Raw genomic sequence first — 48,431 nt, forward strand, 5'->3', positions numbered from 1 at the left:
TACACCAATCCCCAGCTTGACACTGAGGATGCTGATGCACAACATTTAATGGAGGTTGAAAATATTGATCCTGATAATCTACTGATTGACCAGGGTTACATATCACTGCAAGCAGAAAGCCATCCTACTCAATTTAGGAGCATTCAGGTTATGGTTCTTGAATAATTTCTTGATATTCAACCGATAAACTTTTGTATCTAAGACCTGCCAACTGTCTGTTTAGGGTTCCTCCGTTTGATGCCCTAACTGCATCAAGACGTGACCCTCAAATTAAGAAATGCAAGCAGCTGATTAAGAACTGAAATTTGAGGAGTTACTTGATAGAAATGATCAAGTGAAACAAAGAAATATTTCTTCAAAAAGACATGAACTACTACATCATCTAATTACAACTTTACTTCATGATCCCAAAAACATTCGCTAGAAAAGATCTTAACCCAAATTGTTCTACTATATTCAGAGAGATACACAACGATTGCGCCGTACTATTAAGAGACCGCCTTCGTAACCCAAGTCAGGCTCACTCCTAACTTATTGGCAAGCTCTGCCCTATTTTTCAGCTTCCCAGATTTCAACAGTTTTCTATAGAGAATAGCCTGCTCCCTCCTACTCTTTTTTGCTTTAACAGATTTCTCTGTTAACCAATAGTTCGCACCTTTTAAAAATGGGTGTATTTCAGTGAATTTTTGGCTGTCAAATTTGAAAAGAGCCCTTGACTGGACTGTAATCTATCGTGCAGGAGATGCTGTTACTCTAAAAAAAGTAATTAATAAAAAAATCAACCAGATATGCTTTTATACTTAATAACCAATAACGACAGCCAAGGCTATAAATACAACAGCCATAATCATGCTTACGATAAATAATGGTAAAATATAACTGAACCACTTTTCAAAAGGAACTTTGGCTAAGCCTAATGTAGCCATTAAAACTCCATTCGTTGGTATAATGATATTCGAGATCCCATCCCCTAAGATATATGCAAGAACTGCAGTCTGACGTGATAGCCCCAAGAGATCTGACATGGGTGTCATCAATGGCATAGAAACTAACGCCTGACCTGAAGCTGATGGAATGAAAAAATTGAGTCCCGTTTGGAAAAAAAGCATGCCTTCGGCAGCGGCTATTTTAGGCATACTCACCAGAAAACTACTTGCAGAATGTAATAGAGTATCAATAATCATTCCTTCTTGAAGCACCACGGAAATGCCACGTGCTACACCGACTACTAAGGCGGGCACAATCATAATTTCCAAGCCTTTCGAAAATGCTGCCATTGATTCATCACCGGTCATACCGGAGATCTTGGTAACGACAATTATGATTGCAATAAAACACGCACTCATCTCAATTAAACCCCATCCAATTGTTTGAACTGCAACAATTATAGATGCATAAGACACCACAAAAAATAGAAGAATGATGATGTGTTTTCTTTCAATCTCTATGTGCTTAAACACTCCAAACTCATCCAGTTTAAAATGGTCACCTTTCATCAAGCTAAGAGATAGATTTTTCTTTACTCTATCACCATATCGCATAATGAAAAAGAAACCGATTGCAGCATACACTACATATAGAAATAGCCGAAAAACGATACCTGAACCAATAGGCAATTCTGCAATAACTTGAGCGATCTGCACTGTGAATGGATTAGTGACTCCTGTACTCCAGCCTAAATATTGCGGAACGCACAGTAGTCCTACACCAAATATCCTGTCGTAGCCTAAACTTTTAGACAAAAACAAAAATACAGGTATTAAAGCTATCGTTTCAGAAGCTATTCCCATAAAGGAAGAACCTGAGAAAACAGTCATATAGATTAGAAAAAGAAGTAATTTTGGTTTTTCCTGGAACCTGGAAATCAGTGCAAAAAGAAATGCATTAATAGTTCCTGTTTGTTGTAATAAATTAAAAACAGCTCCTACAATAAAAACGAAAAATACCAGTACAGCCGATTGTCCCAGACCTTTTGGAATTGCACTAAACAGACCCAATAATGAGACCGGAGTTGACTTTCCTTCTACAGTTTCACCTAATAAAGTCGCTTTTAAAGAATAGTTCTTGGGTACCTCTTTATAGCTATTCGGTACGACTACACTCTGAGTCATCCCATCATAACTTCTTGTGGTTCGTTCAAAATTTCCACTAGGTATTATGTATGTTAGTATTGAACAGAATATGATAATCCAAAAAAGAAATATGAAAACGTGAGGAATTTTGAAATTATTCATAGACGGAGAGATTATTCTTTATTGTCGTTGACTCTATGGGCGATGGATGAAGCTTGTAAAGTCTTCTGCTTGAAGCAGTACGTCACCTGAGTTATCGTCTAAAATCCATTTAGACTTTTGTATTCTGAAACCTCAGCCAGTAGTGCTTACCATTTTACTATAATTTGGGAGGATACTCTTGTATTTTTTAGACAAATGTTTGAACATTTTCGAGAAATATGCCGGGAAATTTAGAATTTTACCCATTGTTGAATACGCTTAATTCTAGATGAGCATAGAGAAGGATTTCAATACCACTTCTATATCAGTGATCTCTTCTAATTATTTCACTGGTAAGGCACACTGTCATTGCATCCATTCTTTATTTATAACTTTCTTTTCGAATGAAGAATAGAAGACTTAGCAGAGACTTCAGTTCACTGCAGTTTCATAGGAATCGTTCAAATTCAAAAAATCACCAATGATTCAAATTGATTATCGTATTTGATTAAATATGATCTATTTAAATAAATCTTGTGTAGAATGATTGTACTATGACTAAATTTTTTTAATTATGGATTGATCCATTTCTTGTCGATTTTTTTCCCGAAAAGGGTTTAACTCGAAAGCCGTTTAACTTACCTTGGCAGAAGTTTTTGAACAATAATTCTGAAAACTGATGCACTGGCATCATCACCATTCAGAACAAATGGCTGGCAAACGGACACACCAACTAAGGTTTATTCGTTTTTACTCTAATCACTTGCAAACTCATAGATGATGAAATTCAAAACTATATCTCTATTTCTATTTATAGTGTTAATGGCGGTATTCAATGCATATGGACAGGGATTAGATGAAAAATATTATCACACTCACAGGGGTTCTTTGAATAATAGCTGTCAAAAATTTCAAGAAGGAGAGGCCAGGATCGCATTTTTGGGCGGATCCATCACCTATAATCCCGGATGGCGAGATTCACTCTACACTTATTTTACGCACACTTATCCTGAAACAGACTTCGATTTTATCAACGCAGGAATTCCTTCCATGGGTTCTACACCCGGGGCTTTTCGTTTTGAACGGGATGTATTGAAGAACGGCCCGGTAGATCTGCTTTTTTTGGAGGCGGCCGTCAACGATTTTACTAACGGCCGGACTCCGACTGAAATTACGAGGGGGATAGAGGGTATTGTAAGGCATTCACTACGGGAGGATCCTGCTACAAGCATCGTGATTATGCATTTTGTAGATCCCGTTAAAATGAAGGATTATCGAAATGGAAACGTCCCCGAGGTGATTCGTCTGCATGAGGAGGTTGCCCGTCATTATAATATTTCCACCATTAACCTGGCTAAAGAGGTTACCGAACGCATCGATGCCGGTGAATTTGACTGGGAGAATGATTTCAAAGATCTCCACCCTTCACCCTTTGGACAGGATATCTATTACCGATCCATGAAAAAGTTTCTGGAAGGTGCCTGCGAAGTTGCCCAAAAAGATGAGAAACTTAAAACAACTCAGATTCCAGGTCCGCTCGACCCCTATTCCTATGCCAATGGAACCTTAATCGAGCCCGGTGATGATTACGCATCCGGGATTGGATGGGAGTTGGTTGAAGATTGGCAGCCATCTGATGAGATCGGGACTCGATCTAACTATGTAGATGTGCCCATGCTGGTTGGCGTCTACCCGGGTGAACCGATTCGATTTCAGTTTGAAGGAAACACCGCAGGGATCGCAGTTGCAAGTGGACCGAATGCAGGAATTATTGAATACCGGATTGATGGGTCACCCTGGAAAAAGCAGGATCTATTTACGCAGTGGAGTCAACAGCTCTACCTCCCCTGGTTTTTTACACTGGCGAGCGGGCTTGAGAGTGGGAAACACTCCCTTGAAATTCGACTACTGGAAGAGAAGAATTTAGAAAGTGAAGGAAGGCAAGCGATCATTCGATACTTCTATTATAACGCTGAATAACCCTTTTTTATCACGTTGAAATGCACATTCAAAAAATAGTTCCTTCACACTGGCTGACACCATTCAAATAATCTTATAATGAAAGAGCCCGGCAGTAATCGAATCAATTGGATTCAAACTGCCGGAGAGTCTTTCATTGATGGTGATATATGCACTTCATGAGTCCATTATTCAGAAGGTTTCTGCATGAATTCATACATTTAAGATTCATACATTTTTATTAGATCTCTACAACCCATTTGGTTGTTTCTTCCATTTATTTTGCACATCACTTTTCTGAAGAGACAAAATATTTAATGATTCAGAGGTACAAAAATGGAGTAGCTGTCATCACCCTCTTTGATAGCAAAAGAGAGTACCCGGGGCTGACCATCCTCCAAATAGACAAACGGCCGTTCCATTCGATCGGGTTTTAAGACATCCCCATTGGCAAGATTCAGTCTTTTCGTTGTTACTTCGTAATTGACTGCTTTTCGCCAGTTTACCCCATCAGCAGAAGTAATCAACCCAATAAAATTATGAGCGTGAAATACAGCAAAGAATTGATTTCTGCTCTCATCGTACCAAATGGAGGAATCTTCGGTATCGATAGTATCGATGACCGGTTTTTTCTGCACAATAAAAGGACCTGTCGGAGTTTCTGAAAGTGCCAAGGCCTGGTTGCGAATAAACCGATCTTCATTGGGTTTATCACCTTTTACTATCATATAGTAGGAGCCGTTTGGGCCTTGTGTAACTGCTGGATTTACGGTCAGCGTTGTGATGGGACCCGCCGGTTCAACGATTGGGTTCTCACGTCTTTGCCATGGTCCATTTAAAGATTTAGAAAGTGCCACACCGGTCCGTTGATTATTTCGCAATACACTCCACATTGGATGGTTATATCCTGTTTTAGCCACTTCCCTCAACTTTTCACCATCCAAAGGAACATCATCAGAATGTGTTCCGATGTAATAGAGATAATAGGTACCCTCGAAATATTTAATCTTCGGGTTGTGTGCTGTGATGGCATCCCATTGGTCCCCACCACGACCTTGCAAAACCGTATTTAGATATTGATAAGGACCTTCCGGCCGATCTGATATGGCATGGGCGATCTCTGAATGAGTGAGCCAGCCGGTAAATCCTAACTCCCGTTTCCACCTGGAGTAGAAGAGGTGATAGTTCCCATCATCCCCTTTAATGATTGAACTGCCCCAGTTAAAATAATCTGGATCTCTCAGCATATTCTCCTCAGAAATGGGTTGAATCATCGAACCGACATCCAGGTTTTCTTGATCTGTCCTGAATGTAACCTCCACCGGGTAGTGATCCGACAGAAACCAATTCTCCTCTCCATTATGAACCTGCGCGTCCGTAGATCGTTTCAATAATTCGGGTGACACCAAGATATAGTCAATGCGTTCCAAACGGGATATCAACTGTTCAGTGGATTCGCTATTTACAGGTCCCAGAACTCTGCCCGGAAACGTCCCTCGCTCACTCAACCCTGTTGTGTATTTTTGGGTACCATCATAAAGCGGAAACCCCAAAAAGGATGCCATTACCGAGTAGTCCAGGTCGTTCAAATAGATATTTCCATCCATTCCCTTCCCTGCATTATTTGAACGCCGACGGTTCAGCAGGTATCCGTCAGGATCATATAAATGCGCGTCGAACGGGGAATGAGCATTGAAGTCTCCTAAAACCATATAGAGTGGATTCTCCATCTCGATCTCCTCCAGCTTATTCAATAAAATGTCAGCCTCCTCCATCCTTCTTTTTATGCTGCCGGGATGAAGATGGACGACCAGGAGATCGATTCCTGCTGTTTTTGCATGCAATGCACCGTGATGCATCCCCTCTCTTATTTTTTCTTTGACCTGAATGGGATATGCAGATGTCAGGCCCACTGAATACCCGGTAGTTTTCAGCAAAACGGAGTAGGGGTGTCCCCACGACTTGGCATCCTCTTTTAATTTAGCAGGCGTATAGTTATTCAGTTCCTGAAGGGCCGTGATGGAGGGCTTCTGACTTCTCATCCATTCTTGAACTTTTTGTCGTCGTTCTTCATCCTTCCCCCAATCAAAACCATTCCAAATATTGTATGTGATCACCTTCAATTTACCCGTATCTCCCACACCCTCCCCGTGAACATTTACCAGGTTCATAAAAGCGTATGCAAGACGTCTTCCATGTTCAGTCAATCCTTGAGGAGTTAAATGAGTATTATCCGCTTTCTGAATACCCCGCATGCTTGTAAAACTGATATATTCATCCTCTTCAGCTAATCTTTTTTGGGCTTCTACAACCACTGGCCGGTCCTCTACAAACGGGTGTTGTTCATCTACACCGACCAGAATATTCAGGTCAGGTTCATGAAGTACCTCATTACGCAGATGCTCAATCAGCCGCTTTAGGTTTTGATAATATTTTTTTGAGGTTTGTCCATCTCCGGCATCCGATTCCCCCTGAATCCAGATCAGCCCACGCACATGTACCTCGTATCCCTGCTCTTCCAGTTGATCTATGCTGGCCTTTAAATCAATCACCATACGATCATAAATTCCACCCTCTCCCGGAGCTTTCCAATCGCGGGCCAACCCGGTTGCACCCTTGGTGTATTTGAAAATTGCCGGATTAAAACCTGCTTTTTTAAGCTCCCTTGCAAAACTGACCTCCGGACCAAAATGCCCTTCCTGAAACCTGCCTTCTTGCGGTTGCATCGGCACCCATCTTCGCTTTGAACTCTGGTTATCCACAAAGGTCCAGTTTAAGCGAATGGATTCATCCAGACCTAAACTGTCTTCCGGATAATTCGCAGCATCGCCCATCCATCCCTGGGCATTTGACTGACCCGCCAGGATGAACAGATCCAGCTTTTCTTGCGCATTTAAATGTGATGGAAGGATAATAATGAACAGCAGAAGGGAACTGATTAAAAAAGTGAGATTCTTCAAATACCTCATAAGCTGTTTTTTTACCCGTTTTTTAGATCTCATATTGAATCAATGCGTTACACTCCAAGACTCCGATGCTATTTTGAGCTCTCTTATGCATCCTTGCCGATCATCTATTTTCATGTTCTAATTCTCATCACTCATATTTTTGTACTCAGGATTTAAGCTTCCGGGAACAGGAGCTCCCAGTTCATCCCGCCAGCTTTTGAGTTGTTCATGTAACTCGTTGGCTCTTGAGGGAAACTGCTCAATAAGGTTCGTCTCTTCCCGGATATCTAGTTCGAGGTTATAGAGCTCCAGTCTTCCATCTTCAAAATACTCATGCAATTTCCAGGGATACTTTAAAATCACAGATCCCGGCCTTGTTCGAAAATACCTGTCATGAGTATCCGGATTATGGTCTGAATAGGCCTGGAGATAGATCGGAAAATGCCAAAAGAGGGATCGGTCCGGCAGTGAGTCTCCCTTAAAAACAGGAATGAGACTCAACCCGTCTAACGGTTTCTCCTCAGGGTTTGATATTCCTGCTGCTTCTAAAAGAGTGGGGTAAAGATCGATCTGTGAAACGGGTTGCTGTGAAGCGGTACCGGGATCAATGACTCCGGGCCATACGGCAATCATGGGTACACGGATACCTCCTTCAAAGTAGGATCCCTTTCCCGCTCGAAGCGGCCATTGGCGGCTGATTTCATGCAACCCTCCATTATCGGATGTAAAGATAAGCAGCGTGTTTTCGTACAAACCTGATGTTTTCAAAAAAGAGATCAACCGGCCAATATTGGTATCCATCGATTCGATCATTGCTGCATAACCGGGATTGTCATGACGATCCGAGCCAGGCTTGGACGTATATTTTTCTTCCAATTCCGGCTTGGGCTGAATGGGTGTGTGTACGGTATAGGGTGCATAGTTGAGGAAAAAGGGCTGACCCTCTGCGGTTTCCAAAAAAACGATCGCTTCATCCGTTAACCGGTCTGTCAGATACTCACCCTCCGGACCCTCCTCCAAATTCGGATTGTGATAGGGTGAAAAATAGCCACCCATCCCCTGAGCTGCAGGATTACCCGCTTCAAAGCCCCCGATATTCACATCGAACCCATTCTCCATCGGATCTTTGGTAATATGCCATTTACCGACATGTGCCGTCCTGTATCCATGGTTTTGAAGAAGTTCCGCAAATGTCAAATTTTCCTCATCTAAATACAACCTGTTTTCAATCGGAATCAGTTTTCTCTCTTCGGCACTGCCCCGGTCGGAATTAGCAACGGTATAAATACCTGTGCGGGGAGCATATTGCCCACTAAACAACGCCGCCCGGGAAGGTGCACAATTTGAAGCAGCTGCATATGCCCGACTGAATACCATCCCTTCAGTGGCCAGCTCATCAATATGGGGCGTCTCATAATATTGACTTCCCATAAATGACAGATCTGTCCAGCCTAAATCATCAATATTAATGATGATGAAATTAGGTCTGTTCTCCGACAGTTTATTTGAATGAGCCGCAATAAATACCAGTGATAAACAGACTGCCAGAATTAGGATGAATCGTTTATTTCGCATGATTCAAAATAGATGGATTGCATGAAGACTCAAACTGCTGTTCATCAAGTCACATGAAAAACTGAGAAGTTTCGAATTCTGGGTTCCGCCAGTGATTCATCAATGATCAGTTTAACACCGGTGTATTGATCGGTTTCAAATTCCTGGATTCGCTTGTGCCCGATGCATTGACCGCTGCAGATCTCCTGCCATTCTCTATCTTTGTATCCTTCTACCGTATAGGTTCGGACGCGCTCACCATGCTTGATATCCTCCTGGAGTACAACATGGTTCAACTCTTTTTCAGAATCGAAATTTATAACATACTCACTGCCCCTTCCTTCAGATTGCGCAACGGGTGCTTCAAACCTTCGTTCGATCTCTTCTCCCCACTCCTTTAACCGCTCCGCGTCTGCCTCCGGTAAGAGTCCCGAGGGATCCGGCGTCAAGCCCACGATTAACGTAGAGTTTCGTCCCACAGATTTGTAGTGCATATCTACCAGATTTTCCAGCGGGTAGATTGTATGTTCGCGATCAGGTTCCCAGAACCAATCGTGTCCTCCACTATGGCCGCGCAGAGGTGCGTCACTCATGGCGGGCATATAATAATCTCCGTCCGGATCTCCATATTTCAAGAGTTCAAAATGATCGGGACCCGTCTTATTGGTATGGGAATAAGGATAGGGAAACGTCCCCCAGCAGGGATACGGAACAGTTCCTGTTTCACTTCCGCCCCAGCGGATATCCGCCCGCTGGTCATTGTGATAAAAAATACCATTGGGCTGATTTCTCTCAAAGATCGATAGTACATCCGGTCCTCCTCTTTCGGGACCGTAAGCTCCCCCATCAAACCAGATGATGGCTAATTCTCCATATCGGGAAGTGAGCTCTTCAACTATTCCCTCACACATCCGGTTATAGTGCTCCTGGCGGTTTTCTGCAAACTCTCCATCCCCGTTCACCAAAAAATCGTGAACACCATAAAAGGAGTTCCATCGAATACCCACATAAATTCCCGGTTCGATATCATACTTTCGGCATGAATCCACAAAATCCCGGACCAGGTCTCCTTTCCCATCCCGCCACTTCACCGCTTTCAGGCAGTACGGATTAACATCACTTTGATACAGGGCAAACCCGGTCTCATGTGTTGCCGTCAGGATTGCAATCTTAAAACCGGCATCTTTAATCGATTTGATCCACTGATCGGTATCCAGCTGTTCCGGGTTAAAGATATTATAATCTTCAATTGGTGTGATACGATTCCTGCTCTGTACATACTGTTTACCATCAAACACATGCAGATCATAATGAAAAACAGCCACTCGTTCTGCCTCCTGCCACTTAATTTGTGGTTGTGTGGGTATAGGAATAGAATTGGAAGGCGAATAGCTTCTCCGTTTTGAATTGGAGGCGGCCGATAAAAAAGGGACTCCGGATGTAACAGCCAGTGTTCCCAGGGACAAGTTTTTCAAAAAATGTCTTCGATCCATGTTATCCATACAATTGCAATTTTTTAGTTTTTGAGATTAATCGTTCAGCCTTTGTTCAGCAGCCTCTTTAATTCCGTTATAAATTTCGCGTGCAAGTGCTTCATATCCCTCAGCATTCGGATGTACACCATCCTCCACTGTAAAAAGCGCCGGTTTATTTTCAAACGCGGTAGTCATATCCAAAAAGTGGACCCCTTCATCCTCCGCGATCTGTTCAGTACGATCTTTCAGTTCCCATAAACGTGGCCTCCGGGACTCCAGGTTATTTTTTCGATCCTCTGATAGGCCCGGCGTCTCAAGATTCATATCTGAGGGACTGACCAGAAAAATTTCCGGAGAGGTTGGAAGTGCTTTTAACTCAGTTATATAGGATCTGTAATCACTCTCAAAATCATCAATGTTTTCCCAGTTATGACGCGGCGGACCGACCGTATCATTCGTTCCCACTTTAATGATCACAATTTCCGGTTGATAGGATTGAACATCCTCTAAGACCTGCCAAACATTTGGTGTCCCGGATTTTAACATCGTTGCACCCCCAATTCCAAAATTTCGGACATTTACCGGTTCATTCCCGAAGATTTTTTCAAGCTCAGCCGGATAAGAATCTTCAGAAGGATCTTCAACACGGGCTCCAAACGTAATACTATCGCCAATACAGGCGATCTTTAGAGAATCCTTCTCCGATGATATCTGATTCTGAGCTGGAACTGCTTCGGGTGCGAAGATAACCACCAATAAGCCTAACAAAAGCATTTTTTTAATCATCATCAGTATCCGTTAATCATTCACAAGTTCAGCCGGATAGGGCACCTGTTCACCAGTGGATTTCAAGGTGGGCATATCCGCATCGGTATTTCTCAAATGCTCTGTTAAAATTCCCGCAAGCTCCTCAACCTTTTCAGGACGCTGATCCGATAGATCATTGGATTCGGAGAGATCTTCCTCCAGGTTGTAGAGTTCAAGAGACTGATCTTCATGAAAGTAGACCAGTTTCCAATCCCCTTTCCGGATGGAACTGTAGGGAGGTTGATCATATATATGCGGATAATGCCAGAATATGGGACGTTCTTGCCAATCTGCGCCTGCTTCATTTCTCAAAAGAGGTACAAAACTTTTTCCATCGACTGTATGATCCGGAAAACTATCTTCAGTGATCCCGGCAATTTCCAGAAAAGTCGGGAAGATATCCTCGATGATGAGATACTGATCCTCTTCTCTTCCTGCTTCTGTGATACCCGGCCATTTTGCAATCATCGGAACTCTGACACCGCCTTCATAGACCATCAGCTTGTGTCCTCTCAGCGGTCTGTTCAAAGGTGCTTGTTTTGGAGCTCCATTATCCGACATAAATACAACAACTGTATTCTCCTCTACACCCAGCTCTTCAAGTTTGGCCATCAGGTCTCCCAGCGATTTGTCCATCCCTTCGATCATGGATGCGTAGGTCGCTTCAAATTCTGAAAAGCCCCGGTCCGCATACTTTTGATAAAACCGACGATCTCTTTCGAATGGAGAGTGAATCGCATAATGGGACATATAGAGGTAAAAGGGTGAACCGGTTGCTACAACGGAATCAATTACGGCATTGGCTTCCCGCGTCAGCGCCTCGGTAAGATTTATTTCCTGGCCATGATATTTTTCTAAACCGGGCACATCCCAAACCGTACTTCCTCCCCTGGATTCCGCACTAAAATTGTTTTCACCGTGGTAACTCCCCGGAGCGCCGGAAGCCCGTCCTGCGATGTTGACATCAAACCCAAGGTTTAGCGGATCGGCCCCGGGTGTATCGATCGCTCCAAAATGACCTTTCCCTACATGAATGGTTGTGTATCCGGCTTCTTTCAACAGCATTGGCAATGTTTCAGCCACTATGGTATTTGGCACTCCCTCTTCCGGAGCCAAACCGTTTACATTCCACTCCGGTGGGATAATCGCTGAGTCTTCCGGACCGTATAAATCATCCGGTGACTCCCCCTCGTATAATGTCCAGTTTGTAACACCATGCCGGGCCATGCTCATGCCTGTCATCAAACTGATTCGGGAGGGGGAACAAACCGCCGCAGCATAAGCCTGCGTGAATTTCACCCCTTGATCAGCAAGAGTTTCCATATTGGGTGTGTGATATCGCCGGTTCAGTTCAGTCGTATCTTCATGAAAGGGAACCGAAGTGTCCTGCCACCCCATATCATCGACAAAAAAGAATAAGATATTGGGCTTCTTCTCTTCCGTTTGAGGGTTTGTGCATCCGATTTGGAAGCTTATAAAAATCAGAATGAGTACTGTGATGAGTTGAGCTCTTCTCATAATTTTCAATGGTCAGTCTATATAATTATCGTGTTCATGGTTTAGGGGCGTGGCATACATTATTAACTGATTACGACACATAGAAAGCAGAAAAATTAGTGATGATCGGCTCCTTTACACTATCGCCAATAATCAACTTTAATGCTGAACAATCCCGGGTATCAAACTTTTCAATTCGTTTATGCCCGATACACTGTCCGCTGCAGAGAGTCTGCCACCGGCCTTCAATCAATCCTTCAACGGTGTAGGTTCGTACTCGTTCACCAAACCGGATATCTTCCTGGATAACCACGTGATTCACCTTAATGACGGGGTCCAATTCCAGCTGGTACTCCTGACCCCGACCTCCGGTCTGAGTTATCGGCTTCCCAAAACGACGCTCGATCTCGCGCCCCCATAATTTCAGACGCTCCACATCTTTTGTTGGCAGAACGCCCGACGGGTTGGGAGTCACCCCCAGGATTAACGTCGAATTTCGTCCTACAGATTTGTAGTACATATCTACAAGGTCCTCAACAGGATAGATAATATGTTCGCGATCGGGCTCCCAGAACCAGTCGTGTCCCCCATGTCCGCGAAGGGGTGCATCACTCATTGCCGGCATATAGTAACTTCCATTCGGATCCCCCGTTTTTAACAGTTCAAAATTGTTAGCTGCAATCTCCTCCCTTGAAGATTCACCGGCTCCGATCACTTTAAAAGGAAAGGTTCCCCAGCAGGGGTATGAAACTGTACCCGTTTCACTGCCTCCCCAGCGGATATCGGCTCGCTGCAAATTGTGGTAAAACAGACCCTCGGGCTGATATTTTTCCCAGATTGAAAGAACATCCGGCCCGCCTTGTTCCGGGCCGTGAGCACCGCCATCAAACCAAACCATGGCCCAGTCGCCATAACGGGTAAAGATCTCTTCTACAACCTTTTCAACCATCCTGTTGTAGTGATTCTGGCGATTCTCAGCAAACGCGTTGCTGCCGCTTACTTTAAAATCGTAAACACCGTAAAAGGCATTCCAGCGTGTTCCGATATACACACCCGGCAGGATTCCATATTTTTCGCACGATTCTTTAAAATCTCTCAACACATCACCTTTTCCATCCCGCCACTTCAGAGCCTTCATGTTGTAGGGGGTTGCATCACTTTGGTGATGGAAAAAACCGGTTTCATGGCTCACCGTTAGTATGGCAATTCGAAAACCGGCATCCTTCAGTGTTTTAATCCATTGGTCCGTATCGTACTCCTGTGGATTAAAAATATTAATATTCTCAACCGGAGTGATTCGGGCTTCACTCTGCACATAAAATTCACCATCGTGGGCATGAAGATCCCAGCAAACCAACGCTGCCAGCTCCGCTTCCTGCCATTGAAGTTGTGCGGCTGTCGGGGTGGGTATCTCATCCACAGGTTTCTGGTCCACTCGAATGTTTGATGAAGCTATTGTACCGGATGAAATCGTTCTTTTAAGATCTTTTTTGCCGTTTTTTTCCATTTCAATGACTGCTGTTCTCTAAAATTTTAATTTCCTCGTTTTCCGCCATACTGATACTCAAAATCCCATCGGAAAAATGCAGATCGTTCACTTCACTGAAAGTCCCGTATTGGGCATGTTTTTTCATGACTTTAATGGAATTGGAATCATATGGGTTCTCAATCTGCAGGGTTCCACCTTTTTCAGAAAGCAGATGAACTTCGCTTATTTGTCCGTCTATCTTCACTGCGGATACGATAAACGCTCCCTGCGCACGAAGATCCCGGAAATGGACATCCGCCCAATCATCCGGTGTAGCCGGGAATATCTCGATCACACCGTTATGGCTTTGAAGAAGCATCTCCTGAAGTCCGGCAGCAAACGCAAAATTTCCTTCAAGTGTAAACGGACGGTACATAAAATTGGAGTACTCTCCGCCTTTTTGATCTCCATTCAGATGGAAGCTGTTCGGAGACACGAAATTTGAAGCAAAAATCTGCAGGGCTTCCCGTGCCTTATCACTGTTCCCGGCCCGCGCATAGAGATTTGCCTGCCAGCTAAAGGAGTATCCCACCCAGGCGCCCGACCCAATCTCATCAAGGTGCTCCAGTGATGTTTCGATCACTTTTTTCTCTTCATCGCCATGGGATGAATCCATCAAGCCAAGCGGATGGATGGCCATTAAATGGGAGAAGTGACGGTGTGATGAATTCAAACGCTCACCGGGAGCAACCAATAAACCGGTTTCATCATCGATACTGTAGTCCGGCAACTCATTCATCCTAGCTTCCCATCTCTGTTGTTCGTCTGATTTTCCGAGTTCAGAGGCCAATTCAGCTGCCATTTTAAAGGCATACTTCATCAGTGCCAGGTCGTAATTTGTTGTCTGCTGGAACCAGGCATCAATGGTGTTGTCATGGATTTCAGGACTTGAACTCAGTGGCAAAACTCTCACTCCATCTTCTATATACGTGACCTCTTCCAGGTGCACAGCTACATCTTTCAGGTACGGATAGGCCCTGTTTTCCAGAAATTCCCGATCCCGGCTATAGGACCACTGCCAGTAGAAATGCTGAGCCAGCCAGGCTGCAATGGTGGGTGACATGGAGTACTGAATCCAACCTCCCATAGGCTGGCCTGTCAGGGTTGTAACACCCGGTACATTTAACCCCTCATTTTCAAAATACCAGCGGGTATAGTCTTTGTTCTCCTGGCGGATATTCCATAACCAGTCTGTGAATATTTGTGTGAGTTCCAGATGATTCCCCGGGTATCCCGGCCAATAGCTGAGCTGAGTATTCAAGTTGTGATGAAAATCTCCCTTCCAGGGCGGAATACTACCATTGTCGGCTGTCCAAACGGCCTGCAAACTGATCGGGGGTGATCCAGGCCTGGAAGCTGCTCCAAACTTATACATATCCCGTTCATACTGCCTTTGCAACAGGGTATCCGGGACTACAATTTGGGACCGAGCCCAAAAATCTTCCCACCATTTCAAACTTATTTGTCGGTCTGTTTCAAATCCCCTTAATAAAGCCTGTTCTGCTAACTGTTCAGAATCTTCCTCTACCCCTGTATTTCCTAAAACTTCATCCACATCTTGGTTGGGATAGTCTGATGTGATACTCCACACACCCTGGAGATTGCCATCCTCACGTTTCCAAAGAACGGATACTTTATACTCCATGCCGTCCCACCCCTGCTGCGTATACACCAGACTGTTGTCCGTCTCCACTACCGTTCCCTGGTCATACCCCAAATCAGCCAGGGTATGCAGCTGGATATCACCACTGGACTCGTTTGAGTCGTCAGATCCATATGGAGGCACTTCAAGAATCGGCTTAAAATCTTGCGGCACATTTTTAAACTCAAACCAACCAATCGGTTTTTCCGAGTGGATAAATGTATGAAGTGCAGCTCCTTCACTCCAGCGAATCTGCAGCTCCCCGGTTTTCAGATATAATCGAGCATCCTCTATCGTGCCAAAGTTGTTTGTTCTAAAATTCAACCCGGCAGCCTGTATTTTCGTCGGATATGCGATATTGTCATACGGAGCATCTCCCAGCTGCTGGACCGGTCCATACTCACCTTTCTGCACCTGCTGATGGACCCAGTCGAAGGTGAGTTCTCTCAATTCACGTACTTCTCGAAGGTCCCACAGATCCGCACGATCCAATGAAAAGCGAAGATGTTCATCCTGTTTCCAGACCAATGCACCCACCATCCCATTTCCAAGCGGAAACCCTTCATCCCAGCGTTCAGGGAGTTGGTCAAATTGAAGGTCCCCAATAGAAGTTTCATAATCTTGCCCAAAGGAGGTGCTGATAGAGAGTGAAAGGTAGCTAAAAATGAAGAGTACAGTTAATAAGGGGCGTACCCTGTTTTTCTGATGGGAGTATGTAATGTCCATGAACTTCTTTTGAATTTATTTTGAATCTATATTTCTGATCTGCTCTAAGGAATTGGTCAATTCCTGTGCAATGTCCGCATGTTGATCGATCACATTCGTCGTTTCCTGTGGATCTGCATCTAAATTGAAAAATTGATAGGGTTTTGAAAACGGTTTTCCCTGGGGTACCTGCCTGCCACCCGAACCATTCCCATAAACCATCTTCCACGGTCCTTTCCGAATGGCAATTAATAAAAAACAGATCGCTCTTATCTTCATCACTTTCCTGTAACTTCAAATCGTATCAAATACGATTCAGCACCATTGTAAATCGTCGAAATTACCCTGTGAGGCCACCTTTAACCGTATCAGAATTGTAAAGGTAGGACCTGTAAAAACTGTTTCTAACACTTTTTAAGTCTTTAAAAGTTTGATCATAAAGATGACAATGACCTAATCGAATTTGTCTTTGATCTCTTGCACAGAAACACCCAGTAACCGATTTGAGATTTGGTCAATCATCTCATCAGATCCTTTGATATGAATCGTGGTTTGGGAATGCTGCATTGTTTCTCCGGGACTAAGTTTTGCAGCCGGTGACGAGGTTTCCAGTTCATAAAAAGGACCAAGGGGATCTTCACCCGGTGCTGGAGGCCCGTCGTTATAAGCATTGATAACATCTCCTGAAAATGGCTCTTCCTGCATTTCCCACATAGAGTTCACATAGCTGGGATTCGCATCAGGCTCATTATAAGTGACGATATTCAACACACCAATTTCTTCAACATAACTTCCTGCAATCTTCAGGGATCGCTTGGGATTAATTCCAATTTTACTTCGATATGTCCCATCCCCTTTAAAAAAGATGGTATGATCATTCACTTTCAGATAGTCATCAGGTACTTCCCCGAAGTATTCATCATTCACTTTCGGTCCCAGACGATCTTCAGGTCCCTCCTCTATTGGAATAACAACAGTGGTTTGTGGAGTTGGAGGATACATTCCGAGAAGCCAGATAGACAACATCCCAGTTTCCCGATTCCATTCGAAGTTTCCGGTATTTTTTATGCTGTTTTCTGTTTCGTAAGCAACCATCCTAACATCTTCGGGCAACGTTATCCCTAACCATCCTGCTATATCTTCTTCGGTCAGGAGCCGAACGGTTCGGTTAATTTCGATCTCAAAGTTTGTGCCGCTCCAGTTGGTAAAGGTAGCCTGATGGGTAAAAGTGACTTCCTCGTTATTTTTGTTGACGATCTCATACTCTTTCGTATCGATTGCGGCCGGCGTGTGCCAATCCTCAAAGATAAATTCAGATCCCGGTTCAAAAAAAATACCGAATTGTCCCCCCTCTGGTCCCAGCCAAAACCGTTCTTCTCCTCCAAATGCGTGGATGTGATTTTGAAGTGTTCCCAGTCGATCTTCTTTAGACAGAACACCTTGTTCAATGAGTTCATAATTAAGCCATCCCAGCCCGGGGCCTGAATCCCTGTTATATGTACTGGTCATCACCCGCCCTTGATAGGAGGGGACAACGGCAATCGCTGCCTGGTCTCTTTCTAATAAGAGAACATCTGTATGCTGCTTTAAAAACTGATAATCCTCTTCAAAAGAGGGGTACAGGTTGGCATCTGTATTTCCACAACTTTGCATTAAAACGGAGAGAGTCACTATCAACCCAATATTAAGTGTGAAACAACTCTTATCTCTCAAACTAAAATTGAACATATAATCACACGATTATCTCGAACTGAGTACTTCTAATTAATCTTCTATATCAAAACGAATCAAGTAGTTCTCATGTCCATTGTGAATCATTGAGACCCCCCATGTTAACCCTTCTTTCGACGTATCATGATTAGTAATATCTGGTCTAAATAAACCTGGTGCCAACGGTTTATTCTCAACCTTAACATTCATTCTATTGTCTAAAAAATTGATACCATCCGGTGCATATTCTAAAGTTTCACTCAGGGATGCCAACGCTCCAACCCCATGAGATTGTCGCCAGATCAGTACTTCATGGCTACGAGTTAAAATGGAATGATCTATCTTTGTATAAGGTCCCTCAGGATTCTTTGAAAAAGACACTCCCATTTCAGTGTGGGCAGGACCACCCTCTCCACCTACCAGGCTTCTGCCTTTGTAATAAAGCCAATATAATCCATTTCTATAAAGTAAAGCTGCATCATCCACCCGATAACTATCAAACTTTTCGGGTTCTACACTTACTTTTAGTATAGGGTCCTCACTAACTCTTTTAAAAGGTCCCGTTGGTGAATCAGATACGGAGACTCCAATCGCCGTGATATCAGTAACACTATTATTCTCAAATTCACCATCCTCGTTTCCTGGTGTTGGTTTTACTCCTGTATAGAATAGATAGTATTTACCATTGGAATAAAAAATATTTGGAGTAAAAACGGCTTGTGAATCCCAATTATCCTTTTTGCCAACATCCAACATTTCACCAACTTCGGTCCATGAATATCCCTCATCTTCCGATTTTGCACACCAAACAGTTGCTCCCCAATACCCTGCTCCCCAATATTTTGGTTCAGCATCAGGTATTTTAGTGTAATACACAAAATAGGTATCCCCAACTTTGATCACATCGCTGGGATCACGACGTGTTACTCCCTCTTCATGACCTATGCCATTTATATTCTGATAGCTGAATTCAATACTTTCGTAATATTCTTTCACTCTTTCTGACCCTGTTTCTACACCTTGTGCATTAGCAGTGCTCACTTCACAGATAAGTAAGAGTAAGGAGCCTGTTAACATTTTGATCAAACTACGGAGATTTTTTTGACGGTTATTCATAAGCATGTTCATTCAAAAAACTATATAAATAGAACTAAAAAAACCCCGCAATTTATAATTGCGAGGTAATTTTAGCGACAATGATAACTGTTAGTATCCTGGATTTTCGGGTGCCAGGTTCGGATTGTTACTCAATCGGTCAACTGTAATTGGCATGTAGTAGTGCTCAGGACCAAAATAACGCTCTCGTCGATCTTGGCTATCCAGTACGTTCACTTCATATTTTTTTGTTTCCCAGTCAAACAATACCTTCACGCCGCTTCTGGATTCGCTTAACCTTTCTTCGGCAATTCTCCATCGTCTGTAATCCCAATATTTATGGCCTTCAAACATCAGTTCAACATCTCGTTCATGGATAATATCATCCAATGTTAAAGAGTTGAGGTTAGGCATTCCGGCCCGGGATCTTACCTGGTTAATGGCATCTAAAGCTTCACCTGTGTTACCCAATTCATAGGCAGCCTCTGCCAGGTTTAGCAGTACTTCACCATACCGAAATATAATCCAGTCAACTTCACTTTCGCCAAATGTAACTTGTGTGCCGCGTGGTTCATTCAAAAATTTCTTAATGGTAAATCCGGTTCTGTTGTGGAATCGGGTCCATGGGGAGATTCCCAACCAGTCGAATCCATCATATTCACCCACTACTTGTTGCTCCGTTACGAGTTCTCCATTTACATAGGTTCCGTCATGAGCATAGGTTGGATACCCTGCAAATTTTGCCCCGGGGTATAATACAGATGCGTGGAATCGGGGATCTTTATCTGCCCAGAGTTCATTAAAGTCAACAAGCTGGTTGCTTTCAAGAACTGCGCGGTCTTCAGTTCCTTTTCTTCCGTCGGTATAATCGTACATCAGTGCTACGTCCAGAAACACCATTCCCTCTGCACCCCAGGTTACCCTGGAATCGCCTCCTGGCCAAAATAGTGCCGAGAAACCGTGTCCTTTATTCCCGAGCCCGTTGTACTTCACAGAGAATATAATCTCTTCATTGTCCTCATCCAGAAATAGCATTTGATAGTTTGTTGCTTTGTCTGATTCGGCATTGTATAGAGCATAACCCCCTTCCTGCACTTTTTTAGCGGCATCATATGCTTTCTGGTAGTAGTCATTCGCTTCGCTTGCTGGAAAACCCAGTAAACCGTTCAGTTGCTCCTCACCATATTTCGCAATACTGCCGGCATACAACATCGCTTTGGACGCTAATGCCCATGCTACATATTTATTGGCCCGGCCTACTTCAACTTCACCGTTGCCGCCCAGTACACCAGCAATGTCTACCAGCTCATCATAGACGAAATCATAGACCTCTTTTTCACTATTTCTTTCAACCATCAGGTCACTGTAATCTCCATCGGCTGGAATTCTTTGAGTTTCGGTTATGAGTGGAACACCACCATACCTTTTTACCATCTCAAAGTATGTAAATGCCCTCAGAAACCGTGCCTCAGCAAGGCGGTGATTTTTTACATCTTCATCCATTCCCTGAACGTTATTCGCATTACTCAGTTTCTCGATGAATTCATTGAGGTTTCGAATATGATTGTATTGCCACATTCCTACGATACCTTCCCGGGTATCGTCCATTAATTGATGATCTACCCAGTTGGCTTCTCCATACCAATTACCTCGATCTCTTAATTCACCTCCAAGGAGCATCTCCTTGATATATTCATAAGCCCAGGTTCCACCAAAATACTTGAACCGGGTATCGTCGTATAACTTGGTTAGTGCTGCATCAGAAAGAGGAGCACTTGTAAACACGTCTGACTCGGATATTTTGTCAAGCGGTTTGTTGTTTAAAACAGAATCCTGACACGCAATACCTACCAAAAAGATTACTAAACTGTATATAACTAATTTTCTTTTTACCATTGTTCTAACTTTTTATTGAATTGTGAGGTCGATTCCAATTGAGAAGGATTTAAACTGCGGGTAGTATCTACCGTTGTAGTTCCCACCGCTTTCAGGATCGATATTAAACTCTGAGAGTTTATTGAATGTCAGCAGATTATATCCTGACAGATGTACTCTTAGATCAGAAATACCTCGTACCCTGGTTAACAGACTGTTCGGAAGACTATATCCAACCGTTACGTTCTTTAATCGTACATAACCTGCTGAAAAAAGGAACATATCTGAGGAAGCTCCCAGATAGGTATTGTTGTCTGATAATCTCGGAAATCTTGAATTTGTATTATCAGGAGTCCATCTGCCATCAAATAAGAACTGCGGAATATTACCTCCATCCTGGCCACCCCCAACCGGGTACCTCATATGATCTTGCAGAGCTATGTCATAACCTGTAGCTCCTTGCCAGAGCATGCTCATGTCGAAGTTTTTATAGTTCGCATTTGCCGTGAAACCGAAAGCGATTTCGGGAGTTGCGCCCTTACCGATTCGAACCTGGTCTCTCCAGTCGATTACGCCATCACCATTTTGATCAACGTATTTCGGCATACCCGGAGCCAAAGTACTATTTGGAGTAGAAGACTGGTCGTAATTGATACCGGATGACTCATAATTCAGATCCTCTTCTGTTAGAAATCCGTCCGTTTCATAACCGAAGCGAAGATTTTGCCACCTTCCGCTCAATTCATTCAACCTACGAAGATCCTCATCCTCAAAATCTTGCTCTTCGATGTCTTTGTACTTGGCTCGAGTCCAGGAGAAGTTTGTTGATAATGAGTAACTGAAATCGTTGATCTGATTAAAGTGGTTCAACACTACTTCAATACCCCGGTTATCGATTGAATTAAGATTTTCCTGTGGGAGTGAAGCACCAAACGTATTGGGCAGAGTGGTTTCCCGGGTAGTCAATATTCCATCTCTTAACCGATAGAAATAGTCAACCTCCATTCCGAACAATCCTTCCAGTATTGAGAATTCGAGACCGGCGTTATATGTATTCATAGTCTCCCAAGTAATTCCTGTGTTCACCAATCCATCCGGTGAAAGCCCCGTCTGAGGAGTTCCACCAAATACATGCGTTCCTGAAAATGAATAGGTTGTTAAATATTGGTAAGCAGCTGCATTGCGGTCGTATCCAGTTTCACTATAGGATGCTCGTATCTTTAAGTCATCAAATAGATTTGTCATATCTTGAAAGAAATCCTCTTCCGATATACGCCAGCCGACGCCAAAACTTGGAAATGTACCCCATCGTACACCCGGTGCAAATCTCGAAGATCCATCCACACGAACGGTTGCATCAAACAGGTATTTACCTCTGTAATCGTAGTTTAATCTACCTGCATAACTTACATTACCTTCTTCGTAAGCTGTGCCGAACAGAGTTTGTGTTTCACTATTTCCGGCAAATATTTGGTCAACTGCAGGAGAAATAAATCCTTTTATATTCCCTTCAATTTGGTCTGACTTAAAATCAATGGTTTCATAGAGTCCAAGTAATTTAACAGTGTGATCTCCAAATGAGCCAAATGAATTTTCATATTCCAACATTCCCTGAAACGTAATTCGACGATTCTCATAGCGTTCATCAACTAAGTCATAATCCTGGTTCTGAGTGATTGGGTTGAAATATGTATCTGTAGATTCATCATATCGCCAGGTTGTGTACGGAGTTCCCCACCTTTTCAAATCACGGTTATCTCCTACATAGTATGCCTTTGCTCTCGCAGCTAAACCTTCAACAAATGGGATTTCATAACTGGCCTCGAGGGAACCAGTAAAATATTGTCGCTGTACTCTGTGATAACCTGACCTGCTGGCGTCCGTTGTATTGAGAACATTGTTTGCATCCCATCCAGAGTACGGTATTCGATTCGGATCTGGATAAGAAGCTGGATAGAATGGCATGGATGGGCGTAAAGACATCCAAATTTGATCGGTTCCGACATATGTATCTCGGGTATCCGTATTTCTCAGAGATAAGTTCATTGCAATATTCAAATCCTCATTCACTTGTACATCTACATTCGAGCGAATGTTGTAACGGTCGTTACTGGCATCTCCTGATTGGTACATTCCCTGGTGCTTATTGTAAGCACCAGATACGAAATAGCCAATGATCTCATTTCTTCCTGATACATTAATATTATGATTCTGCATGGGAGACCAATCATTTAATGCCACATCCACCCAGTTGGTATTGGGAAGAGCGCCATTTTTCATAGCCTGGATATCAGACTCTGAATAGGGGCCGTCAAACCCCGGAATGGGATTCCAGGCAGAGTATGAATACTCTTCTCCATTTCGTTCTCTGACCTCTCTCTGATAGTCTGTAATATCATTACTCGCCCTTGCAAAGTCCCAAGTACTCAAAAATTCTGGATAAGCTGTGGGACGCTGCACTGATAAAGAACTTCCATAATTAACAATAGGAGTGTTCGACCTGCCCTTCTTCGTAGTTATTAATATTACTCCATTTCCTGCTTTAGAACCGTAAATAGCAGCTGACGCATCCTTTAAAACTGAAAATGACTGAACCTCGCTCGGGTCAATACTGGTAAAATTTGCTTGCTCCACTCCATCAACAATGACGAGTGGATTACCAAAATTCCGAATATTTATGGATGGAGCTGATCCGGGTTTTCCTGTGTTCTCTTTAACAAATAGTCCTGTTGCTTTCCCCGCTAATGATTGGCCTAAATTGGCTACCGGTACATTGTCAATTTCCTCACTATTGATGGTTGAAATTGATCCAGTAAGGTTTTCTCTTCTCTGAGTTCCATATCCTACTACTACCAATTCTTCCCCTAAAACTGCTTCTGGATGTAGCGAAATAGTTAATTCACTTTGTCCATTAACAGGAACTTCCATAGTTTGATAACCAATAAAAGATACAATCAACGTATCCTGCAGAGATTCAACCTCCAATTCGAACTCTCCATCTACATTTGTTGAAGTCCCCCTGCTGGTACCTTTCAATAAAATGTTTACACCCGGCAGCGGCTCACCAGATTCGCCATCAACGACCGTACCGGTAAGCGCTTCCACCTGGGCACTTGTATTATTCAGCGTATTCGCTTCTGTTATCCATTCCTGCGCCAAATCAGGTGTAGCTTGTTTGATCTGTGCAGAAACAATCAAGGGCAAACCAATGAAAAGTATTGCCAATAGTATCCTTTTTTCTTTTATCATATTCTTTGGCTTTTATTTAAATGAAACCTATTTATCCCGGATCTTTCTAGAACCTTCCTTCTGAGGTCTAAGTCATATCCTGCATTATAATTCCTAAATTCATTACGTTTTTCTACAAGCCATTTGGTTATGTCTTACACTTATTTTGCATTTCTATTTTTTTTAAACCCTTCCCATCCTGAAATGCTTTCAAAAAACAAGTGATCAGCTTAGAATTATTTGGCTCATATAAAATCTTTTCTCAGACACGTACAGAAAGTAAATTCACTTGTTACTCTGAGAAATAATGCAAAGACCGAAATCCTGAAATTCTTTTGTCACTCACAAAAGGTTAGTGAATCTCCACTTTATAGCACTTATTTTGCAAATATCTAGACTTATTACTTGAATGAAGTTATTGAAATACTAATATTGTCCATCGAACGATCATCTCATTTAATCTTATGAAAGCTCAGGCTATCAGTCGTACTATTTACCAGAACAGTTCCTTTCGTCTCAGGAAATATGATTTCAAAAACTTTCTAAAGGTTTGGCATTATCATCCGGAAGTAGAGCTTATTCTGATTCTGGAAAGTACCGGTACTAGATTTATCGGCGATAGTATAGAAAAGTTTGGGCCCGGAGATGTTGTATTAATCGGAAAAAACCTGCCACATCTCTGGCTAAATGATGATATCTATTTTGATGAAGAATCCACACTGCGAGCACGATGCCATGGGTTTCATTTTCATGAACATTTTTTGGATAATATTTCAAATATTCCGGAGATGCAGTTTGTGAGAAAACTTTTTGAAGAAGCAAACCGGGGGATAAAATTCAACATTGATGACACTGATCTGTTCATTGAAAATGTTGAAACCATCTATGCAGAAAGTGAAGGTTCTAAATTGATTAAAGTGCTTGAAATGCTTTTAAAATTAGCAACCACAAAATATTTTGAATACCTGGCAAGCCCGGGCTTTGTAACATCTTTTGAAAGAAAGAAAGACGATAAAATTTTCCGGGTCTATGAATACATACGAAGTAATTTTAGAGATCAAATCTCTTTAGATAAAGCTGCTGAATTGGCAAATATGGAGTCCTCATCTTTCAGTCGTTATTTTAAACGAGTACACAAAAAAACACTTACCCGATATGTCAACGAGATCCGAATTGGGTATGCTTGTAAATTGCTTATACAACAGAAGTATAATATCTCAGAAGTCTGCTATAGGTCAGGTTATAACAACGTCACACACTTCAACAGAAAATTTAAATCCTTCAAAGGGGTAACACCTTCGCAGTATATTAAACTCTATACAAATATCGATTGAGTACGTTTTATTAGAATTATCAGACTCATTCGTTAATGGTTCTACCGTCCTTTTCACTCGATAAATAGGCTGTCTCTACTACTTTCATTGTTTCAACAGCATCACTAATTGAATTGGGGTATTCATAGTGTGGATCTTCCAACTTTTTCATGAGCCCTGCCATGGGACCAATAAAAGCATCCGGGAACCACGAGCCATCAATTTCTTTCCTTTGCCATCCTTTTTGGTCAGATAGTTTATTGTATTCGAATTGATCTTCACGTCCCTTTGGATAATCGAGATTTACACCAACTTGTATCTTTATTGCACCCTGTGTTCCCTCAAATTTGATGTACGATTCTTGATGCTCAGGTCCGAAATCATGTCCGTGATTGGTATTGATTGCAGCCCTTTTAAGCTTCCCGTAATCCATATAGATGTTGGATTTTGTACTTGCTAAATCCTTCATTTTAGGGTGTTTTATCGTCCTGGCATAAACACTTTTCGGGTTCCCAAAAAAGTATCGAACCAAATCGATATAGTGCACACTGTGATACAAAATTTCTACTCGCGGTAACTCATATAAAAAATCCCACAAGTGCCAGGGAGTATAAACTGTCATTTTTATATCGATATCATGTAACTCACCAATCTCTCCCGTTTCAATCATCTGTTTAGCCTGGCAAATAAAGGGAGCCTGTCTCAGCTGAAAATTCACACCCGCTGTTATCTCTTTTTTCTCACAGAGATTAAAAATCTTCTTGGCTTGTGTTAGATTCTCTCCCAATGGTTTTTGAATCAATACGCCTGATTTGTCTGGAAGAGTAGATAAAACATCAAGTATTGCATTGGCAGGAACTGCTAAATCAAAGACACAGTCTTTTTCGTTAGCAATGTCATGGAATTCATCCAGAGTTTGAGCTGCTTTTGAAATGTTAAATTGTTCAGCTAATATCTCTGCTTTTTCCTTATTTAAATCGTAAATGACGGCTACATCAAAACCCGCATTTTGGTACGCCGGCAGATGGGCATCTTTAACGATTCCACCTGCTCCAATGATAGCAATCGATTTTTTTTTATTTGGCAGGAAATCCATTAATAATTGTTGACGCGTTTACCGGTTAAGATTGTAAGAAATAAAACCCTATAGTTATCTGAAATGAGCTTTTTCTAGCTTATGTCATTCCTCTATTCCCCTTACATCCTATGCCAAACATGCTCACCGTAGCCTTGTGCGAAGGAGAGGCTTCGGAGCACAGGTCGAAGGGGGACTCAGGTGGATGATCAGCATATAAAACATGCTTCATATAATGAATACGACTATAGCTTTGTAAATTCAACTGGTAGAAATGTAATTGTTAATGATTTTTCTGATCATTTAAAGTCGGTACTCGCACCCGGTTCCTGTGGTACTTGATAGTAACCGTCCTTAAGACGTGCAGGAAATTTGTAATAACTTTTTAAATGTGGAATATACTCTAAAAATAGTGAATCGTGACCTAAAGATATTTGATTAAAAAGTACCAGATGCTGATGGATTTGGCCCATATCACCTACATGGGGGACCATTGGGATATTAAACTTCTTCGACATCAAACTAATCGTTATAAATTCTGAAATACCCCCCACCCTCACTGCATCAGCTTGATTAAAACTCATAGATCCCGACTGTAAATAATTTTTAAAGATGACCCGGTTGGGAATATGTTCTCCCATCGCCAATTTCAAAGGATCAATTGCCTCAGCTAACTTCACATGAGCGTAAATATCGTCCGGATGAGTGGGTTCTTCAACCCAGTAGGGTTTAATTCCATTGAGTCTCTGACAAAATTCAACTGCTTGCGTAAATGACCAACGCTGATTGGCATCCAGCATGATCTGTGCTGATTCACCCGCTGTTTCACGAACTAAATGTGCTCGTTTTACATCCCGTTGCTGATCTTCAGATCCCACCTTTAGCTTAAATGCTGTGAATCCCTGGTCAACCGATTCTTTAACTTTATCCTCTATTCTGGCATTGCTATAGTTAAACCAACCGGCGGATGTATCGTAACCACGATAACCGGTTTTCAAAATCTTATCGATGGAACGGCTACTGAGTTTATTACTCGCAATAATATCAATAACATCGTTGCTAGTAATCACCTCTTCGACATAAGATAAATCCAATACATTTAAAACCTCTTCAGGGGAAAGATCAATCAGCAGCTTCCAAAGAGGAACACCTCTGGATTTGGCCCATAAATCAAAGCAGGCATTCGTTACTGAAGCCAAAGCAAGGTGAATGATTCCTTTATGAGGTCCCAGCCATCTCAGGTTTGGAGCATTTGACATCTGCCGAAAAATATTTCCGAAGTCAGACATCAACTCTTCAATCTCTTTTCCCTCTATGAATGTTTTAAGGTATTCAATCGCCTGGCAAACTAACTCGTTACCGGTTCCAAGGGTCATTGCAAAACCTGTACCGGTTATACTGTCCTCTGTAGTTAAATAGCATACCGCATATGCATATTGAGGTTTTTTATTTACAGCATCCGATCCATCCCCATTCTTTAAATCAAACCGGATATCATCGGTCAGACACTCTTTTATGACTGCTGGGCTATGCTTCATTGTTTCAATATCTTACTTTTAAATAATTTAAAATAATCGATTTGAGACTTTCAATCTTAACTAAATGATCCATACAGAATGGCCATGATTACAATTAGCAGAATTGAAAGTATCATCGAATCTTTACTTTCTTTTCGTCTATAATCCTTTAAAAATGCCGCAGGGGAATCCAGTGTGTAATCTTGGATTTTTTCATAGTCCGGTTCTTTTGTCAGTAAACTGGTACCCACAAATATTGCCGAGCACGCTACAAATAACCACCAGGCCTGCATCATAAACGAGATTCCAAGACCTTCTGTAATTAGTTTAGTATCCCCGATGATTGGAAAATCAATCAGAAAAGCAATTAAGCCTAAAACAAATCCTCCTGCAAAAGTAGCTATCGCAGCAGGGTTGTTACCTCTTTTCCAAAACACTCCCCATATAAATACAGCCGATATGGGGGGTGATATCACCGTTAGAAGTATATTAATTGCTTCAAATATACTATCGAACTTTGCGATAATGGGTGACCATAAAATGGCAATAACCATCACAACCACGGCTGTGATTCGTCCGATTAATACCTGTTTTCTATCACTAATATCCGGTTTGATAGTTTTGAATATATCGATAGATACGAGGGTCCCGGCACTGTTCAAAGCAGCAGCTATTGTACTCATCAAAGCAGCAAGCAGAGCAGCAGACATAAGTCCGATCAATCCAACCGGCATCAGTTCTGTAATCAAGACTAACAGTGTATCATCAGCCTCCACAATCAGATCGCTAAACAATACATAGCCTAATACACCCGGTAAAACCATGATAAAGACCGGCAAGATTTTTAAGAATCCTGCAAAAATAGGTCCAACTTTCGCATCTTTTAACGTCTCTGCTCCCAATACTCGCTGAACGATGGTTTGGTCTGCACACCAGTACCATATTCCCAATACAGGATAACCAAGCAAAATTGCCTGCCAGCTTAATCCTGAGGAATTATTTGCCGTCGGTATGATACTTAACTGCTCCGGCTTAACAGCCTCTTTCAATTCCGTCCAGTTAGTAATCCCCTGATCCGGCAGTGCCATAATTCCCAAAATTGTTAACATCAACGAGCCGGTAATGAGAATAACAGTTTGAATTGTCTCTGTAATAACAACGGATTCAAGTCCACCAATAACTGTATAAATAGCAGTTACCCCGGAGATTAAGAATATGGATACATAAATATTAATTCCGAACAAATTCTCAAAAACCACGGCTCCTGCATAGAGACTTACACCGATATGGATAAAAAGAGCGCCTAAAATTCCAAGACATGCAAGGCACATCCTTGCGAATCGCCCATATCGCTTTTCGAGGAATTCAGGAAGCGTGGAGATTTTATTTTTGAAGTAAAAGGGTGAGAAGACCAGGGCGAGCAAAATCAACACAAATACGGCCATCCATTCGTAATTTCCCCAAACCAGACCGTCATTATATCCTGAAGCTGCCAAACCCACTAAGTGTACGGTAGAGATGTTTGAGGCAAATAAAGCCGCCCCGATCGCCGGCCATTTTAAGGAATGCCCAGCAAGGAAATAGCCCTCTGCATTCATTTTCTTTTTACGGACAATCCACAAACCAACTCCAAGGATGGCTGCCAGGTAGATAACGATTACCGCGATATCTATACCAGAGATAGTACTCACTTATGATTAATTACTAAAAAATTTTTAGGGTGCATTATTGCAAAGTGGTCTTCCAATTAATAAGAAATCAATCTTAAATATAATGGCACAGATAAATTTGTCTACCATTTCATGGACTATTATTAACACTCATTTTGCCTCATAGATTTTTAAACACTAGAGTGCAGGGTTTTAAACCCTTGGTTGGAATCAATAAACCCCCTGTGTTATTTTTTCATATTTTCGAATTCTTAGTAGTCTGCAGATATTTTAAAGGAGCAACTCCCGTCAAAGAGACAATGCCTTCTGGCATCCGACCGGAGAAGACGATATAGCCGATTCGATCGATCCCTGAGTCCTCAAAAACGAACAAATAATCGTTACTACAGATGGCCAGCAGATACAGTTGAGCCGCATCGCCTTTTATCACGCCAGCCAGTATATATAAATACATATTCATTCCGGCCAACATCGACATGAATATTCAATTAATTAGAAATTTTGGCGATGGCTATATGCCAAATATTTTAAAAAATGCACTCATTCAGTACTGTTAACCCGCTATACCCGCATAAAATTTGTAAAACATCACTTAAAGTCTCTAAAAATCCGATTTCAATAAATCCGAATTTGCGACAATACTGTGATCTAATATTTAAAATGATGATCAGGTTTTGCAGCATAAACTATGTTTGAGTCCCATAGTTGGTTGTGCTCTTGACTGTCGCCCCTGTAACTGTTGTTTCTATAGAGTTCTTCCTAATCAACTCATGATTTCTAATTGAATAGATTTGCCCAAAATTATTCAGAATTTCCATACAGCTATTCCACTACCCTTTTAATAAGAATCAATCAATTCTACCAGTAAACCGGTAAATCATTTCTTATTCCTGATCTATTCGGAAGCGTTCGCGCGGCATCTGCTTGTTGAATATCGTTAAAATGTGCCAGTCAATCCCGGGTACATAAAGAATGGAGCACATTTGGAAAGATGCTTTGGTTTGAATGAATGGGCCGTCAAGACTTTACCAAAACCAACACTCACTTTTAAAGCAATTGATAAACCTTATTAGGAACAATCTGTGTAGTTAAAAAATTAGCGGAGGCCTTACAGGTTCAATAGTTGACCAAAGCCAGCCCTTTCGAACTTTTTCTTTGTAACTACACATATGAAGCTTATTCGCTTCCTATAAAAAACTCTAAACCAGATGCCAAAAAGTCCATTTCCTTTGGGTATTGATAGTTTGTTTGACTGCCACCCTCTGTCTTATTAACATCAATCAGAAAGAGCTTTCCATCCGCTTCAACGTAATCAAAACGGCCATAATCAATATTAAGATCTTCTCTCCACTGTCTTACTTCATCCGGAATTGGAGTTTCTTTATCCGAAACAGCATTTCCGAATTTTACGATTGGACTAGTCGAAGCTAACCGACCTGCGATTTCTTTATCTCCAAAAAAAACACAATAATTTGTATAAAATAATCCATCTTCAGAATTAGCGATAAAGCGTTCGACAACCAGGTTTTTGTTTTCCCAGACACTGTCTGGAACATCTGATATATCTTCAAGGATGGGGTATTCCAAAGGATTCAGGGTCTCAACTGTATCCCATTTGCGAAAGATGTTTCTGCTCTTCACCCATTTAATAGCTTTGCCAATACGTGTACGTTTTATTATAGAATTCAAAGTGGAAGAAAGATAGCCGGTCAAGTCTTCACGGTTCAAATATTCATACTCGGCAAGACCCCCATAATTTGCATCTGTTTTGATGATTACGGGCCCTGAATAATCGGTGCTTTTTGAAAGTATCAACTCGCTGAATCTTCGTCTCGAAATATCCAGAATTTGCCCATTGATTACCAAAGGGTATTTCTGGATGAGTCCAATGTATTCCTTTGGCATTATGGTAAGGTCGATACTAAGAATTACAACATCGGCTTCGGGCATATCATCCGGCCCAATATGGTAAATAACTCGGTGGCCGGCATCTCTCCAGCGCAAAGCATAATGATCAACGGAATATTTCATCGGTTTAGACTCTCTATGGCGAAGAATCAATATTGTTTTTCTATCGGGAAGTGGAGTACTACCCTTATAAACTTGCTGATTTGAGTGTTCAGCATTCATATTTCCAGCACGTTCAATAGCGCTCAGAACGTGCGTTGGCAAGTTCAATCCATACTGCTCCTGCCATTCAGGGGCAAGATAGTCACGGTTTGTTATGATTTTCCGGCAACAAGGGGCTCCACAATTACATTTCATCTCAAGAGCAATATCGATATCACAGGTAGAGTAATCGTATGTTATTTCTTCATCGGGGTGGATATCACGCAGAGCTACAAGAGAATAACTGCCACCCCACCACGTATTCGGATCACACGAGTGATTCGCTTCTCGTGAGATATCATCCGGTTCCGGCAAAGAAAAGCGATCAACACCACATTGAAAACCATATTGGTCAAAAGCTTTACGGCGTTTATTATCGAATGCCTCAATCTCTTTCCATGAATAGGTTGGCACATCCAATTGCCAAACCATCTCTCCTTTTGAAATCAATTGGTTTGTAAAGAGTCCATTCCCGTGAATGGTTCCTTTTTTCCTTATTTCGATTGCCGGATGCAACATAAGGGACCCTCCTTTCCTGAATTTTTACTGCAACTGTTTTGGAAGAACCTGGCTTGCGTGATGGATAGCAGGAGACCAGTGCTTTGTACGAATAGCACGCCGATCCCGGAGTACTTTAAGAGTATCGGAATCGGGGCCTGACGGATTCAAATTTTTGGATGCAACCATGAATATGTACTCGCCGCAATGGTAACTGGGCATCGTAAGTCTAAATCCACTTGTGTATCCCAAATGGGCGCCAATTCGATCCCTCGTTTGCTGAATAAATTCCACATCCAGTATTGAACCCACCTGGATGGAGGAGATGCCATCACTTTTCAAGGTACGGGAAACAGTTTCATAAAAATCTTCTTCAAAAAGTACCTCCGAAGGCCCAATGGCATCATTGCAGTCAATAATGGCTACATCAAATGTATCCTCATACTCTTTGAGCGCTTCACTTGCATCCTCGAAAAGCAGGGTAACCCGTGGATCTTCGAATGAGCCATTACTCAGGCTAGGGAGATATTTTGCGGCTGCACGAACAAACTGTTCATCAATATCAATCATCACGACTTCTTTCGGGTTGTGTTTGAGAACTTCACGCAGGGTACCGCCGTCTCCTCCTCCCACAATACAAACTCTTTTTGGCTCGGCATGGGCAAACATAGGTGGATGCACAAGCATCTCATGGTAGATGTGTTCATCGAAAGTTGAAAGCTGCACAATTCCGTCCAGAACGAGAACGCGCCCGTACACCGGATTGTCAAAAATCAGGCATTCCTGATACGGTGTACTCTCTTTGAAAATGAGTTCAGTGATATGGAAACCATGATTGATATGCCCATGCCGTCTCCCGGGAACGGTGCCCTCCACAAAGCTTTCTCTGTCTACTGACAGACCGGAGCGGAGCAATGGCTTATCAGGTGCTGCCGTGATTGAATGTGGAGAGTCAATCCCTCCACGCGCCAGTTTTACAATCTCTGTGTGTCCGGGTGATAGTGCCTTAACCAAGGTTTCATGTGCTTTCATCGGATAACTATTCCCACATGTGTAAATATCCACACCTGCGTATCCATGTGAAGGCCACGTGTGAATGGAAATATGGGATTCAGCAAGAAGGGCGATCGCAGTTACTCCCTGGTGTTCAAACGGGTAGGATTCTATAGAAATAATCTTTGCGTTGGCAGCTTCTGCTCCGTCAATCAAGAGCTGTGTTAGCTGCTTCTCGTCATTCAAAATGTTTGCATCGCAACTCCAGTAATCAATTACGATATGCTGTCCTCTTGGGTTCATGTCCACGTTTCCTCTTGGTTTCGTTCGTTTATATCTCTCCTGCACAAAAGGAGATGCTTGAAATATCAATTTTTCCTGATACTCGTCTTCCAAACTGCTAAAGCCACGTATCATACCACGACATGAATCGGCACCGCACTGACACTCAAACGGGGCCCTGTAATTATAGTGCTCCATATCATAATCGTATGTCAGCTCTTCCCCCTCCGCAATATCCCTTATTGCAATTGTATCGGCAGAGTTGAGCTTAGCTTGATCCAAAAAATTCCAGCGGTCATGTGTGTTCGGTTCACAAGAATGGTTCATAAAACACCACGGGATTTCAAGTGTATCAGGCACACAACTCGCACTGGCCGGAACGGCAGATATGGCTCTGAAAATTCGTTTCCTCTCCTCTGTTCCCTCAAGGATAACATCAACAAAATTAGCATCACCAACATAGATGAGAGAAGAAAAGTCTGTAAGAGACAAGATCTCACCCCGAAGTATTGGTCGATTTGCAACAAGATGCCAGTTATTCTGATCCTCAGTTACAATGCGATACAGAGAAGTCTGTTTTGCAGTCACAATTGTACGAGTCTGGTCAATTTGGCTACAATACATTTTCCCTCAGTCCTTTTGCCAACTATACTTTTAACATACCAATTAATAAAGTTAGTAATCTATAAATTTCACCAACTAAAAGTCGTTAGGATGATTCTCAAAATGGCAACTCTTATTTAGAGTCTACATATATTTACACTAATCCAGATTTAATAAGTACCCATAAAATCGCTATTAAAAATTGGTACTCAACCGTACCATATTGTTTGAATAATTACACCATCTCAGTAATGATTTCATAGCAGATCGTTGACTTTGCTCATCTATATAACGTATATGGAAAGCATATTTGAAGAGGTCGAAAAGTTTAATAAGGATTAAGCTTCTTGTCTTTCAAATTAAGAAAACTGAGATAAGGCTATTAATGTTTTCCATGTAGAATTATTACGAACTGTTTCTAATTTGCTAATGTAAAATTACCAATAGAAATGAATCAGTTATACTATCTCTCGATGGATGTAAACCGATATCGGTTAGGGAAAATCAAGAAAAAAGAGATGCCACTTCCCGAATCTATAGTCATAAGCATCGTACACCTAGACTAAAACAATGTAGCAGGTTTAAACCAGCTCTTACTCCTGTAATAATTCTCGCCAGTCACGTCCTTTCGTGACCCATGCCAGGTTAAACCGTGCAATGTTTCCTCCGCCGTCTCCCTCATAAAAAAGGTAAATTTGCCCCTCGGATGCGGTATTTTCACGTCCTGTGGCCATGGATGAGTAAGCAAATGAGCTCTCCACCACGACCCGCTTTACCGGCCATGTTTCTCCGCCGTCGAAACTGGCCCAGACCACTCCATTTTTTCGGCCGCTGTCTGATTCGATATTGCTGTAAAGGAGAATATCGTGACCCTCCACCGGTAGTCGTACCAATCCCGCCATAAGACCATAGTCTGAACTTTGATCTCCATCAGGTAATTCTTTACTTACAGAAAGATCTTCCCACGTCTCTCCGCCATCATCACTCCAGGCGATATGCCGCATACGCGGATTGAAACGATCATCAGAATAGTGGCGACGTGAGTTATAATAAATTCGGCCGTCTGAAAGCTCCACCAATGCAGCTTCGCCGGTACCGTTAACCGGAAATGGAGAACTGGTATGCCACGTTTTCCCGCCGTCATCGCTGAAGATCGCATTTGTATAGTGAGTTGACCAATGCTCCCGATCATTCGATTCCCCATAAAAACGAGATGGACGGATCAGACGGCCTTGATGAGCCCCGGACCGTAGCGTAATGCCATGTTCATTCATGTGCATGGAGGGAATATTGCCATTATCATCCGGATGAATGACGATCTCTTCCGGCTCCCAGGTGCGTCCCTGGTCCGTACTCCGGTACATTGTTAATGGTGAAGGTGGATGGCCCTCTTCAACAAAGGCTAAAATATCGCCTGATTGTTCATCAACAACGGTTCCTCCTCCCTGGAATCCCGGCTCTGCTATCACATTTATCTCTCCCCAGGTTTTCCCGCCATCCTCACTTCGGCGAACCTGGTAACGAGTACTTCCCCAGGTTGCGATGAGAGTGCCGTCTTTTGCCACTACAATATTAGGGAATCGTTCATCTTCAAAAAGTTGGAGCACTTCAAAATGTTCCTCTCGATCCCCCAAAAAGGGATTCTCGGCAGGCTGACTGCAAGAGATGAAGTAAAGTAGTATCAGTAATACCAAGAGAGAGTGTTTGTTTTGCATTTATATAACCATTTCTAAAAGTTTTATTCCAAATAAGGTCATATGTTTTTCAAACCTTACTGTTTTTTAATTGAAGTCGTACAATAGTGTCTGAATAATTGTTAAAAACTTATACTTAAATCTCTGTTTACTATTTTTTGATAATAAATTTTTTTCTTTACTCAAATAAAGACTTGATTTTATTCATGACCCTATATTTATCGGATGATGATATTTTGAGAAATTCCAATGAAGCATTTTTATACTACAGACGCAGCTAACTGCAACTTTACGTTCAAGCTTTGGCCTATTCCCATTGCATAATACATCCTTCAGTCCATCTTCAAAAATACCATCTGTATCGAAACCTGCGGTTAGCCAAATTGAAGAAACTCCAACCACAATTTAGAAGTGAAAGTAAAGGCTACAAGACGGTTTCCTCCATAGAATTTATTCTACACTTTGACTAAACAAAATTGGAAACCCGATTGAAAAAATCTAAATATTTTGTTTTCAGTGAATTCAACAAATCATCTCCATAACCTGTTATTCAAGACGGCTACTCCGTAGCAACCTGCCGCCATCAGCACCACCATTTTGAAACCAACTGACATGGACAGCATGACAGCCAGTGGAGCTGCTATCACAGAGGCAAACCCGTTAATCCCCCAAGCCCAGGGTACTAATTTTGGGGATCGACTCTCCAACACTCCTATCCCTGATACAAACATCCAGCCCAGCATAAATGTGAGCGGAAACAGCAACACAAGTGTAACAACAAATCGTGTCCAAAGGGAATAACCCACAAAAAGAGATAAGATCGGATCAAGCAAAAACAGGAATAATATTGCTATTGCCATAACTGACAGACCCGCGTATCGAATCCGGGAAATCGGCGGCCATGGCAGTTTCTTCTGTATGCTGCTTCCGACTCCTGAAAAGACCAATATGGCCGTCATGACCACCGCAACGCTATAAATAGGATCGCCCATAAAGTTGGTAAACTGCTGAATGAATACCATCTCCAAAAACATAAATCCAACGCCAATAGCCCCAAAATGAATAAATGTGGGGAGTTTATTTTCAAGATTTGACAGCTTCTGACGCATAAAGAACAGCGGCAGAAGAATCAGCAGAAATGCTATAAGACTGACCTCTGCAAATGTAACAGCAAGCACCACATACCCAAGCTCGAGGCGCTGAAACCAATTCTTTCCGTACACTTCTATGATGCGGTCGATGGACGACCATTTGAAATAATCATTAAAGTAAGGTCGGTTATCGGTGGGAGGTTCAACATCATAGATCCAGGAATTTAATAACAGATCCGGACTTTCTCCTAAAATTTGTTTGACGGCATGATGGAAGTAAGAATAGTTCTCCCCTTCCGGTCCGCTGATTTTATTAGTTTGTGTGAGAGTGTCGGATTGAATTCCGGGGTAATGCTCAAAATCCATGAGCTGCTGCCTGCCCGCCTCCAGGTATCGCTGTAATCTTTCATCATCAATGCCACGTTTCGCAAGGATGGTATTCATTGCCAGGTAATTTCTCGCCTGCAATAAGTGATTAGAAGGATATGCAACTCCTTCATTTTTCAGTGCTTCGGCAAACAGAGCAAATAGTTTGATATTATCTCTCGGCGGAGTTTGAATTCCTCTTGTGATGGTTATCAGGCCATCATCCGTAAGATCCAAAAACGCTTCGCGAATTCCCTCGACAGTGAGTAAAAAATTTTCATTCAGCGATTGCAATCCCTGGGTGCCAGAGGCCATCGATTCTCCGCTGACGAGTTGGATAATGTCATACTTCTTATGATTTCTTTTTAAAAAGAGACGAGGCTTCAGGTCTACGATTTCGACTTCGGGTTGCAGGTAAATTCCTCCACTTGAATCAGCCAGTTCACCGGTCATGAGATCAATGATCTGGGGATTGTTTTGCACGACAGTGATTTTGATGGCCCCAAACTGTTTTGCCAGCCAGATATTGTTACCGGTCGTTTCTCCCAACAGAAGTACCTTGGGAGCTTCAAAGAGCCGGTACGGAACAGATTGAGGGGTGGATGCCATAATCGAAGCTTGTTCAACACTGTCGATCTTAAAAATACTTCCGGCAGATTCTCCATCTATAAGTAACGACATTTGCGGAGGAGGTAAATCCGTGGCCTGTAATCCTGCAAAGAGCGTTTGATGAATCTTATCTGACTGGTAAATATCAATCTGAGCACGGGGTCCGTATTGGGTTGAGATCTTTTGGGCATCTCCCTGCTCTTTAAGCTGCTCGAGGTGATAATAGGATTTGTATGGATCCACTTTTGTGTCGGGTTGAAAGAAGATCATACTGATTCCAATCCCCAAACTTGCAATAATCGAGAGAATGCCGATGGACCTTCTTTTTCCAAAAAAGTATTCTCGATCAGACAGTAGCTGAGTGACAATAGCTAATGCAGCAACAATTGTAATTTTTACCGGCAACTGGTATGCCGGGAATTGAAACATAAACCAAAGTGCGATGAGTGCACCAGCCCCGCTCCCAAAAAGGTTAAAACCATAAATAACCGGTGCATTCTGCTGGAAGTAGCTCAGATAGAACCCAATAACTACTGCACCGAGAAAAAATGGGATGAATATCAGAATGTTGTACAACATCAGCCATAATTGCTGCTCAGTGCTGAAGAGAACGTATTGGATATCGATCGGAAGTGTTTCTGCAGCTAAATATGAAACGGGTATACTGACCAAAAACAGGAGTAGGAAAAAGAGAGACCAATTGGAGAAGTGTTTGGCAAGCTTATCATAAAGAAATGTCAAAAACGTACCGCTCACACCAAATCCAAGCAAAGCTGTACTGATCACCAAGTAGCTAAAATGATAATAGCTGCTCACAGAGAGTGCCCGCATCAACAATAGCTGCAATGCGACGAGGACCACCGACAGCAGAAAGACCGTCAACAGGTGAAAACCATTTGTTTCTTTATCCATTTGGATCGTTCGCTACTGACCAGATTTAAGAAACCATTTAACATGACTCTTATCTAAATTTAAAAACATAGCAATAAGTATGAAGATTCATTTTTGCCAATAACGGAAATTTCTATTATATCTATAGAAACCTGAGAGAATCCTTCAAGTTATGAACATCAATACGCATACACACCTTTTTACTCTTCGGAATGTCCTCTCCCGTGAAGCTGTCCGGGCCATTGGAAACAGGCTGCGGCACAAAAATGTACCTGAATATCTTGTGAAGGGAATTGAAAACTTCATCTACGATCTTTCCGAAAAACCTCGTCACCTTACGGAAGATCAGCTCTTGGAAGAGTTTGTTCGGGCGATTTTAAGTACCGACGTCTTTAAAGATTTCTCCAAGAATAACCTTCAGAAAATTTCAGCTCTGAATGCGATCAACATCAATGCTGAACATCTGAGCCGTGCAACGCTCAAACAAATTCTAAACGCACTCTCGGCCTGGGGCGATGCGAATGACAACGCCGAATCGAACCTTTTTGATATTTACGAAACGCTTCGGATCGCTCTCATGCCAAGTTCCACGGCTATCACCGATCATCTGCTCGATCACCTGCAGGTGGATGACGCGTTGGTTGGGTTGATGATGGACATTCGCGGCGATACCGAATCTAACCGCGACGAGCAGCGATTCCACAAGCAACGGGATGATCTGATGGAAGCCAGCCTGCAGCGTCCGGGTCGCGTATTTCCGTTTTTTGCGGTGAACCCAAAGCGTCCCGATCATTTTGAACTGATGAAGGATGCTCTTGAAAATAAAGGATTTGTAGGGGTTAAACTCTATCCGTCATTAGGCTACCAGGTGGATAGTGATGAGATGATGGAGGTCTACGACTATTGCGAAGAACACGATATCCCCATCACCATGCACTGTAATCACACCGGTTTCTATGTTGAAGAGGAGTTTATCGATTACTGCAATCCCGAGCATTGGGAACCGATTTTAGCTCAGCATCCCTCGCTGAAAATATGCTTCGCGCATTTCGACGGACATCAATCCTTCTCTGACCCGAACGGTCTTGATGAAGGTACCTGGGGCAAAAAGATTTTAGACCTGATGCAAAATGAGGAGTATAGCGGTGTCTATGCCGATGTGTCCTACCACACCGATATGATGGGCGAACCGGAACTGGAGCAGCACTACCTCCAAAAAATCAACGAACTTTTAAATTTGCCGGTGGTGCAGGATCGCATTTTGTTTGGCACGGACTCCTGGTTGTTACGGCTCAATATGTCTGACGAACTCTTCTGGTCCTATTTTCAGGATAAATTATCAGGTCCACAGTTTGAGCGAATTGCCTCCACCAACGCGAAGGTGTTTTTGGGAATCGATCCGATGAAAGAAAACTTCGAGCGATATATCAAGTTTCACAAACAGAACCGAAAGAATGTGGGGGCTCAACCCAACTCCTGGCTGCATGACCAGGTCGATGCCGATTTCAAGGTGAAACGGGACCATCCGAATTGGACGTTGCAGAGATATCCTGCACTCGTTGTACTCGCGGCCATGGGATCACAAATGTATTCCAAACAGAAAGAACAGGCGTTTTCCAGAAAGGCATTTATCACCATGCAGGAGTTAAAATTCTGGGATTTCAAGTTCGTAGATGACTCTGCCTTCGACCAGGAGTGCAAAAAACTCTCGTTGGATTTAGTGAATCAATGTGAAGCAGAAGGAGAACTGGAGGGAGAATGGACCCTCAATGAAGCACGACAAATGTTTGAGACCATGATTCGTAATGGAGAAACCCGATTCCTCGACCTCTCCTTCCAAATCGATGTGATGTACAGCTTTGATTATGGTACGGACCAATAGAATGAAATGGGGCATTTTCCCATCCTTCTTAAGGAGGGGAAAAGTTACTCAACTGATATTTATGGAATAAAATCACTTTTGTTATGACTCATAAAAAACTCACCTCTCTCCTTTTTACAATTATTATTGGACTTACTACATCATCCATCGCGAATGCACAGTCGTTTTCGGTGAAACCGAACCTGGCCAGAATGGACAATGATAAAATTGGATATGGTGTAGATCTTGAAGCCGGCTACGAAAAAGATTACACAATCACCTCTGAAACGGGCTTTCCCAGGTTTATTGAAATTGATCTGAGTGCATCGGCCAGCCTGCTTAACAAGCCTTCACTCAATCCGAATCATCAGCAAGTGGATGTTTACCTGGGTTATCTGATCTCATTCAAGAAGGCCCAGGATCTTACGCCGGGTGTAGAGCCCGGAGCGAGCCCGGATTACGGAGCACTCGGGTTTGGATTTAATGCCAACTTTGAGGCCAATCAAACCTTTACAGAGCAGAATTTTGAACAGGGAGCCGAATTGAGATATACCAATTCATCAAAGAAGTTTTTACCCGTCGTTGAACTTTCCTACCTGTTTGTGATTCCCTACCAGTCTGAATTTCGGGAGGAGTTGAACCAAAGCAGCGACATGTTTCAGCGATTTAATGCACGTGCATTTTGGGCTATTCGATTTGGTCATTTTCTCCTCAACCCCGATTTCCGCTATTTTCGATCCATAGACCTCGCCCCCGCCCTCGAAGAAAACGGTCTCGATGAGGGATTTCACAGCGCAATTGAATTAGGATATGTATTCAACCCCAGGGAATCCGGTCCGCTTCAATTCTTTGAATACCTCTACCTTCAATACAACCGTGGACAATTCCCGGTCTACCTGGAAAACCGAGAAACCATTGAGGCGGGGATTAGTTTTAGGTTTTAAGCAGCCAGACTCTAAACCTAAACCATGCATAAGTGACATCCTTGATTTACTGGAAGTAGAATCATTTATCCGGTAAAACAATCTCTACATTATTTTTCCAATTTATGCTTGAAATACCGGATTTAACAGTTGCGCCAGTTTGGGGAAAAAATTTTAGAGAGCTTTGCAAATCCTTGATTCCGTTATTCCGGACCCCGACAGTAGTGGGGCAGGCTTTGATCCGGAATCTCCAAACTATGCTAATGCCCCATAGACGAAGATCCTGAAATAAATCCAGGATGGCAGATGAGGTTTTGCAAAGCTCTTTTTAGTACTCATCGGATCAGGGTCATTAGCAGTGAATGCAATACCCGACAAATTTACTCATCCGATGGCTAACTATTTTATATCCTTCACCGGTCCAACGGGCTTTTTACTCCTTTCCCGCCTTTATTGAGTACGTGGGTGTAGATCATAGTAGTCTTGACGCTTTTGTGCCCGAGTAGTTCTTGTACGGTTCTGATGTCGTAACCATTTTTTAGAAGATGTGTTGCAAAAGAATGGCGAAATGTATGAGGTGTAACATGCTTTTGAATCGAATACTTCGATAAAGCCTTTTTAAGTGCCCGTCTAACCGTTCTTGGAGAAATATGATAGCGATGCCGAACTCCTGACCTTGGATCAACTCTTCTTACTTTTGATGGAAAAAGATATTGCCATTTCAGTTCTTTAGCCGCATTTGGATATTTTCTGGATAATGCTTTAGGCAATATCGTTTTACCAAATCCTTTTTCAAGATCCATCTTCTGTAGATGCTTTACTTTTAAAATCTGGGTTTTTAGACTTTCTTTTACTAATTCTGGTAACATTGTAACCCTGTCTTTCAAGCCTTTTCCATTTCGTACAATAATCTGGTTTAAACCAAAATCGATATCCAATATTCGAAGCCCAAGAGCCTCTGATATTCTTAAACCAGATCCATAAAGTAAACTTATTATTAAATTTTCTACCCCTTCTATGTATTCAATAATTGTCAGCGCTTCTTTCTCAGACAAAACAACAGGTAAATGTTTAGGTCTTCTTGCTCTCTTAAAATTTTTGAGTCTTTCGAGTGGGGTCTCAAGGATATTCTTATACAAAAATATAATAGCAGACAGTGCCTGGTTTTGAGTGGACGCAGCTACATTTGCCTCATTTGCCAAATAGGTAAGAAAAGCAGTAACATCTTTCTCGTTGAGTTTCTTCGGATGCGTTGTATCATGATAACGAATATAACGCACTACCCAACGCACGTAATTCTTCTCTGTACTGTAACTATAATTTCGCCTTCGAATTTCTTCTTTAAGTCTTGTAAGTAATTTTTTGGGCATTGGCTTTTATAGTATGAACCCAAAATCACAATATCCTTACGCCTTTTTAAGAATTAATCGGCGGATTAATCGGACATTTTTATACCTGAATTAAATATTAAACCGGCAAAAACCACTCGAGGTTTGTTCAAATACGCATTTTAGATTATAATGAGGCAGAATATCGGGTGATATGTTGTCCGTTAAATACACGTTAGCCGGAAAGTTCTCAGCGACTGCAGTTCTTGGCAAGATAAGGGTTAGAAGTTTACTTTTTGGCCTCGGCCCCACCAATGGAGGCCAGGTAGATGTCCCGCCCGTCTTGAAGTTGAGTCTGCCCATACTCAATTAATTTCTTGAGTTTCCCTAAATTCTCCGCTACAGCTCGGCGAATGCGTCCTACAACAAAGCGTTCAAGTATCCCAGGGTACCCTGTGCGGAGCGTCATCTCGTCAATCAGTCGTGTACCGTTAGCGGTAGCCTCAAAACGTAGATGACGTTCGAACATAGGTGAACTGCCAGAGATAGTCTTGATGATCAGGCTTTGCCCCAGCTCGTAATGGATTATTTCATAACGCTGGCTGTCCGTTTTCCGTGTTTGGTAATAGCGTACGCCACGTTCAGGTCCGTTTCCATTTTCCTGGGTCACCTTTGTCACAAAATAGTTCCATTTTGGCATATTCCTCATATCGGCCACAAACTCAAACACGTCGTTGATTGACGCCTGAATTTCAATTTCATTTTGAAATTTCATACTGCTTGCGCCTCCAATTCAAGGTCCTTGTTGATCGGAATGCGATTTTCCAGCCGCTCCTTCGCACCTGGATCGTGACTTGGCAAATAAACAGTGTGATGCTGCTCAGCGTATTTCAGAATCTTTCTATGGGTCTCTTGTTGAACGTCCGGATCGGCTCCTATCCCATCAGCTTTTTGCTCAATAAGTAATTCTTCGGTGTACGAGGCATCTCCTGCGAATAGGATAGACATAAGATCATCTTCAACCAGAATCACCGACAGATGGCCCGGGCTATGTCCGGGGGTCGGTACAAGATGGATATCCCCTGCTTGAGTGAGTGTATGATGACCGGTAAACGGCCCAAATGGTTTCTGGCTATCAAAATCAACGAATCGTGGTTTAAACCAGTCGGGCCAGCGTTGATTGAGATAACCATTCATTCGTCCCTTTATCCCAGCGGCCATTTCCCACTCTTTAAATGAGACAACAAACTCGGCATTGGGGAAATGATGCAGTCCGCCATCATGATCTTGGTGCAGATGGGTCAGCACAACCCAGCGCACGTCGTTTGGCGACAAACCGAGTTGCCTTAGCTGGGAACCAACTTCCTGTTCTGGTGTCATTTTGAATTTGGCAGCACGTTGCACAAGGGGCATGAACGGTGGGAACCATATACGCTTATTGGCGTCCACCGGGATGCCGGTGTCGATAACAATGAGTCCTTCCGGGTGTTCTATCACCCACACATAAATGGGCAGCCATTCGGTAAATTCGCTGTCAAACAGAGTGTTTTTAAAACGCTTGAGACCATTACCCCGCCCAATGCGCCAATTTTTTGTGATTTTTACTTTGCCGGTTTCTATCGCATGAATTTTCATTTTAGCTCCTCCTATTATGGTTATTTAAGACCTACGTTTTGAATAAAATTCTTTACCTCGTATTGAAAAAAGTCGTCTACATTCGCAATGACAGGCTGTATTAGATTGAACAATTCCAACATGATATGACCATGTATCTTCACCCAGGCCGTCGCTGCTAAATACAATGCGGGCAAAGGCTGGTCATGACCATCCACCTGTGTCAAATCAAGCAGCGATTGTTCTAAAGTGGGTGGAAAATTGCGATAATTAGTCGGCAGATCGATCTCCCCGCTATCAATCGCCTCGGAAAAGATTTGGGCGGTAACAAGAAAACTACGGCGTGCTGGTGGATAGGTAATACCTGTTGGTTGCGAATAACCGGGTATTGGATTGCCATAGAGTAATTGGAAATCAGTGGGATTATTGAGTGCCCACCCGCGGTAAGCGTTAGCAACAGCGGTTATTCGTTCAGCAGATGTAGTCAACTCCGGATTCTTACTATCGGCTTCAATAGTGTCTGCCAATTGTGTGAAAGCATCTTCAATAAGGGCTGTGATAAGATCGTTCAAGCTGGAATAGTAATAGTAGAGGGCCGAGGCCGTCATTTCCATTTCTCGAGCGATGGCCCGTATAGAAAGACCACTTGTACCTTTTTCAGCCATCAATTGCCGGGCTGTGTTTTTGATTTCTTCACGTGTGATGTCACGAATTTTTTCTCGCCTCGAACGTGCCATAAAAATAATATTACGGTGATAGATTTATTTAAACAATGTTCAAATAATTTAACACTGTTAAAATAAATTGTCAAGGAATACTTTCTGGATGTAAAAATTGACCGGTCAGTAGAAGAGCAAATCACAAAATGAGGTAGCAAGCAGTTTCGGCTCGTTCTTACAACCGTGGTTACGGCTAACCCACGCATTAACTCGGACAGGCCACGCCCATTATTGCCAGCTTCCCATTTATTAGTTAACCTGTCATTTGTAAATAATTTCAACATCTTTGCGCCTGCAGGTTATGCGCAAGGTCGTTATACCCAGCGAGAATAATCATGTAGCTTGAAACAGCCCGAACAATTTATTCTCATCTTTAGCATTCATTTATTAGATTACATATAAACAATTTTACTATGAGTGAATCAAAGGTTTCAAAAAAAATCAAAAAGTTACCTCCTGAGGCAAAACAGCAAGCCCAGGATTTTGTGGATTTTCTTTATGAGCGATATGTAAATGATGAGACAAGAAAATCAACAAAGAAAAGCATTTTAGAGAGTTCGTTTTTTGGTATGTGGAAAGATCGGGAAGATATGCAGGATAGTACTGATTGGGTCAGGAAGGTTCGCAAATCACAGTGGTCTAATCCATAAACATGGCTACCGGATTGTTGCTTATCGACACTGATGTCCTTATTGATTACAGTCGGGGAATTGAAAAAACGAAAGGAATCCTAAAAACTCTGGAGTCTGATCACGTACTTGCAATAAGTGTTATTACTCAGCTTGAACTGATGGTTGGCTGTGAAAACAAGGCCGATTTCAAATCCCTTCAAAAATTCTTGTCCAATTTTGAGATTGTTCAATTAAGTAAATCCACTTCGGAGATTGCTGTTGGTCTATTTAAGAAATATCGTTTAAGTCATGGTGTACTGATTCCGGATATGTTAATTGCCTCTACAGCCTTGACCCTCGAAATCCCTTTACTATCCAAAAACCGGAAAGACTTTCGCTTTATTAAGAAGCTGGATTTGATTGAGTACACAGTCTAAACGAAATATTTGGGTATAACCAGCAATTCCTGATGACGGCTTTGCGTTGGTTGCTCAACTTCAGAATTAATCAAACCGCAGCAGAATTGCCAAACCGTTATACTTCATGTTTTAAATTTAGTCTAAATAATCAACTTTCAAACCAAAACGTTTTTATTGAGGTTAACTTATGAATTCTAAAGAAGTCAAAGAACTATCATCGAGCTACATGAAAATTTGGAACGCAGGAGAGGAAGATTTGCTAAACCAATTTGCCGTGGATGACTTAACAGTCAACTATACACATTTTGAGAAAACATATAACAGCATTTCTGAATACAAAGCAATGCTTAAACAAACTCATAATTTTTTTCTGATTTGGAAATTAAATTAGAAGAAGTAATTCCAAGTGAGGATATAGAGGGCGCTACGATTATCTGGGAATACAATGGAACTCATGAAAATGGTAACTTATTTGGCGTTGAATCATCAGGAAAAAAAGTGACCGTACGTGGAATGACTTTTCTGAAATGTGAAAACGGGAAGGTTATAGAAGAAAAGGGAATAGTAGATAACTTGAGCCTGCTGATGCAGTTGGGAGCATTGGGGTAAAACTGTGAGTCTAAAAACACCTTAGAAATTGAGTAAATAATGTACTTTAAGCACCTTTTGCGTAAAGTCATTACCTATTTATAATTATGACAGAAATATTGATTGGAATACTTGTAGGTTTGGTAATAATTATTAGTGGTAAAATTACGAAATTCGATAATGATGAGTCGTTTTATCCACTGATATTGATCTTTATCTCCTTACTGTACATCTTGTTTGCTTCTATTGATCAAGGTTTTTCTGTTATATTAGTTGAGACATTAATAGCAGCATTCTTTATATCATGTGCAATATTGGGGTTTAAAGGCAGTAAATTATGGATTCCTATTGGATACGCATTACACGGCTTCTTTGACATACTTCACCCAAATCTTTTGAATAACTCAGGTGTTCCGGCATGGTGGCCAGGATTTTGCTTAGGTATTGATGAAGTAATTGCTCTTTATTTGATCTGGAAAATCTACAATAAGAAAGTATAACCAGCGCATTAAGTGGGACGTGCCTCGCCGTTGGCTGCCGGTTTCGATTTGGTTAGTTTCCGTAGTACATTTTTAAACAAATTCGGCGTTATTTTGCACGCCCCTTATGCGCAATGTCGTTATACTCCGAGTAGAGTTATGTCGTTTTTACAAGAGACAGAGATTACCTACATTTAGATATGTCTGAAAAAGAACTCATAAAACAAATCAGGAAGCTTCCCAGCAAAGCTCAGCAAGAAGCTGCAGATTTTGTCGAATTTCTTTCCCAAAAGTATATCCAGCGGCCAAAGGATTCTAGCTCATCTCAAGAAAAATCGATTTTAGAAAGTCCATTCAGAGGCATGTGGAAAGATAGAGAAGACATGCAAGACAGTACAAAGTGGGTTCGAGAACTTCGAAAAAGTCGTTGGGCCAAATAATAACAATTATGGCTAAATCTGTAATTGTTGATACAGATGTTCTCATCGATTTTAGTTTAGACAGACCTGATGCCGTTCAAACAATGGCAATACTTGAAGAAAATTACACAATTACTGTCAGTGTAATTACAGCGATGGAATTGTACGCAGGTTGCCGAAATAAGAAAGATCTTAAGATAGTTGATGAATTATTGTCTGGTATACCGATCGAATTGGTAACGAAGGCAGTGTCGGAAAAAGCGTTGGAACTGATGAGGAAGTTCAGGTCGAGCCATGGTGTAGAAATAAATGATATGCTGATTGCCGCAGCTGCGATGACATTAGAAGTGAAATTGATCAGTAAAAATCAGAAGCACTATATATTTCTACCGGGTTTGGACCTCCTAAAATATCCTGTGATCGAAGTATAATCGAGTAGACGGCCGTGAGCAATAAGCCCACGGTGCGCCTCTCCCACCACCGTACATACGGGTCGCGTATACGGCGGTTTGCTACGTTGACC

General features: G+C 42.2%; 34 protein-coding genes. 10 read left to right on the plus strand and 24 right to left on the minus strand.

Annotation, left to right across the window (positions count from 1 at the left end; all coding sequences use genetic code 11):
* Positions 1 to 800 precede the first annotated feature (800 nt).
* Positions 801 to 2,234 (minus strand): YfcC family protein, encoded by a 1,434-nt coding sequence (locus L6773_RS17725; protein WP_237855840.1) that lies wholly within the window; start codon positions 2,232 to 2,234, stop codon positions 801 to 803.
* A gap of 756 nt (positions 2,235 to 2,990) precedes the next feature.
* Between L6773_RS17725 and L6773_RS17730 the strand changes: the two genes are divergently transcribed.
* Complete coding sequence (locus tag L6773_RS17730) at positions 2,991 to 4,193, plus strand: SGNH/GDSL hydrolase family protein (protein WP_237855841.1); 1,203 nt, start codon at positions 2,991 to 2,993, stop codon at positions 4,191 to 4,193.
* 293 nt (positions 4,194 to 4,486) lie between these two features.
* Here the strand turns inward: L6773_RS17730 and L6773_RS17735 are convergent, their stop codons facing one another.
* The 12 genes from L6773_RS17735 to L6773_RS17790 form a co-directional block, all read right to left on the minus strand.
* Positions 4,487 to 7,132, minus strand: a complete 2,646-nt coding sequence (locus L6773_RS17735; protein WP_237855842.1) for a sialate O-acetylesterase — start codon at positions 7,130 to 7,132, stop codon at positions 4,487 to 4,489.
* Between the two features lie 126 nt (positions 7,133 to 7,258).
* Positions 7,259 to 8,695: a sulfatase gene (locus tag L6773_RS17740; protein ID WP_237855843.1), complete on the minus strand. Its 1,437-nt coding sequence runs from the start codon at positions 8,693 to 8,695 to the stop codon at positions 7,259 to 7,261.
* Positions 8,696 to 8,739: 44 nt separating this feature from the next.
* Entirely contained in the window at positions 8,740 to 10,176 is a 1,437-nt protein-coding gene (locus tag L6773_RS17745; protein WP_237855844.1) for an alpha-L-fucosidase, read from the minus strand.
* 27 nt (positions 10,177 to 10,203) lie between these two features.
* Entirely contained in the window at positions 10,204 to 10,938 is a 735-nt protein-coding gene (locus tag L6773_RS17750; protein ID WP_237855845.1) for a GDSL-type esterase/lipase family protein, read from the minus strand.
* A gap of 9 nt (positions 10,939 to 10,947) precedes the next feature.
* On the minus strand, positions 10,948 to 12,474 hold the full coding sequence (locus tag L6773_RS17755) for a sulfatase (RefSeq protein WP_237855846.1): 1,527 nt from the start codon (positions 12,472 to 12,474) through the stop codon (positions 10,948 to 10,950).
* Between the two features lie 70 nt (positions 12,475 to 12,544).
* A complete protein-coding gene (locus L6773_RS17760) occupies positions 12,545 to 13,960 on the minus strand; it encodes an alpha-L-fucosidase (protein WP_237855848.1) in 1,416 nt (471 codons plus the stop codon).
* A 1-nt stretch (position 13,961) separates the two neighbouring features.
* Positions 13,962 to 16,349: a glycosyl hydrolase family 95 catalytic domain-containing protein gene (locus tag L6773_RS17765; protein ID WP_237855850.1), complete on the minus strand. Its 2,388-nt coding sequence runs from the start codon at positions 16,347 to 16,349 to the stop codon at positions 13,962 to 13,964.
* 15 nt (positions 16,350 to 16,364) lie between these two features.
* Complete coding sequence (locus L6773_RS17770) at positions 16,365 to 16,607, minus strand: hypothetical protein (RefSeq protein WP_237855851.1); 243 nt, start codon at positions 16,605 to 16,607, stop codon at positions 16,365 to 16,367.
* Positions 16,608 to 16,781: 174 nt separating this feature from the next.
* Entirely contained in the window at positions 16,782 to 18,056 is a 1,275-nt protein-coding gene (locus L6773_RS17775; protein ID WP_237855852.1) for a DUF6786 family protein, read from the minus strand.
* A 36-nt stretch (positions 18,057 to 18,092) separates the two neighbouring features.
* Complete coding sequence (locus L6773_RS17780) at positions 18,093 to 19,154, minus strand: family 43 glycosylhydrolase (protein ID WP_237855853.1); 1,062 nt, start codon at positions 19,152 to 19,154, stop codon at positions 18,093 to 18,095.
* Between the two features lie 90 nt (positions 19,155 to 19,244).
* Positions 19,245 to 21,029 carry a RagB/SusD family nutrient uptake outer membrane protein gene (locus L6773_RS17785; RefSeq protein WP_237855854.1) on the minus strand — a complete coding sequence of 595 codons (1,785 nt, stop codon included), beginning with the start codon at positions 21,027 to 21,029 and terminating at the stop codon, positions 19,245 to 19,247.
* A gap of 12 nt (positions 21,030 to 21,041) precedes the next feature.
* Positions 21,042 to 24,257 (minus strand): SusC/RagA family TonB-linked outer membrane protein, encoded by a 3,216-nt coding sequence (locus L6773_RS17790; protein ID WP_237855855.1) that lies wholly within the window; start codon positions 24,255 to 24,257, stop codon positions 21,042 to 21,044.
* Between the two features lie 443 nt (positions 24,258 to 24,700).
* Here L6773_RS17790 and L6773_RS17795 point away from each other — a divergent pair, with 443 nt between their 5' ends.
* The gene (locus tag L6773_RS17795; protein ID WP_237855856.1) at positions 24,701 to 25,570 is read left to right on the plus strand and encodes an AraC family transcriptional regulator; all 870 of its coding nucleotides are present in this window, start codon (positions 24,701 to 24,703) and stop codon (positions 25,568 to 25,570) included.
* Positions 25,571 to 25,595: 25 nt separating this feature from the next.
* Here L6773_RS17795 and L6773_RS17800 read toward each other — a convergent pair whose 3' ends face one another.
* From L6773_RS17800 to L6773_RS17830, 7 genes are all read right to left on the minus strand, one after another.
* Complete coding sequence (locus L6773_RS17800) at positions 25,596 to 26,645, minus strand: Gfo/Idh/MocA family protein (protein WP_237855858.1); 1,050 nt, start codon at positions 26,643 to 26,645, stop codon at positions 25,596 to 25,598.
* Between the two features lie 278 nt (positions 26,646 to 26,923).
* Positions 26,924 to 28,162: an enolase C-terminal domain-like protein gene (locus L6773_RS17805; RefSeq protein ID WP_237855859.1), complete on the minus strand. Its 1,239-nt coding sequence runs from the start codon at positions 28,160 to 28,162 to the stop codon at positions 26,924 to 26,926.
* A gap of 56 nt (positions 28,163 to 28,218) precedes the next feature.
* Complete coding sequence (locus tag L6773_RS17810) at positions 28,219 to 29,832, minus strand: sodium:solute symporter (RefSeq protein ID WP_237855860.1); 1,614 nt, start codon at positions 29,830 to 29,832, stop codon at positions 28,219 to 28,221.
* 1,155 nt (positions 29,833 to 30,987) lie between these two features.
* Positions 30,988 to 32,439: an SET domain-containing protein gene (locus tag L6773_RS17815; protein WP_237855861.1), complete on the minus strand. Its 1,452-nt coding sequence runs from the start codon at positions 32,437 to 32,439 to the stop codon at positions 30,988 to 30,990.
* A 24-nt stretch (positions 32,440 to 32,463) separates the two neighbouring features.
* The gene (gene speD / locus L6773_RS17820) at positions 32,464 to 34,317 is read right to left on the minus strand and encodes an adenosylmethionine decarboxylase (protein ID WP_237855862.1); all 1,854 of its coding nucleotides are present in this window, start codon (positions 34,315 to 34,317) and stop codon (positions 32,464 to 32,466) included.
* A 572-nt stretch (positions 34,318 to 34,889) separates the two neighbouring features.
* A complete protein-coding gene (locus L6773_RS17825) occupies positions 34,890 to 36,011 on the minus strand; it encodes a sialidase family protein (RefSeq protein WP_237855863.1) in 1,122 nt (373 codons plus the stop codon).
* A 509-nt stretch (positions 36,012 to 36,520) separates the two neighbouring features.
* Positions 36,521 to 38,968, minus strand: coding sequence for a spermidine synthase family protein (locus tag L6773_RS17830; RefSeq protein ID WP_237855864.1), 2,448 nt, complete (start codon positions 38,966 to 38,968; stop codon positions 36,521 to 36,523).
* 151 nt (positions 38,969 to 39,119) lie between these two features.
* On the opposite strand from L6773_RS17830, the gene L6773_RS17835 reads away from it, so the two are divergent.
* Positions 39,120 to 40,829, plus strand: coding sequence for an amidohydrolase family protein (locus L6773_RS17835; RefSeq protein ID WP_237855865.1), 1,710 nt, complete (start codon positions 39,120 to 39,122; stop codon positions 40,827 to 40,829).
* 83 nt (positions 40,830 to 40,912) lie between these two features.
* Positions 40,913 to 41,752 carry a hypothetical protein gene (locus L6773_RS17840; protein WP_237855867.1) on the plus strand — a complete coding sequence of 280 codons (840 nt, stop codon included), beginning with the start codon at positions 40,913 to 40,915 and terminating at the stop codon, positions 41,750 to 41,752.
* 392 nt (positions 41,753 to 42,144) lie between these two features.
* Here L6773_RS17840 and L6773_RS17845 read toward each other — a convergent pair whose 3' ends face one another.
* The 4 genes from L6773_RS17845 to L6773_RS17860 all read right to left on the minus strand — a co-directional run bounded on the left by L6773_RS17845 (position 42,145) and on the right by L6773_RS17860 (position 45,410).
* Positions 42,145 to 43,101 (minus strand): integron integrase, encoded by a 957-nt coding sequence (locus L6773_RS17845; RefSeq protein ID WP_237855868.1) that lies wholly within the window; start codon positions 43,099 to 43,101, stop codon positions 42,145 to 42,147.
* A 247-nt stretch (positions 43,102 to 43,348) separates the two neighbouring features.
* The gene (locus L6773_RS17850) at positions 43,349 to 43,834 is read right to left on the minus strand and encodes an SRPBCC family protein (RefSeq protein WP_237855869.1); all 486 of its coding nucleotides are present in this window, start codon (positions 43,832 to 43,834) and stop codon (positions 43,349 to 43,351) included.
* Positions 43,831 to 44,694, minus strand: a complete 864-nt coding sequence (locus L6773_RS17855; protein WP_237855870.1) for an N-acyl homoserine lactonase family protein — start codon at positions 44,692 to 44,694, stop codon at positions 43,831 to 43,833. Before L6773_RS17855 ends, L6773_RS17850 begins: the two co-directional genes overlap by 4 nt.
* A 20-nt stretch (positions 44,695 to 44,714) precedes the next feature.
* Positions 44,715 to 45,410, minus strand: a complete 696-nt coding sequence (locus L6773_RS17860) for a TetR/AcrR family transcriptional regulator (RefSeq protein WP_237855871.1) — start codon at positions 45,408 to 45,410, stop codon at positions 44,715 to 44,717.
* Between the two features lie 395 nt (positions 45,411 to 45,805).
* On the opposite strand from L6773_RS17860, the gene L6773_RS17865 reads away from it, so the two are divergent.
* The 6 genes from L6773_RS17865 to L6773_RS17890 all read left to right on the plus strand — a co-directional run bounded on the left by L6773_RS17865 (position 45,806) and on the right by L6773_RS17890 (position 48,339).
* The gene (locus L6773_RS17865; protein ID WP_237855872.1) at positions 45,806 to 46,042 is read left to right on the plus strand and encodes a DUF2281 domain-containing protein; all 237 of its coding nucleotides are present in this window, start codon (positions 45,806 to 45,808) and stop codon (positions 46,040 to 46,042) included.
* 2 nt (positions 46,043 to 46,044) lie between these two features.
* Positions 46,045 to 46,440 carry a type II toxin-antitoxin system VapC family toxin gene (locus L6773_RS17870; RefSeq protein WP_237855873.1) on the plus strand — a complete coding sequence of 132 codons (396 nt, stop codon included), beginning with the start codon at positions 46,045 to 46,047 and terminating at the stop codon, positions 46,438 to 46,440.
* A gap of 357 nt (positions 46,441 to 46,797) precedes the next feature.
* Positions 46,798 to 47,031 (plus strand): ester cyclase, encoded by a 234-nt coding sequence (locus L6773_RS17875; protein WP_237855875.1) that lies wholly within the window; start codon positions 46,798 to 46,800, stop codon positions 47,029 to 47,031.
* Between the two features lie 86 nt (positions 47,032 to 47,117).
* The gene (locus L6773_RS17880; protein ID WP_237855876.1) at positions 47,118 to 47,510 is read left to right on the plus strand and encodes a DUF6010 family protein; all 393 of its coding nucleotides are present in this window, start codon (positions 47,118 to 47,120) and stop codon (positions 47,508 to 47,510) included.
* Positions 47,511 to 47,689: 179 nt separating this feature from the next.
* Positions 47,690 to 47,929, plus strand: a complete 240-nt coding sequence (locus L6773_RS17885) for a DUF2281 domain-containing protein (RefSeq protein ID WP_237855877.1) — start codon at positions 47,690 to 47,692, stop codon at positions 47,927 to 47,929.
* Positions 47,930 to 47,937: 8 nt separating this feature from the next.
* On the plus strand, positions 47,938 to 48,339 hold the full coding sequence (locus L6773_RS17890) for a type II toxin-antitoxin system VapC family toxin (RefSeq protein ID WP_237855878.1): 402 nt from the start codon (positions 47,938 to 47,940) through the stop codon (positions 48,337 to 48,339).
* Positions 48,340 to 48,431 lie beyond the last annotated feature (92 nt).

Source organism: Rhodohalobacter sulfatireducens, assembly GCF_022012475.1.
GTDB classification, from domain to species: domain Bacteria; phylum Bacteroidota; class Rhodothermia; order Balneolales; family Balneolaceae; genus Rhodohalobacter; species Rhodohalobacter sulfatireducens.

Coding starts and splice junctions, on each gene's coding strand:
- L6773_RS17725 (WP_237855840.1), bottom strand. CDS start 2,234: ATGAATAATTTCAAAATTCCTCACGTTTTCATATTTCTTTTTTGGATT.
- L6773_RS17730 (WP_237855841.1), top strand. CDS start 2,991: ATGATGAAATTCAAAACTATATCTCTATTTCTATTTATAGTGTTAATG.
- L6773_RS17740 (WP_237855843.1), bottom strand. CDS start 8,695: ATGCGAAATAAACGATTCATCCTAATTCTGGCAGTCTGTTTATCACTG.
- L6773_RS17745 (WP_237855844.1), bottom strand. CDS start 10,176: ATGGATAACATGGATCGAAGACATTTTTTGAAAAACTTGTCCCTGGGA.
- L6773_RS17750 (WP_237855845.1), bottom strand. CDS start 10,938: ATGATGATTAAAAAAATGCTTTTGTTAGGCTTATTGGTGGTTATCTTC.
- L6773_RS17755 (WP_237855846.1), bottom strand. CDS start 12,474: ATGAGAAGAGCTCAACTCATCACAGTACTCATTCTGATTTTTATAAGC.
- L6773_RS17760 (WP_237855848.1), bottom strand. CDS start 13,960: ATGGAAAAAAACGGCAAAAAAGATCTTAAAAGAACGATTTCATCCGGT.
- L6773_RS17765 (WP_237855850.1), bottom strand. CDS start 16,349: ATGGACATTACATACTCCCATCAGAAAAACAGGGTACGCCCCTTATTA.
- L6773_RS17770 (WP_237855851.1), bottom strand. CDS start 16,607: ATGAAGATAAGAGCGATCTGTTTTTTATTAATTGCCATTCGGAAAGGA.
- L6773_RS17775 (WP_237855852.1), bottom strand. CDS start 18,056: ATGTTCAATTTTAGTTTGAGAGATAAGAGTTGTTTCACACTTAATATT.
- L6773_RS17780 (WP_237855853.1), bottom strand. CDS start 19,154: ATGAATAACCGTCAAAAAAATCTCCGTAGTTTGATCAAAATGTTAACA.
- L6773_RS17785 (WP_237855854.1), bottom strand. CDS start 21,029: ATGGTAAAAAGAAAATTAGTTATATACAGTTTAGTAATCTTTTTGGTA.
- L6773_RS17790 (WP_237855855.1), bottom strand. CDS start 24,257: ATGATAAAAGAAAAAAGGATACTATTGGCAATACTTTTCATTGGTTTG.
- L6773_RS17795 (WP_237855856.1), top strand. CDS start 24,701: ATGAAAGCTCAGGCTATCAGTCGTACTATTTACCAGAACAGTTCCTTT.
- L6773_RS17800 (WP_237855858.1), bottom strand. CDS start 26,645: ATGGATTTCCTGCCAAATAAAAAAAAATCGATTGCTATCATTGGAGCA.
- L6773_RS17805 (WP_237855859.1), bottom strand. CDS start 28,162: ATGAAGCATAGCCCAGCAGTCATAAAAGAGTGTCTGACCGATGATATC.
- L6773_RS17815 (WP_237855861.1), bottom strand. CDS start 32,439: ATGTTGCATCCGGCAATCGAAATAAGGAAAAAAGGAACCATTCACGGG.
- speD (WP_237855862.1), bottom strand. CDS start 34,317: ATGTATTGTAGCCAAATTGACCAGACTCGTACAATTGTGACTGCAAAA.
- L6773_RS17825 (WP_237855863.1), bottom strand. CDS start 36,011: ATGCAAAACAAACACTCTCTCTTGGTATTACTGATACTACTTTACTTC.
- L6773_RS17830 (WP_237855864.1), bottom strand. CDS start 38,968: ATGGATAAAGAAACAAATGGTTTTCACCTGTTGACGGTCTTTCTGCTG.
- L6773_RS17835 (WP_237855865.1), top strand. CDS start 39,120: ATGAACATCAATACGCATACACACCTTTTTACTCTTCGGAATGTCCTC.
- L6773_RS17840 (WP_237855867.1), top strand. CDS start 40,913: ATGACTCATAAAAAACTCACCTCTCTCCTTTTTACAATTATTATTGGA.
- L6773_RS17845 (WP_237855868.1), bottom strand. CDS start 43,101: ATGCCCAAAAAATTACTTACAAGACTTAAAGAAGAAATTCGAAGGCGA.
- L6773_RS17850 (WP_237855869.1), bottom strand. CDS start 43,834: ATGAAATTTCAAAATGAAATTGAAATTCAGGCGTCAATCAACGACGTG.
- L6773_RS17855 (WP_237855870.1), bottom strand. CDS start 44,694: ATGAAAATTCATGCGATAGAAACCGGCAAAGTAAAAATCACAAAAAAT.
- L6773_RS17860 (WP_237855871.1), bottom strand. CDS start 45,410: ATGGCACGTTCGAGGCGAGAAAAAATTCGTGACATCACACGTGAAGAA.
- L6773_RS17865 (WP_237855872.1), top strand. CDS start 45,806: ATGAGTGAATCAAAGGTTTCAAAAAAAATCAAAAAGTTACCTCCTGAG.
- L6773_RS17870 (WP_237855873.1), top strand. CDS start 46,045: ATGGCTACCGGATTGTTGCTTATCGACACTGATGTCCTTATTGATTAC.
- L6773_RS17880 (WP_237855876.1), top strand. CDS start 47,118: ATGACAGAAATATTGATTGGAATACTTGTAGGTTTGGTAATAATTATT.
- L6773_RS17885 (WP_237855877.1), top strand. CDS start 47,690: ATGTCTGAAAAAGAACTCATAAAACAAATCAGGAAGCTTCCCAGCAAA.
- L6773_RS17890 (WP_237855878.1), top strand. CDS start 47,938: ATGGCTAAATCTGTAATTGTTGATACAGATGTTCTCATCGATTTTAGT.